Below are 41018 nucleotides of genomic sequence, written 5' to 3'. Positions count from 1 at the left end.
AAAAACTAATTGTTTTAAAACGTCCTTAAGACGTTTGTTAATTTGGAATTAACGTTGACATATTGTCATTCAGTTTTCAATGTTCATTCGGTTTATTTTTCCGACTCACAAGAATCAATTATACTCTCTTAAAACTTTAAAGTCAACACTTTTTTAAAAGTTTTTTGAGAAGTTTTTTTCTATGTGATTGTTGAAGTTATTTGTTTCGTTCGTTCAACAGGTATTAACTATACTAGCTTCTGCGTTTTTTTGCAACCCTTAAAACCCATCTTTTTTCGCTCTTAAACTACTCGATGACGCTATTTTCCGTACCTTTATTCTGATGAAACCTGTAACGTTCGTTAAATATCCCCTTACATTTCTATAACCCTTCACAATCTCTTAACATTCCTCACAAAAACCAAACTTTATTTTTTTCTGAAAAAGTTTTAAAAAAGTGCAGAAGGGCATAATAAGAGGTTGAACCTCTAGTATTATGACACTTCTGCACTGATTTTACATCTCTGTTCTGCCAGCAATTGCGCGTGACAAAGTCACTTCATCTGCATATTCTAAGTCTCCGCCTACAGAAAGACCTTGCGCCAATCTTGTTACTTTAATACCGATTGGTTTCACAAGTCGAGAAATATACATTGCTGTCGATTCACCCTCTAAGTTAGGATTCATCGCAAGAATCAATTCTTTTACTTCTTCATCTTTTAATCGTTCTATTAATGAAGGAATATTAATATCCTCCGGCCCGATACCATCCATCGGAGAGATTGCACCATGCAATACATGATATAATCCTTTATACTCCCTCATTTTTTCCATTGCAATAACATCCTTGTCATCTTCAACCACACAAATGACAGAACGATCTCTCTGTTTATCTTGGCAAATATAACAAGGGTCTTCTTCAGTAATATGACCACATGTACTGCAATATGTTAATTCACGTTTGACATCTACAAGTGCTTTTGCGAATTGAACGACGTCATCTTCTTTCATATCTAAGACATGAAATGCCAGACGTTGTGCCGTTTTCGGCCCAATGCCTGGCAATTTCATGAAACTATCAATAAGTTTCGAAATTGGTTCTGGATAATGCATGGCTTATCACATTCCAGGAATGTTCAAGCCTTTAGTGTGTTTGCCTAAGCGTTCTGATGTTAATTCATCTGCTTTATTCATCGCTTCATTTGTAGCAGCTAACACTAAATCTTGAAGCATTTCAACATCATCTGGGTCGACTGCTTCTTCATTGATTTCAACATCCACGACTTCTTTATGACCTGTTACAGTTACAGTCACCATACCGCCGCCTGCTGTACCTTTAACTCTTTCGTCTTTTAATTTTTCTTGCTCTTCAGCCATTTTCTTTTGCATTTTCTGCATTTGTTTCATCATTTGTTGCATATTTCCGCCACCGCGCATAATATAGTTCCTCCTTAGATTCTAGCTTTATTATTCAACATAAGTCTAAGATACAAGAGTTCAATCGTATTCAATCGATTTTTTTACTTATAATGGAAGAAACCCATTATTTACTCTCCTATCTCTTCTATTGATATGCAAATTATAACACAAAGCACACAGGTCTTTCGACAATGATGGTATCTGAAAGGCTGTGTGCTGTATTTTCTTTATTCTTCATCCATGACATGAACAGTGTCTTCACCAAACATGTCTTTGGCTTTTTGAACAATATCATCTTGAGGCGCTTCTTGTTTCGTTTTTGTTTGGTTTGCTTGTTGATTACGTTTTCGATTTTGAAGATATTCAGAGCGTACTTGCATCCATTGGTCTGCAGGTACACCGACAACTGCAACATCTTTGTTGATAATACTGCGTACAACTTCTTCTAAGTTTTTACGTTTCTCATCATCGTCATTTACGATTTCACAATGAATCTCTGCTTCAAATTGAACCAAGACGCTTTTTTCACTCGCTGCGACTGGAATAGAGTTTTGCAATAAACTCACCAACGCTTTTTGATTGTGATTTTTCGCATGATCAATTACTTCTTGCCAATGCTCTTTTAATAATTGAATATCTTCTTTATTCGCATTATCTAGTACCTTCGCAATTTGCGTCATAGAGTAGCTGTTCTTACTCTTACGACGCCCTCTAGAGGCTGTTTGTTGCTTAGGTGGAGTGTTCACTTGTGGAACACCTTGTTGTTTTAAAGCGTGCAATTCTTGCTCAAGATGTTCTAAACGTTGTAATAAAGCACTATTAACATCATTGGCACCTGCTGTTTGCGTTGCTTGCGGTTGATTCATTGAAGTTTGAGGCTCTGATGTTTTAGAAGCTCCACCCGCTTTAATCAATTCCGCCAATTTAACTAATAATACTTCAAAGTGTACGTTTTGATTTACACTAAAACGCACAGATACTAATGTATCATTAATTAAATCAATCATTTTATATAAGGTATCAAAGTCAAAGCCCATCAAAGCATCATATTCTGTTTGATTTTGGGCTGTTTTATTCATAATCGTATCACGTACAAAGTAAATCAGATCATTAATTAAACGATTGACTTCCTTACCGTCTTCTATAAATTGATGATAGCGTGCAAAAGCTGCTTTCACTTCTCCATTTGCGACATCATTTAATAAAGCATTCAGAGAAGCTTCATCTACACTACCAGTTACATTCAACGCATCTTGCAATGTTAAGTGTTCATCACCGAATGCAATCGCTTGGTCCATGATACTCAATGCATCACGCATACCACCTTCTGATGCTTTCGCAATAAACGCAATCGCTTCTTCATCGAATTCAATATGTTGAGATTCCGCAACATAACGCAAACGATCAATAATTTGATCTAAACTGATAGCTTTGAAATCAAAGCGTTGCGCACGTGAAATAATAGTAGGCGGAATTTTATGCGGTTCCGTTGTCGCCAGAATAAAAATAGCATGTGCTGGCGGTTCTTCTAACGTTTTTAACAACGCATTAAATGCACCCGTTGTCAGCATATGCACTTCATCGATAATATAGACTTTATATTTTGATTGTGATGGTGCGTATTTCACTTTATCTCGTATGTTTCTGATTTCATCGACACCATTATTACTTGCTGCGTCAATTTCAATGACATCTGAATTAGAGTCTTGCGTAATACTCTTACAGATGTCGCATTCATTACAGGGTTCTCCGTCAACGCTGTTAGGACAGTTGATTGCTTTCGCAAATACTTTCGCAATACTCGTTTTCCCAGTTCCTCTAGGACCACTGAAAATATAAGCATGCGATTGTTTACCTTTAGCAATCGCGTTACGGAGCGTCTTAGTTACATGCTCTTGTCCAACCACATCACTGAAACTTTGTGGTCGATACATTCTATATAAAGCTTGATAATTCACTTTCGCACCTCCGAATACAAATCATCATTATTATAGCACGCAGACAGGATGCAATGCGATGATAGAAATCAAACTTCATTTTCAAAGATTAACTATCCTTGTGGATGCGCATCTAAAGTATCCCACAATAGATAAACACTATATTGATCTATATCTTCGCCCTCTGGAACTTCTACACTGAAATTACTTAAAGGGATAAAACCGAGCGATCTAAAATAATCTGGTTCACCCTCTACAATAATTTCATTATAGCCAGCCTCTTTTGCTCGGCTTTCTACTGCTTCTACCAAAGCCTTGCCGATTCCATATTCTCTATAATCCTCTTTCACAGATAATGAACGTATCATTAAAGGGCGCTGTATATCTTCTTCATTTCGAATCAACTCTTGCATCATCAAAATATGACCGACGATTTCATTATCATCAGTACGCGCAATCATTTCAAAATCATGATTATAGTTAGGCAAGCGTCTTAATTCACGCAAACTATCTTCGTAATATTCCCCTTCGAAGAGCCCTTCACTGTCTTTTTTGTCTTTTAAGTGTGCAATCACTGGATAATCATTTTCTGTTACTGTACCTAGAAATATCTGCATACGTTCCCCTCCGTTATTCAGTAAAAAGTATTAAGTACATTATAACGTAACTTACTTTTTTCTCTTATTAATATGGGTTTATGCATTTTCGTCAATCGCTAAAAACCCATGACGCTCCTTTTTTGAAGAAATTATATAATATTTGTAAAATTAATGTAAATTATGTGATAAGATATGAGTTAACTAAGTCAGCATTGTCAAAATCCATTAAGGGGGCGACACACATGGTAATGAAAAATAAAGCTTATACCCTTTTAGGCATCGTGTTTATTGTATTGTGTCTAGCCAATTTTGTTGTTTTGTATAATATATGGGCAGTTCTGCCAGGCTTGATTTGTGGCATCGTCTTTTTACGCTATGGTATTCAATTCAAAAGCGCAGAAGAAATTTTAAAAGAAAAAACACTTTGAACTAAGAACAATGCGGTATACCTCTTTACAGGTACACCGCATTTTTGATTAATATTCCATTGTTTTATGTTTACGACCATGCATGAAATAATAAAGCGCAATTACACCAACTAGTAATAATGCCATTAACATATAAAGGTTTCGATAGCCTACACTACCAATTAAAATGCCGAGTAATGTCGGACCAGCACCGGCACCTAAATCCGCAAAGATATAGAACGTTGAAGTCGCAAGTCCAATCTTTTCAGGTGGTGAGGCTTGAATCGCAATCGTTTGGAAAGATGGAATTAATGTACCATAACCAATACCGATGAATATAGCTGAGAATAATAACATCCAGCTGCTATGCGTCACACTTAATAACACTAAGCCAATGACGAATAGTACTAACACAGGATAAACAACTTTATTCGCACCATAATTATCGAACACTTTACCTGTAATCGGTCTGACAACGAACGTACTAAATGCGTAAACCACAAAGAAGAAACTTGCAGCAGCCGCTAAACCAATGTGACTGGCATACGAATCTAAGAATGCGAGTACGCTTGAATATGCAATCCCTACAAAGACAATGACAATAGAAATCGGTATGGCCTGTTTTTGTAGAAATTGGCCGATGCCTTTAGCTGAATTCACTTCTTTATTCTCTGCATCTACCATAGGTTGTCTAATATTAGAGATAAAGAGTGATAAAACTCCAGCAAGTAAGATACAGATTAAACATACAATGAAGTTACTTTCAAAACTGAAGCGTTGGTTGATTAAAATACCTAAGAAAGGACCAATCGCTGAAGCTACTGTTGTACTTAGTGCGTAATAGCCGATACCTTCACCTTTTCGATCTTCTGGCACAATCGTAGATGAATACGTTCCTGTTGTTGTAGAAGCCATCCCAAATGCGATACCATGGATTAAACGCACAATGATTAAAACTAATAAGCTATGAATAAGGAAATACAACGCTATGGCCACAAATGAAAAGACCAAACTTGCTAAAAGTGTCTTTTTCAAATTAAGCTGATCAATATATTTCCCAGTAAATAAACGCCCGAATAACATTCCAATAATAAAGATACCAGCAGCTAAGCCACCCATACCTTCTCCCGCATGGAAAGTATCTATTGTAAAAGAAGTTACAGTTACGATTAAGGCGTAATGAATGATATACATTAAGAAGTTAATCAATGTAATAAATATAAAATCTTTCGTCCACAAATGACGATACATATTTGTACACTCCCTCTATACGTCACAAAATTTTCAATGAAACTATTATAATCATAAATAACACTAATGTATAATGGAATTTATTAATGTTTTCATAAGCAGAACTAATGAATAAGAGGTATAGTTATGAATTTCACACAGTTATATTATGTTAAAACAATCACTGAAACAGGTTCAATTACAAAAGCAGCAACCTTATTACATATCACGCAATCCGCGTTAAGTCAGTCTATCTCTCATTTAGAAGACGAATTAAATTTAAAGCTGTTTCAACGTCAAAAAAGTGGTACAACTTTAACACCGCAAGGCAAAGAAATATATCCCTTCATCTTAGATCTGTTAGAACAAGAATCCACACTTTACGAGAAAATTGAAACTTTGAATTCAGAAATGAAAGGGACCCTTTCAATTGCTACAGTTCCAAGTTTATTTATGACTATCGTCCCAAGTGTAATGTCTACATTTAAAAGAGACAACCCCAATATTGATGTACAAATTACTGAAGCTGAAAATGATGAAGTTCAACGTTTAGTTGTCAGCGGAGAAGCTGACATCGGTTTATATACTATCTTAAAAGAAGAAGACTTAGACGTACGTGGTGCACGTTATGCGCCATTATTCTCTAGCGGTTTTACCGCTATTGTCCCAAGTGACTCTAAACTTGCTTACTATAAACAACTTTCACTAGAAGATATCAAAGGCTTCCCATTCATTCTATATGATCGCAACTTCTATAAAAAGAACATCCAAAATTTCGAAGAAAAGAATGGTTCAATCAACCTATTATTTTCCACTGAAAACGTCGGTGTATTATTCAATTCTGTTGCGGAAGGCTTAGGTATCAGTATTCTGTCGGATTTAATGGTAGAAAGCACGCCTTATTATCAACGTGATATGATTACTACAGTTTCTGTAGGTGCGCCATTTAATCAAATGATAGAATACGGAGTCCTTTATATGGAAGATTCCGAGAAACAAAAACAGATTTCAGAGTTCACGAAGTATTTAGTTAAAGCTGCCCATGACAACCATTAAATAATCCAAATTAAAAAGTGCTTTCATAAGATAAGTTTCAACCTACCTTATGAAAGCACTTCTTTATATATTGGTTCATTATAGACATAAAAAAACCGCGCAACTTTGCTTTGAATGTGTATCATGAACGTTACCAAAGTCGACAGCTAAATCTCGGCTACCCTACGGCACATATGATAATCCACTTAATGCTGCTTCCGTCAGGACCTGACATGATTCATGGGTTCATATTGCATAGGACCGAAATCTTCAAACACCTCGTGCTTTGGGCAGACTTCACAAGTACACACCCTAGGCAAAGTATTCAGTCTCGCATAAGCGGATTTCGAGAATAGGGAACCGCTACCTCCCCACCTAGCACGGCAAGTTATATCTTACTATATATTAAGCAGGTAATGCAAGTATTAATGATTTGTAAATCTTCCTCTTAATAAGTGCTTCATTTTCTTCCTTATCTTCTTGAGAAATCCACAAATCTGAATTCAGTCGCAATATGTTTTGCGATATTGTATTGGAATTTCGTTGTATCTTTTAAATGCACGACACCTCTGACGGTGGCAGTGTAAGGTGGATTTACTTGTCCGAAAGCTTCATATTCCGCTTCTCCAAACGCCTCAAACGTAATGGCCTTACTAGAATAACTAATCTCTTGTTTAAGTTGTTGCTCAATATATTCATAAAGCGAATTCTTCACAATCGTTTCTGTTAAACCTGGAACGACAGCTTCCACCAAGTAATCTTCATCTATAATTTTGACTCTGCCATCCATTTTACGATAACGCACAAGATGCCACAACACGGCATTGTTAGTTAAATCTAGTGCTTCTTGGACAGCAGGAACTTCTTGTGCTCGTACAGTTTCTAATAATTTCACTTCTGTTTCTAAAGCAATCCCTAAATTTTGTTGGACCTCTTTGAAACTTGTCAGCTTAGAAAACGGAAATTCTTTAACACCTTGGTAAATCACAATTGAGCCTTTGCCTCTGATTTTTTGAATCATACCTTCACTGACCAATAAATTCAGTGCACGACGTACTGTTTCACGAGAAGCGTGATACATTGTGACCAAATCATGTTCAGAAGGCAGTTGTGCCCCATATTCCAACTTTTCATTTACAATTTGCGTTCTTAAATCATCATAAATCTTGGTGAATTTCTTCGGTTTCGTCATCATCGTTCTCACTCTATCCTTCATTCGTCTTAATCGTTATAGTGCCTAGTTATCCTCTTGTGCAATGACAATCGCACCATAACCTTCAATTTCTCCATCTACAATCGTACCGCGCTCTAAAACAACCTCTCCTGTTGTTTCAAGATTTTCTGGTAATAAAGCCGCTTCTTTACTAAAGTTTGCGATTACCAACCATTGTTGATTTTGATACGTACGACGATAAATCATTAATTGCTTATCATCCATATATAACGGCGTTATATCTCCATACGTTATAATATCATGTTCATGACGTAAGCGGATTAATTCACGGTATGTTTGTAAAACAGAATGTTCATTTTCAATTTCATCTTCAACATTAATATAACGTGCGTTGTCTGGAATATCAATCCAAGGTGTACCACTTGTAAAGCCAGCATTTTCAGCCGGTGTCCACTGCATTGGTGTACGTGAATTATCACGAGATTTTTGCGCAAGAATCTGCATAATACGTGCTTCTTCTACACCTTGTTCTTTTAAATTACGATACGCATTCAACGATTCAACATCGCGATATTGATCAATACTTGTGAAATGCGGATTAGTCATTCCGATTTCTTCACCTTGATAAATATAAGGTGTCCCTTGCAGCATATGCAGTGCTACAGCTAACATTTTCGCACTCTTTTGACGTAATTCCTCTATTGAATCATCTCCAAAACGAGAAACAACACGGGGCTGATCGTGATTGCACCAGAAGATTGCGTTCCAACCGCCGCCTTCATGAATACCCATTTGCCATTCCATCAAAATGCGTTTAAGTGCTAAGAAATCATAATCTGCATACGTCCATTTTTCACCATTCTCATAATCTACTTTTAAATGATGGAAGTTAAACACACTATTTAATTCTTCACGCTCTGGTTTTGTGTACTTAATACAATTTTCAATCGTAGTAGAAGACATTTCTCCGACTGTCATTAAGTCTTTACCTCCGAATGTTTCTCGATTCATTTCATGAATGAATTCATGTACACGTGGACCATCTGTATAGAACTCTTTCCCAATCGCTTCAGAATCTTTGAATTCATCTTTAGAAATTAAATTGATAACGTCAAAGCGGAAACCATCTACACCGAAATCAATCCAATAATTGATCATGTCGTATAATGCTGTTCTCACTTCAGGATTTTCCCAGTTTAAATCTGCTTGCGTCACATCAAAAAGGTGTAAGTAATATTCATCGGTTTTTTCATCATACTTCCATGCATTACCCCCGAATTTTGACTCCCAGTTTGTCGGAGGCGTACCTTCTTTTGCGGGCTTACGGAAGAAGTAATAATCACGATATGGATTTTCTTTTGATGAAATCGCTGATTTAAACCACTCATGTTCTGTTGACGTGTGATTGATGACGATATCCATCATCACTTTTAAATTATGCGCATGCGCTTCATCTAGTAAACGGCGTAATTCTTCTTTCGTTCCGAAGTCTTCATTAATATTATAGTAATCACTGATATCATAACCATTGTCATTCATCGGTGATTGATACACTGGTGTTAACCAAAGGTAATCGACACCTAAATACTCTAGATAATCCATCTTTTCAATAATCCCGTTTAAATCTCCTACACCATTTCCTGTCGTGTCATTAAATGATTTTGGATAAATTTGATAAACAACAGACTTTCTCCAATCGTTATGTTTCATAGTATGATCACCTTTTCCTCTCTCTTTATAAAAAAACAGAACACCTTTTGTATGATGTTCTGTTTTTTAAACGTACGTTTTATATATCTATAATAACTTAATCTACCATTTCTTTTGCTTTTGTTTTCGCAAATTTTGAGAAGATGACTGTTAGAATGGCTGGTACAATCACCGCAATAACTGTACAAATCGCATAGACTACCCAATATTCTTTTTGGATAGAAATGATTGCAGGTACACCGCCGACACCAACGTTACCTAATACTTTGCTGGCACCGATGAAAGCACCAAGCACACCTGATGTTAAAATTGCCGCAACAAATGGATATTTTAATGGAATGTTTACCCCGAACATTGCAGGTTCTGTAACACCTAGTAAACCAGACACACTTGATGTAATCGCTAAACCTTGTTCTTTCACCATCTTACGACGTTTGTAGACGTACCAAGCACCAAGCGCTGCTGAACCTTGACAGATATTTGAAATCGCAAGAATCGGCCATAAGTATGTCCCTTTTAATGAGCTACCCATTAATTGGAAGTCCACAGCTAAGAACATGTGGTGTAAACCTGTAATTACAAGCGGTGCGTAGAATAAACCGTAAATCGCGCCGCCTAACCAACCTGCGCGGTTGAATAAGAATGTAACGACATCTGTAATACCTGTACCAATCCATAAAGCAATCGGTCCAATAACTAAGAATGCAAGGAACCCTGTTACTAATAATGCGATAGGGCCTACAACTAACATCTTAATTGAGTCATGAACGACTTTGTTTAAGCCTTTTTCAATTTGTGCTAAAACATAAGAAGCTAATAATACGGGTAATACTTGTCCTTGATAGTTTAACTGTTTTACATCTAATCCGAAGATATGCCAGACAGGAATCTTAGATCCTTCATTTAAAGCATATTGTGATACCAATTGCGGATGCATTAAGACAAGTCCTAGTACTAAACCAAGTACTGGGTTACCACCGAATACACGCATACTACTCCAACCAATCAACGCTGGCAAGAAGATAAAAGCGGTTGTCGCAATCACATTCACAATGTCTGCGAAGTCATGAATTTGCGGGAATTGTTTCACTAATGGTTGCGGACCGAATAAGTCCTCCATTGTTAAAAGGTTATAAATCCCCATTAATAAACCGGCAGTTACGATAGCTGGTAAGATTGGGATGAAGATATCCCCTAATAATTTTACGAGTCTCTGCAACAGATTACCTTTTTTCGCAGCCGCTGCTTTTACTTCATCTTTAGAAGCCCCTTCTTTACCGACTTCATTCATAAAACGTTTATATACTTCATCGACTGTCCCCGGGCCAATGACAATTTGATATTGATTATCCGCTTTAAATTGTCCTTTAACGAGCGGATTCTCGCTTAATTCATCCTTATTTACTTTATCATCATCTTTTAATACTAAACGTAATCTCGTGACACAGTGCGTCGCTGTCTCTAAGTTTTCAGCTCCCCCGATTGCTTCCACAATCTGTTTAACATCTTTATCTTTTACAGCCATCTGACTCACTCCCTTTATTTTATCTTTGAATCCATTGTACTTGTCTAGACAAGTTATGTAAAGGCTTTCATCAGAAATATTTTTAAAAAAGCGATAATCCTACAAAAAGATTACCGCTTCTTCGCTAAAACACCATCACTATGGACGCTCTATAATTTGAATTAAATTACCGCAAGTATCATCAAACACCGCAAACTTTACACCATTTCCCATATCCATAGGTGCCATGGTGAACCCTACACCTTGTTCTTTTAAATTTTGATAAGTTGCTTGTACATCCTCTACATCAAACATCGTGCAAGGAATCCCTTCTTGCTTCAGACCATCTTGATAAGCCTTTGCGACAGGATGTTGATTAGGTTCTAATAATAATTCAGTGCCTTCAGGATTCTCTGATGATACAACTGTCAGCCATCTGTATTCTCCCGCAGGTTCGTCTGCATGTTTTTGAAATCCTAATACTTCAGTATAAAATTTTAATGCATGGTCTTGATCTTCCACAAAAACACTTGAAACTTTAATTTCCATATGAGTGTACCTCCGTTGTTTCGTCACTCTTTCATTCCTTAATTTTGCACAATTTAAACCTATAGTTGAACCAAACCCTATAACGTTGAAGTTATAACAGAAACTAAAAAGGCAATCATTCAACGTAACAGTTGAGTGATTGCCTTTTTATATCTATTAGTCTTGGATTTAAAAATAATGGCGGAGGAAGAGGGATTCGACCCCCCGCGAGCCGTTAAGCCCCTGTCGGTTTTCAAGACCGATCCCTTCAGCCGGACTTGGGTATTCCTCCAAAATAAGCACAAGAACTATTATATGATATTTATAAAAAGAAGTCAACATTGCTTAAAAAATTAATGTTAAGTTTTGTGAGAATGACGCAAAATTAAAACACACAGCCATTTGATTATAGCTGTGTGTTGTATTATTAACTGAATACAGTTTGTTTTTGTAGATATTTGTGTACAGCTTTCGCAACACCGCGTCCTTCTTTAATCGCCCAAACGACTAAACTTTGACCACGTCTCGCGTCACCTGCCGCAAAGATATGCGGTTGACTTGTCGCATAATCTTTATCATTCGCAACGATACTGTTACGTTCTGTTTTTAAGTTAAAGTCATTCGGTACGGTATTTTCAGTACCGATAAAGCCAATTGCTAACAAGACTAAGTCAGCTGGCCAATGACGTAAAGTATCATTCATTTCTGTTGAACCATCTGGTAGTTGTCGCAATGTTTGTGTATACACACCACGTACATTACCAAGTTTATCAACGTCGTAACGCATAGAGTTTTCACCATATGCACGTGGTTCAAAACCGAATTTTTCTTCGTATTCACTATGCGCATAATCCATTTTAAAGACTGGCATAGACATCGGCCAATATGGATTACCTTCTATTTCATAACGCTCTGGTAATCTTGTGAACTGGTTGAACTGTACAATAGATTTACAGTTTTCACGTAAAGCTGTTGCGACACAGTCGGCACCTGTATCACCGGCACCGATTACAATCACATTTTTACCTTCTGCGCTGATTGTCGCATCTTCTGGTTTCAATTCACCATTTAAGATCTGTGTTTGTTCTGTTAAATAATCTAAGGCAAAATGGATACCTTGTCCCATACGGCCTTCAAGCGGTAAATCTCTCGCTTGATGTGATCCAGTACAAACGATAATCGCATCAAATTGTTCATCTAACGTTTCCCGGGAAATATCGACACCAACTTCAGTATCAGTGACAAATTTCACACCCGCTTCTTCCATCAAATGAACTCTGCGACGAACAACTGCTTTATCCAATTTCATATTTGGAATACCGTACATTAATAAGCCGCCTGGTTCATGTGCACGTTCATAAACTGTCACATCATACCCCTTCGCATTTAATTCATCCGCAGCTGTTAAACCAGCAGGTCCACTTCCGACAATCGCAACGGATTGTCCTAAGCGTTTCTCTGGTACGCGCGGTTGTACCCATCCATTTTCAAATGCTTCATCAATAATCGTTCTCTCAATCCCCTTGATTGCGATCGACTCTCGATTAATTTTCATCACACACGCTTGTTCACAAGGTGCTGGACAGACACGTCCTGTAAAGTCAGGGAAGTTATTAGTTTCAGAGAGACGTTCATAAGCCTCTCTGAAATCACCGTGATAAACTAAATCGTTCCATTCTGGAATATAGTTACCGATTGGACAACCGATTGTTTGTCGTCCTAAACTTTGACCTGTTTGACAAAACGGTGTACCACAATCCATACAACGCGCACCTTGACGCTGTGCATCTTCTTTAGTGAAACGCTGCTGGAATTGAAGATGGTTCGTTAAACGCTCTGCTAACGAAAGTTCCGGCAGTGCTTGTTTGTCATATTTCATAAAACCTTTGAATTCACCCATATCTAAACACTCCTTCTTATTTCGTTAATAAACAACTGAGAATGGTCCTTCTAAGTCTGTTGCTTTACGTGTATCGTAGAAGGCATTCAAAATTGCTGCTTTAGAATTGTCTGCTTTACGTTCTTGATCTTCAATTTTATGCATCATTAATTTGTAGTCTTTTGGAATAACTTTGACAACTTTTTGAGCCACATGATCAAAATCAGCTAATACTGCTTTGGCTTTTTTGCTGTCTGTGTATTGAACATGTTCTTCTAACATGTCTTTAATAATTGAAAATTCTTCTGGTTCAGTAATGGTATCGAAATCAAGTGTTGGCAATGCATTGTACGATTTGAAGTGTTCCACATCATCAGGGAAGATGTAAGCGACACCGCCACTCATACCTTGACCGAAGTTGTCTCCGACATTACCTAATACGATGACACGACCACCAGTCATATACTCTAAACCATGATTTCCGATACCTTCTACAACTGCATGAACACCACTGTTTCTGATACAGAAACGCTCACCGGCATAACCGTTAATAAAGGCTTTACCGCTTGTAGCGCCGTAGAAGCATACATTACCGACAATAATATTTTCTTCACGTTCTTCATTTGGCGCATTAATGATAATCTTACCTCCGGATAAACCTTTACCAACATAGTCATTGGCATCACCTGTATGATGAATTGTTAATCCTGAAGGTGTAAATGCACCGACACTTTGGCCTGCATGGCCTGTAGTTTCAACATAGATTGTATCTTCGGGTAAACCTTCCGCTCCATGTGCACGAGTAATCAAGCTGCCGGCAGTCACGCCTACATCACGTTGCTCATTGCACAACTTATATGTCCCTCTAAATGAAGTACCGTCTTGAATTGCTGCTTCAGCATCCGGAATCAATTCTGTTTGATCGAAACCTTTTTCTAAGTGATGCTGTTGCTCAATTTGTTTGAATGTCGGTCCTTCATTTTGATAAAGCAACGGTGCCACATCAAGTGAACGTGCTTTTTCATTAGCTACCGAATGATTTGCTTCTAATAAATCAGTTCGGCCAATCAATTCTTCAACAGAACGTAAACCAAGTTCAGCGAGTACTTCACGTAATTCTTGTGCAATAAAGTGCATAAAGTTAACAACGTGATGTGCACGACCGTTAAAGAGTTGACGTAAATCTTCGTTTTGTGTAGCCACGCCGACAGGACATGTATCTTTATGGCACACACGCATCATGACACAACCTAAAACAACTAACGGTGCTGTCGCAAAACCAAACTCTTCAGCACCCAATGCACAAGCATAAGCTACGTCATGTCCAGTTAATAACTTACCGTCTGTTTCTAAACGGATACGTGAACGTAAATCGTTCATCATTAATGTTTGATGCGTTTCTGCTAGACCGATTTCCCAAGGCAATCCAGCATGTTGAATACTTGTTTTAGGTGAAGCACCTGTACCGCCGTCATAACCGCTGATGACGATTTTGTCAGCAAAGGCTTTGGCAACACCTGCCGCAATTGTACCGACACCACTCTTAGATACTAATTTCACAGCGATATTCGCTTGAGGGTTCGCATTCTTCAAGTCATGAATCAATTGCGCTAAGTCTTCAATTGAGTAAATATCATGATGAGGTGGTGGTGAAATCAAGCCGATACCTGGCGTTGAACCACGTACTTCAGCAATCCAAGGATAAACTTTCGTACCTGGCAACTGTCCGCCTTCCCCTGGTTTAGCACCTTGTGCGACTTTAATTTGAATTTCAGTCGCATGTTGTAAATAATCACTTGTTACACCGAAACGACCTGATGCAACTTGTTTAATTGTACTTGTATAATCTTCACCTTCTGGACCTTTCACATAACGTTCAGGGTCCTCTCCACCTTCACCGCTGTTACTCTTACCGCCAATTAAGTTCATCGCTTCTGCTAAAGTTTTATGTGCTTCGGCAGAAATTGAACCATAACTCATAGCACCTGTATTGAATCGGTGCACAATATCTTCAATCGGTTCAACCGCATCAATGCTGATTGGTGTACGTGATTTGAATTTCATTAAATGACGAATACGATCAGTACGTTGATGATTCACTGTTTTTGAATACTCTTTGAACATGTCATAGTCATTTTCACGACATGCATGTTGCAGCAACCTAATGGTAGTTGGGTTGAAAGCGTGATATTGACCTTGTTGACGCCATTGGAACGTACTGCCTGATTCAAGATGTTCTTCTTTACGACCTTGACGTTTTTTATTTTCTTCATCAATCAAATCAATCGTTAAACCAGATAACTTAGATTGAGTACCTGTAAAGTATTTATCGATGACGTCATGTGATAAACCGACTGCTTCAAAGATTTGTGCACCTTGATAACTTTGAACCGTTGAAATACCCATTTTAGACATGACTTTTATAACCCCTTCAGCTAACACGTCTGTATAAGTTTTCACTTGTGCTTCAACAGGTCCGGATAATTCACCTTGTTCTACCAATGCCGCAATTGTTTCTTGTGCTAAATAAGGTACAACTGCGTTAGCACCATAACCTAATAAACAAGCGACATGGTGGACTTCGCGGATTTCTCCACCTTTCGCAACTAAACTTGTTTCTTGGCGTAAATCTTCAGTAATCAACGCCTGATGCAAGTAGCTGACTGCAAGTAAAATCGGAATCGCGTAGCCAGGTTCATCACGTAAACTGCTGTCATCTAAGACTAAAATGTCATAACCCGCTTTAACCGCTTCAACCGCTTTCTCTCTCAACACTTCTAGCGCATCTTCTAAGCTACCACTATATACTGTAGATAAATGTTTCGCACGGAATGGTCCGTTCTCTGCTACTTTTAATTGCGCTTCTGTTAAAACAGGATGTTTCAATTGAAGACGATTCAACGCATCTGTATCAGGTACAAGCAAGTTACCTTCTTTACCCAAGTATGACAATTCACTTGTTACGATTTTTTCACGATACGCATCAATTGGCGGATTCGTAACTTGTGCGAATAATTGTTTGAAGTAATTGAATAACGATTCAGGACGTTCATTCAATACCGCAAGTGGAGCATCATAACCCATCGCACCGATTGGATCTTTCTTACCATGTACTAATTCAGACATATATTTATGAATTTCTTCACGTGTATAACCGAATTGTTTTTGTAAACGTTCAACCGTTTCAAAATCCCAACCTTTTGATTCAAACGGCACTTCCAAATCTAAATCGACTTTATGTTTTTTCAACCATGTTTCATAAGGCAACTCGCTTGCGATTTCTGCTTTCAACATATGGTTATGTACCACTTCGTGTTTATCAAAATCAACTAGTAATAAACGACCTGGATTCAAGCGACCTTTAAATGCAACATCTTCTTCCTCTACATCGATTACACCGACTTCAGAAGAGAAGATAATATAGTTGTCTTTCGTAACTGTATAACGACCTGGACGTAAACCGTTACGGTCAGTCAAAGCACCGATTTTGTCACCATTACAGAAAGCAATCATCGTTGGGCCATCCCATGGTTCCATCATATAACTGTAGTACTCATAAAAAGCACGGACAGCACTTTGGTTAGCTTTGCTGTATTGCCATGGTTCAGGCACTAATAACATCGCAGCTTTCTCAGGTTCCATCGCAAGCGATAAAAACTCAAGCGCATTGTCGACAATTGCAGAGTCACTGCCGTCTACATCTAATACAGCATGTACTTTTGGTCGATCATTTTCATCAAAAATGGTTTCAACTAAACGTTTCTGACGTGCACGCATCCAGTTGACATTGCCTCGAATCGTATTGATTTCACCATTATGCATCAACAAACGGTTAGGATGGGCACGTTTCCAACTAGGAAATGTATTCGTACTGAAACGAGAGTGTACTAAACCTAATTTAGATTCATAATCAGGATGATTTAAATCTTCATATAATCCTTTAATTTGGTCAGAACGTAACCAACCTTTATATACAATTGTTTTCGGAGATAAACTTGTGAAGTATAGTTCCAACTCTTGTTCATCACCGTAAAATTCAATTTGTTTACGTGCGAGATATAAGCGTTTCGCCGCATCTGCACTATGATTTAAATCGATAAAGACCTGTTGAATGACCGGCATTGTTTCAGCAACATGCGGTGCAACAGCTGAAACATCCACAGGCACATCGCGATACCCGATCACGCGAAGACCTTCAGTTTCAAAATAGGCTTTAAAGATTGTTTCGTGTCTTGAACCTGCAATGCGTTCATTAGCAAAAAAGAAACCGACAGCGTAGTTACCTTCTTCAGGCAAGTCTAAGTCTGTCTGTTCTTTGAAAAATTTAAATGGAATTTCAGTCATAATTCCTGCTCCATCACCAGTCATCCCGTCAGCACCGATTCCCCCACGGTGATCCAAACGGCGCAGCATTTCTAGTGACTTAATGACAATATCATGCGATCGTAAATTGTCCATGTTTGCATAAAATCCTATGCCGCAAGCATCATGTTCGTTTCTTGCATCGTACAAACCTTGATTCTGCTCATTTACCATGCTTGCTCCTCCTTTAAATATGAGTTGTATGAATTTTCAGATTATTATCGATAACTATTATAATATAGGAGGGTATTCTTCTGTTCAATTCAAAAATTAGATGATATCATTCTAATAATTAGAACAATAAGTGTGGTGCAGAAAATCATGGAATTTAAACAACTTAAATACTTCATTGAAGTTGCTAAAAGAGAACATTTATCTGAAGCTGCTTTAGAACTGAACATTGCGCAATCAGCCATCAGTCGCCAAATTTCACAATTAGAAGAAGAGTTAAATACAAAACTATTCAGAAGAGAAGGCCGAAATATTTATTTAACCGAAGCTGGTCAACGCTTTATGACCCAAGCAACGAAAATTGTCGAACAAACTGAACAAACTTTAAATATGTTTCGACACGAACAAGAAGCTGAAGCTAAACGTATTAAAATCGGTTATGTCGAAAGCTATGTCTCACAACTCTTAACATTACTCATACAAAAATTTGAAAAAGAACATACAACAACACTCCTCCCTATGAGGCAATCAAATGAAACATTATTAAAATCAACTCTGAATCGTGATTTAGATGTAGCATTTGTTGATTTAACTTCTTCATTAAAGAAATATAATGAAATTGAAATCATACCGTTATTCGAAGATAACTATCAATTATATGTGCCAAAACAAGATCCATTAACTGCGACAGTCAATCCGCCTTTAAAACAACTGAATACACAACCGATATTTTTAATGACAGATTTACCTCAGCAACTGATACATCTTCTTGAAAACACAGCGAAATGTACTACATATCGTATTTCAACTGAACGTTTAGCAAACTATTTATTGAGACATAATCGCGGTTATGTCATTACACCACAATATATTGCTTTACCAGAAAGCGAACAGTTTGTACGTTTAAGCCTAGCGCACACAGAACTCAAACGAACGTTATGCGTAATCGTCAGAAAAGATAATCATAAACCAGAACTGACTGCTTTACTCAAAGAAATTACTACCCTGCTTTCTCATACTTCGGTTTATCATTAAAATGAACAATAATATTCTGTTCTTATTAAAACCTCTACGACATGTCGATATAATTCGGCGCACCGTAGAGGTTTCTTTGTTTGTTAATTTTGACTCTTAAATCATTTGAATTTCTATTAAACAAACGCTTCCAAAAATGACTACTTTATTATAGATTTAAAGTTATAATACAAATAAAAGATAGAAAGGAACTTTTCAATGCGTTACAAACTTAAAGAAAAAGATTTATTAGAATGTTTGAAACTTCATCATCCAGAACATGAATTTAAAGAGGGACGCTTACTCGTCGGTCAAAACAAACGTAACAATTTAGAAATTTATTATTTAGGAGAAGAAGATTTTTTCGCAGTGGTGACGGTTGATTTCTTCACTTTTGATTTCCTTGAAATAGCACTCGTAGACAAGACAAGCATTGATGAAATTTATTTGAAAGATGGTTTGCTGTATAGAAAAATGTTTGTGAAGGTCGGCGATGAAATCGTGAAATATAGTACATCTCGAATGTTGCTCACGGACTTCCAACAAGCACATTATAATAAGTTCATTGACGGACAAAAAGAACGTGTTATTTATAAAGATGGAAAGTTTTTGTAAAAATAATATATTTGAAATCATTGGCATTCTGCTTCCATTAAGCTTATAATCACGTTGTTAATATTTGATTGAGAATCTTAGAAAGGGTGACGATTATGTCATTCAAACAAAGACTGCATCAGCCGTTTTCTTGGGTGTTGATCAGCTTTGCGGTTATTTTTATCGCAAGTCTGCTATTCACATTATTTAATGCCCGTTTTTACCACATGCCTATTGGTGAAATTACAAAAATTCATCACCAAAAGTCGGTTGATGTAACGGATGAACATCATAATCAAGATACAAAATATACGGAACAGCTTAACTTCAAAGTATTAAATGGAAAGTTCGAAGGTCAAACCGGAACCATTAAGCACACTTATTATCAATCACAAGTGGACTCTGAAAAGTTTCATGTGCATAATAAGGTGCTGTTACATATTAATAAGCATCCGAATGATGCGACGATTATAGAAAAGAAACGCGATACATTAGTGGTAGCCATCACTGGTATCTTCTTACTGATAGTATTATGGGTTGGCCGCAAAGTCGGCATACAATCAATTTTATCGCTGATTATTAATAGTGGCGCTATCTTAGGTGCCATTGCGATTCACAATGCGGTACCCTCAGTCAGTCTCTTTTGGTTAATGAGTTTGGCAGTGATACTAGCAACTGTCATTACATTACTGTTAGTCACAGGTTGGCATTGGCGGACACTCATTACCGTTATCAGCACTCTATTCGGCACCTTTATTTGTGTCGGTATTGCAGAGTTGGTGATTCAAGCTACAGGCGGTTCTGGTATTAAATATGAAACGATGGATTTACTGACATTACCGCCTAAAGAAGTCTTTATGGCTTCAGTAATTGTCGGTACATTAGGCGCTGTGATGGATGTAGCAATTACTATCGCAAGCGGTATGTATGAAATCAAAGAACGTACACCTGCGATTGATTTAAAAAGATGGGCACTAGCCGGCCGACATATCGGCCAAGATATTATGGGTACGATGACTAACATCTTACTCTTCTCTTATTTAGCAGGCAGCTTGCCGATAATGTTGATCTATTTAAGAAACGCCAATACGATTACCTACACTATTTCTATGAATTGGTCATTAGAAATTGCACGTGCGCTCATTGGCGGAATTGGTATTGTGTTAACGATACCTGTCACGATTTTATTAATGGAACTCTGGGTGAAAGTAAGGGGTGAGCAAACATGAATGCGGTAGTTATTTTAGCCTTAATTCTTTTGATTTTAATGATCATCTTCGGTGGTAAAAAAGGCGCCATTTCTTACGCCATGTTATTTCTGAACTTTGTCTGTGTATTGCTTGCTTTGATTGCGATTGTATTGCAGTTACCCATTCCGATTATCGCTTTAATCTTCTGCATAGTAGTCGCAAGTTTGAACTTATTTGGTTTAAATGGCAATAATGTTAAAACACAAGCTGCCTTTTATAGTACTTGTATTACGACACTTGTTTTATTAAGCGCAATATATCTAGCCGTGGCATTCGGTCATTTACAAGGGTTTGCGGCCGAACAACAAGACGAAACCTACGTTTACTCTATGAATATCGGTATTAACATGGTTCAGTTTATGGTCTTCACCACCTTGCTTGCGGTCATTGCGGCAGTGGTAGACCTTGCCATAACAATCAGTTCACCAATGTATGAATTAAGCGAAACGAACCCTGAATTAAATCGACGAGAATTGTTTAAGTCAGGCATGCGTATAGGCAGAGAAATTTTAGCTACTTCCGCAAATACCATTTACTTAGCATACTTTGGTGGCCAATTAACGTTATTCTTTTGGTTCTTTAAATTGAATTACTCTTTCGGCCATATCATTAACTCTAAAATATTCGCACAAGAATTTGTTTCTATCCTATTTGGAGGCATCGCGGTTGCGATGAGTATACCGATTACCGCCTGGATAACTGCTTGGCTAATCAAACGTCAAACAAAAGCTAAAGTCGTTCAGACTACACAAAACTAAGGTGAGTCAATCTATCGTCATACATTTTGCACAATGTTATAATGTGTAGGTATCTAATCAGGATAGGAGGTTTATTTTTCATGGCAAAACAACCTAAATCAAAATTACGTCGTTTATCTAATACGTTAAATATTGTCGGTTATGGTATTGAAGCTTATAATGCTTATGCCTATGATTCTAAAAATCGTAAATTATCAAGCATCGGTTTAGCGATTAACGTCACAGGAGGCATTCTTGATTTCTATACAGCATTAAAATCAGGACGCTTCCTTACAAAAGTATTCTCATTCGCTAACTTAGCAACAGTCGTTGTCACTTCTTATAACCGCTTCAAATCATTAAAATCAAAATAAATTTAAAATGAAGGCTCTATTTTATGTCACTTGGATATAAAATAGAGCCTTCATTTTTTCGATGATACAACTTATTCCATTTATTCTATTTGAAGTTCCACTGAATTAAATCGCTGTCTTTGGTAGTTATGACAACCTATTCATCCAACTTAACACACAAAGTTTCACTTTCATTCAACTAATTTGTCCAATCTATTACAACTGATTATCAATTCATTTTTTAATAGCTTTAAATACAGATTGTGCAAGACTTTTCTTCAAAAGACTGCTATAATCGGTGGTAAATAGAGATATATTTCAATAGTACTTCTGCCTATCGACACAGTTTAGTATGCAGCAACACCTAGGAGGTAACAACATGAAACTTCAAATCACTGACGAAGCATTGAAATGGTTTAGAAACGAATTAGACTTAGAGCCAGGAGATAAGGTCAACTTCTACGTACAAGCTTATGTACACACTGGTTTACATGAACATTTTACAACTGCATTCAAGATTGAACCGCATGACAAAAACGCATCTGTATCAGTTACAGTCGACCGCATCACATTCTATATCAACGATTCTGATGAATGGTTCTTCAAAGGGCTAGACTTATTAGTAGATTACAACTCTGAAACAGATGAAATTGAATACAAAAGCACAAAACTATAAAATAACGAGAGGTATTGGTATAACCAGTTCCTCTCGTTTTTCATATTAAAAACCCAGAGGCCTATCCACCTCTGGGTTTAACATCCAAATTAATGAATGAAATTATAATAGCCGACTTGGCTTGCTGGAATTGTACGGTAAGTTGTGTAACCTGGGTTGCCTGTAAAGTTCATTTCAGACACCAATACACTGCCGTCACCATTAATACGTTCTACGAAAGCAACATGGCCGAAGTAACCTGCATCTGATTGTAAGATTGATCCTACTGTCGGGTTACGGTCTACTGTGTAACCATCTGCACGTGCTGCATTGTCCCAATTGTATGCATGCCACCAGTAAGTACTGATTGGTTTGCCGATTTGAGCACGACGGTTAAACGTATGCCATGTACATTGACCCCAGTCGTATAAATTAGAGTGATTGAAAACTGGTGAATAGTATCCACCTGTTGATGTTGATACACCTGGTGATGGCGAATTTGTATTCGCTGCAGTTGTACCTGTCACTTTTAATTTTTGACCTGGATAAATAAAGAAGTTATTCAAACCATTTAAACTCATAATGTTTTGGTAAGTTGTACCGTATTTAGATGCGATCAATGATAATGAATCACCTGGTTGCACTGTATATACTGAACCACCTGAAACACGTGTCGTATTAGAAGTTGTCGTACTGTTAGATGCTGTACCTGACACCTTCAATACTTGTCCTGGATGAATTAAGAAACCGTTTAAACCATTTAATCGCATAATATTTTGGTAAGTTGTACCGTATTTAGACGCGATTAATGACAATGAATCACCCGGTTGTACTGTATAAGTTGAACCACCTGAAACTGATGATCCACCTGAAGTACGTTGACTGCTTGTATTAGCAGAACCAGCTACTTTTAAGACCTGGTTCGGGAAGATTAAGTTTGAACTTAAGTTGTTTAATGATTTAATGTTCGCAATTGACGTATTATGACGTTGAGCAATTGACCATAAAGAGTCACCAGCTTGGACTCTATAAGTCGTAGCTGCATCTGCAGCTCCAGCTGTTGCGATAGCGGAAACCGCACTTGTTCCTACAACAGCAGCAATAATTTTCTTTTGCAATGGAAATGCCTCCTGACAATAGTATATTCTCTCTTTCAGTCTTGAATCTTCTGTTCTGCCCCAACAGAAGTTCAATAACCGTTTTCTCTCTTTTCCACCTATACACTTAATTATTATACACATCATTGAGCAAGGCTATATTATTATTAGATGACATTTGTATTACAAAAGATTCTTTTAACTTTTTTAAATAGTAATGTAAGCGCTTAACTTATTGATATAATAGCTTTGTGTAGACCTAATAATCCTGAATCTCATACTATTCGTATCTCTTCTATTTAATACATTTTTGAAAGATTACAGCCTCATAACGTATTCAAAAACCTACTTTTCAAGAAGACTTTCTATCCTTTATTATCCAATACAAAGCTTCATCATATTAATCACACAATTTGATTAAATAATTTACAAAATTAACAAAAAGACAATACCCCTCTACAACTTTCATTGATAAGATAGTGTTGTATGCATGACATGCATATATAACTTCATACGAGATATAGAAAAGGAGGCTCCTCATGCACAAGCTACTTATCAGAACCTGCTTCTTAGTTGCGATGTTGTTCATGGTATTCAGTTTCACAAGTTTCGCGGCAGAAACAACGCAACCTGAAACTAATACAACAGATGTAAAAGTCGAACAGCCGGCACCGACACCTGCATCTGACACAACAACGCAATCAACACAAGCAACACCTGAACCTGTTCAACCATCAGCTTCACCAGAACAACCTGCAGAAGATGTTGCGTCAAAGACTGATTCAAATGAACCGGCAGTGACAACAGAACAGGCACCTACAGATAAAACAACACCACCGGCAACACAAACACAGACGGTTGAACCTAAAACAGAAGCAACTGTTCAATCAAATGAATCAGCGCAAAAGACAGCACCTTCAACTGAAGCTACTCCAGATACAACACCAGCTGTATCTGAACCTAAAGCAGCTGAACCGACACCTACAACGACACAACACACGAAAATTCTTCACACGAACGATATGCATGGACGTATCTTAGAAGAAGACGGACGTGTCATCGGGATGGCTAAATTAAAAACAGTCAAACAACAAGAAAATCCTGATTTAATGTTAGATTCTGGTGATGCTTTCCAAGGATTACCAATTTCAAACAATACGAAAGGTGCAGACATGGCAAATGCTATGAACGAAGTAGGTTACGACGCAATGGCAGTCGGTAACCATGAATTTGACTTCGGTGTTGAACAAGCACAAAAGTACAAAGAACAATTAAACTTCCCTATTCTTTCCGCAAATACATATAAAGATGGGAAGCTTATGTTTGACCCTTACACAATCGTGAACAAAAATGGGATTAACTACGGCATTATCGGTGTGACGACACCAGAAACAGCTGTAAAAACACACCCAGATAACATTAAAGGTGTCACATTTACAGAACCGATTCCTGCTGTCCAAAACATCATGAATCAAATTAAAGCTCAAACAGATATCTTTGTTATTTTATCCCACCTAGGCATTGATCCTTCGACTAAAGCAGAGTGGCGCGGAGATACACTTGCGGATACACTCGCACGTGACCGTCGTTTCTATGACAACGAAATCATCGTATTAGACGGCCATTCTCACTCAGTTATTGAAAATGGCAAAATTAATCGTAATACTTTACTAGCACAAACAGGAACAGCACTCGCTAATATCGGTAAAGTTGAATTCGATTATCAAAATGGGACTATCTCTAACTTGAATGCTTCATTAATCAACGTTAAAGATACAGCAGATGTTACACCAGACCCTGTTTTACAACAACAACTTGATGAAGCTAAAGCGAAATTCGAAGCTCAAGTTTCAGAAGTAATCATTCCTAATAATACAATTCAATTCCAAGGTGAACGTGATGACGTGCGCAGACACGAAACAAACTTAGGTAACGCAATTGCGGACAGTATGGAAGCATACAGCCAAAACGGCTTTTCCCATCCTGCTGATTTCGCAGTCACAAATGGAGGCGGAATCCGTGCTTCTATCGACAAAAACCAAGATGTTACACTAGGCGATATCATTACTGTCTTACCTTTCGGCAACACGATTTCACAAATCCAAGTCAAAGGGACAGATGTCGCAAAAATGTTTGAACATAGTTTAAGCGCACCTGTTGAAAATGGACAATTAGGCGCTAACGGCGCGTTCTTGCATATTTCTAAATCAATTCGTGTTTATTACGATATTAATAAAGCGCCCGGCGAACGCGTGTTAAAAATCGAAGTATTAAACAAACAGACACAACAATTTGAAGCGTTAGATCCTAACCGTACTTACTACATGACTACAAATGACTTTACCGCTTCAGGCGGCGACGGTTACGACATGTTAGGTGGTTTACGTGAAGAAGGCGGCTCTTTAGATAAAGTCTTCTCAGATTACTTAAGAGAAGCAGACTTATCACAATACGACACTGACAAAATCAGCCGTATTATCAACGGTCAACCACCTGTGGCACAAACAGAGGAACAAGCAGATACAGAAACACAACCAGCAACTGGCGATACTGCACAACCAGCATCAAATACAACAACACCAGCAGTACCGACACAACCAGCATTACAACCTGTCGCAAGCACACAAACAACGCAATCAACAGCTTCAACTTCAAATGTAATTCCGTTCCCTGCAGCTACAACAACAGCACAAGCAGGTACATCACAAGTTAATGCGTCACAAAACAGCGCATCAATGACAGCACATCAAACAACTACAGCACAGGTTAACTCAGCTGTGACAAACCTAGAGACAATTCAGTCTCATCTAACAACAAAAACTTCAAATGTTTACCCATTGCATGCCAACCATGCACAACAACAAGCTAAAACAGCTTCAACTACGAAAAATGACTCAAACACTGAACAGACTTTACCGGATACAGGAAGCAATGATCTTCCAGTATGGCCAATCGGTTTAGTACTGACAGGTTTAGGTGTGGCATATATCTCACGCAAACGAGATCATGCGGCATAAAAAACACAGCACAACTTCTGATTTTTCAGAGGTTGTGCTGTTTCTTTTTCTCACTTATGATTTTACTGTTTTCATCTCATAACTGTATGACTATTCAAATGTCTGAATCGTCATTTCAGGAATTCCAAAGTACTTCTCTAAGAATGCTTGATAATTATCAGGCGTTGTATCTTGAACAGTCTTCTCACCATTGACCAATAATGTTAAATGATTTTCAGTCAACGTATTACGTCCGACTTCGGTTGCTATTGTGATCAATAAACCTTGCACAAAGATAGAATCTGGACTGGATTGGTTAAATTCAATGCCATCTTTAAAATCATCTAATTGTTTCGGCTCATTTAATACACGATAACTAGTCTGCCATTGATGATTATCATTAGACCATTTTTCAATATCATAATGTGTCTCATCGACGTGATGCACACGATAACTGCCTGTCACGTCCTGCATACTCGTTTCATCCATCGGCAACGCAAACTTCGGCATATCTCCAAAACCGACATCTACAACATACGGTACACCTTCAATTACGACTTGAAGAGACATATGCGAACCTTCACGCGCCCACCCTTTTGGACTTAACACAGTTGCAGATAATGCCTTCACTTCAAAACCTTTATATTCCAGATAATGTTTAAAGAAATAATTCATTTCATAACAAAAGCCTCCACGTTGTTCATCAACAACTTTATGCATCATCGCTTCATCTGTTAACGCAAGCGGCCAGCCATTTTGTACATTGATATTCTCAAAGGGTACATGCAGCGCATATTGTCTGATATAGGCATTTAATGTTTCTAAACTTGTATCATGGTATTGATCAGTATCTATTTCTAAATATTGTTCTAATCTTGTAAAATCCACCATACTTTATCTTCCCTTTCTATATATTTTGTTTTATTTGTTTAATATGTTTAATAGGCGTAGAATTAAATCGAAATGATTACGATTAAAGAGAAAGGAGTCATTTTAGATGCATTACTTTAATTTTGATGCGTTACTTACACCGCATGAACATCAACAAAGACAATCTTTAATTCGAGAGATTGTTAAACAACCGACTACTCCCCCTGCATTTACAGACGCTTATCAAACATTACTTGATAAACATGTGATTGTTGTACAAGACCACCTTATCACTTGTCTCTATCCTTTTGCGACACATCCAACTTCATTTAAAGTTCAGCTTTCAAATCATACCACTGTCTATGCGATGTGTGCGATTGATGCATTAGGCATTCATTATGCCTTGAATGAACCGATTCATATAGAAGCACAATGCGCAGAAACGAAAGAACCGATTCAAATCTCACTTAAAAACGGTCAACTTAACACTGAGAATCCAGCTATCTATGTATTATTTAAAAATTTATGTTCAGAAACACAGTGTGCAGTCAGTTGTTGTCCTGAAATTCAATTTTTCATCAATAAAAACGCATTAGATCAATACTATCACACACATATCAATCAAAATATTGCGGTCGAAAATCATACAACTTATCACGCTTTACCACTTACTGAAGCCGATACGGTTTCTAAAGAGATTTTCGAAATTCGCGAAATCAATGAATAGCAAATTGCTTAAATAATAAAGGTGCCTCTCCGACTTGGAAGGCACCTTTATCTATACATCTTTATATGAAATTATTTTTGTAATTGGTCTAAAGCTTGTTTTAAATCAGCGACTAAGTCTTCTGTATCTTCAATACCAACAGATAAACGGATTAAACCGTCTTCAATACCTTCTTTTTCACGCACTTCTTTTGGAATAGAAGCGTGTGTCATTAGAGCAGGTACTGAAATTAAACTTTCCACTGCACCTAAGCTTTCAGCTAATGTGAAGTATTCTGTTTCACGAATCACTTCCTTTGCGGCATCAATATCAGAAACTACAAATGACACAACACCTGTATGACCTGATGCTTGGTTTTCATGTACATCGTGATTTGGATGACTTTCTAAGCTTGGATGATATACTTTTTGAACATTAGGGTGTTCCGCAAGCATTTTCGCAACTGCCACTGCACTACGGCTGACTTGTTCCATACGTAAACCTAATGTTTTAATACCACGAATTAATAAATAACTGTCTTGTGGTCCAAGCACACCGCCTGTTGAGTTTTGAATGAAGCCAAGACGTTCAGCTAAATCTTCATCGCTTGTTGCGAGTAAACCACCGATAACATCACTGTGGCCACCGATATATTTAGAAGCAGAATGTAAGACAATGTCTGCACCTAATTTTAATGGATTTTGGAAATAAGGAGACATGAATGTATTATCCACTACAGAAATTAAATCATGCTTTTTCGCAATTTCTGCTGAAGCTTTAATATCCGTCACACGTAATAATGGGTTAGATGGTGTTTCAACCATTAACATTTTTGTTTCTGGTTTAATCGCCGCTTCAATTTTTTCAACTTCTGTTGTATCTACAAAGTCCGCATCAATACCGAAGCGATTGAACACTTTTGTCAACACTCGGAATGTACCGCCGTAGACATCAGAATTCACAACGATGTGATCACCTTTATCTAATAACATGATAACTGCAGACATCGCGGCTACACCTGAGCCGAATGCGAAACCAAAACGTCCATATTCTATATCTGCAATCGCACTTTCTAGGGCAGCACGTGTTGGATTACCACTACGTGAATATTCATAACCCTCACGCAAATCCCCGATATCATCTTGTAAATAAGTGCTTGTTTGATAAATCGGTGTCGTTACCGCACCTGTATAATCATCTGTTGTATGGCCGCCATGTACCATTTGTGTTTTCTTATTCATAAATCTTTAACTCCTTTACGCCTTATTTTTTCCCGAATAATTAAAAATCGATTTAGACATATAACGATCACTGCCGTCTGGGAAGACTGTGACAATCGTTCCTTTGTCTATACGTGCTTTAATTTCTAATGCACCTTGTAATGCAGCACCTGAGGAACTGCCTACTAACAGTCCTTCTTGTAGCGCAAGTTGTTTTACATTATGAAAGGCATCTTCATCTGTAATAGTTAAAATGTCCGTTACTAAACCTTTATCTAAGAAGCCCGGCCATTTTTCAGAACCGATACCTTCTGTGTCATGCAGGCGTTTTTTACCACCGTTTAACACTGACCCGACAGGTTCAACAATGACATTTTTAACACCGTGTTGTGCTAATACTTCGGCAGTTCCTGTAAATGTTCCGCCTGAACCGACACCTGCCACAAAGTAATCTACTTCCGGCAATTCTTTTAAGATTTCTTGTGCCATCGTATCTCGATACGCACCTGGATTATCTTCTGACTCAAACTGATTCGTATAATACGCACCATGTTCAGCCGCATAATCACGTGCCGCTTGTTGCGCACCTAACATACCGCCATTTTGCGGTGTACGAATCACTTTTGCGCCTAATGCTTCCATAATTGAAATCTTTTCTGCCGCAAAACCGATCGGCGCATAAATCACACATTGTAAACCATAGTGGTTCGCCGCAATTGTTAAGCCAATACCCGTATTGCCTGCTGAGGCTTCCACTATTGTGTCACAGCGCTTAATTTGTCCACGTTCCATTGCTTGTTCAATTAAATATTTGCCTAAGCGGTCTTTTACACTGCCGCCAGGGTTGAATTGTTCTAGTTTTGCATAAATTGATACTTTATCATCACTGAACGACTCTAATTTAACCAAAGGTGTATTGCCGATTAAATCAAATCCAATCATAGATGTCCTCCCCGTGAAATGCATGATGACAGGCCCGACTCCTGTTTCCCATCATTCATTCCCATTATTCCTATCGTACTGGTATGAATTATAGCGCAATGCAGTTGTAAATGCAATTTTCTCTTAAAGTGTAACTTAAAAATATTGATGTAACTTCATTGTGTCTATTCACAAATAATCAAAATAAAATTAATAAAGTGAACTTTTAATGAATCTAATGTAATTTATATAAAAATGTGATACATTAGTGAAAATTAAAAACTAGGAGAGGATGCAACGTGCTTCACACGCACAATACTTTTAAAAACTTCATACAAACTATTTTTCTAGCAATTAAATGGATTATCATATCAATACTACTCATGAGTGCTTTTATGTATAGCTTATTATTTGCGACTGATCACTTTGAAAATCCGATAACACTATGTGTACTTTATATTATTATTCCGATACTCGTTTTATTCGTTTATCAGTATTATTTGAAAATATGTCATATACCTTCTTTATTCAACCCCAAATACGTTCAATCAACAAAATTAGGTTGATCTATCAAATTTTCCTTGATTACTGTTTCCTATTTTTCCACAAGTATTCTAAGTAGACTTGTTTACACAGGCGAGTCAGAGAATCAAAAGATTTTAAAAGAGAAAGCTGTTGATTTTCCTTCTTCATTTCTTGGTACTAGTTTTAATGCACCTATCATAGAAGAAGTAATATTTAGAGGTATGCTTTTTATCATTATTTTAACCGCCACTTCTTTTCTGTTTAACGAAACTAACCGCAAATCCATGTTTTTGAGAATGGCAATTTATGTAACACTTTCTACAATCATTTTCGGCTTTCTTCATGTGGTAGTCTCAGGCGATTACCAGCATGTTTTCCCTTATTTAGTTCCAGGATTCATTTACAGTATCGTTTTTGCATTAACTAGAGATATCAAAATCACTATCTTACTGCACACACTTAATAATTCTAGCGTTCACCTCTATGAATATGGCTATGAACAGATTAATGTTGTTATTAATATCTTGTTAGTTTTAACTGCACTTATAGGGTTACTTGTCTATCTTAAATCTGATGACTTTAAACAGTTGCGTCATAAGTGGGAGCATCACCAATATATAAAGCTAAAGCGTAAATTCAATAAGGTGGAGACTCCATAAAACTTACTGGATACATTCTCAAATTAAGTTAGATATTGAGGTTAAATAGTAAAAAATTCCCGTTGCATACATGATGCAACGGGAATTTTCTTTTGTGATTCATTTTATTTTAATTAAAGAATTGGATGACGAAAACTAAGAGTATTACCACAGGCAAGACATATTTAACTAAGTAATACCAAGGCATAAAAATTTTCAAACGATCATTACCAAATACTGATTTCAGGTCTTCTTTTTTCAATAATTGACCGACAAATAAAGTCGTCGCAAGTGCGCCTAAAGGCATTAAAATATTAGAAACTAAAAAGTCCATATTGTCGAAAATCGTACCCGCTAAAAAGTGTATATGACTTAATGTACTAAATGATAAAGTTGCTGGGATACTGATAATAAAGACTAATATACTGCCGATTAAAGCTACTTTACCACGTTTACGGTTGTCATTCTTAGTAAAGTTAGACACATTCAATTCCAGTAATGAAATGGATGATGTTAACGCTGCGAATAAGAATAAAATCAAGAAGATGAAATAAAATCCTGGACCAAAGCTCATTTTCTCAAATACATGCGGCAGTACTTTAAAGAGTAAGCCAGGACCTTCTTCTGGTTTATAACCAAACGCATTGATTGCAGGGAAGATCGCTAAACCTGCAAGTAAAGCCACAATAATATTCATAATTACAATGGATAACGCAGAAGTTTTAATCGTCATTTCTTTAGGGACATAACTTGCGTACGTAATCATCCCTGTCGTTCCTAATGAGAGGGCGAAGAATGATTGGCCAAGCGCAAAGAGAATACCTTCCATAGATAGCTCTTCCATACGTGGTTCTAATAAGAAACGTACACCTTCAGAAGCACCTTCTAATGAGAGTGAACGTACCACAATTAATATTAAAAAGATGAACAGCAAAGGCATCATAACTTTAGATGCTTTCTCAAGCCCATGCTCAACACCTAACATAACAATTACCATCGTCACTAAGATAAAAGAACCTTGTCCTAAAATGGTATAAAGCGGACTTGAGATGACTTGTTCAAATTGAATACTGCCAAGTGTCCCGTCTCTTAGTCCTATTATCTGCATCGCAACTTGTGCGATATAAATCATAATCCAACCACCAACAACGCTATAGAAACCAAATAAGACAAAGACAGCGAGGTTACCGCTCCAGCCGATAACATTTGTCCATTTCTTATTTGATAATTTACCGAAAATAGCGGTTGTATAAGTTCTTCCAAGCTTACCGATTGTAAATTCCATAATGAGTAACGGCAAGCCTATAAAAATTGTAAATATTAAAAACATAAGTAGAAACGCACCGCCGCCATAGATACCAGCCATATATGGGAATTTCCACATGGCCCCTAATCCGATGGCCGAACCTGCGCTTGCTAAAATAAAACCGGTTGAGGTTTTCCACTGTGATTGTTTCGACACGCTGCTCATCCTTTTCTGTTATTTTCAGGCTAAAAACTAATTTACTTTAAAGCGTTAAAGCGTTCATGTAAGTAAGTATACTATAACACAAATATAGCAATCCCTCAACTAGCAATTAAACAGAATATCTTGTTGTAACCTTGTCATCATAGGCTTTCTCATATATTTTAGATTTTTTCTACCCCGTATCTCTTAAAGCTGCTTAACATTGCTTATGCATTCATTTTCAACTCAAAATGGCATAAAAAAAGATTACCCTTTTGGATAATCTCATCTTGCTTTAAAGTTACGATCAATATGCACTTATTCTAATTCCAGCAAAGCGTTTAATGTTGCTTCAACATCTTTTTCCATAGTATATCTGCGATAACTTAATTCATCAAAGTAATTAACGAAAGTTGTTCTAATAAAGCCGCTTTCCATAATACCTAACATTAAATCTTTAAACTCTCTGATAGGCATTGAAATGTCATTTACCTCGTAATAAAGTTCTAAAATACGATTCAATTTACTATGCAGTGTAGCAATACCTTGATACAGTTGTTCTTTAAACTCATTTGGTGCTTGGTTAAAGTGTATATACATACGTAAATAACTGATGTTAGGTTTAAAAACCATATCTATGATAAATTGACGTAAGTTTTCTAAAGTACGTTGCGATATATTTTCTTGTAAGTCTAAGATTCTATTAAAATATTGGATAATTCTATTTGAACATGCTTCATAAATATTAGCTTTGCTTGGGAAATAATAGTATAAGCTCGCTTTTTTTATAGATACACTGTTGGCTATTTCTTCTAAAGTACAACCGTAGTATCCTTTTTTCGCAAATAGCTCAATCGCGTTGTTGACTATTTCGTTTTTCATAACGAAATCCCTCCAATTCATCTTTCTCTTTCTCTTCTTCTTGGGTGGAAATATCTATTTTTCAGGGTAATTAGTTTTTGTTTGTTGATTTACAATCGAATACTCTATATTTAACTATCACAGTCAACACACGGTTCGAGTGTTCGTAGAAAATTTAATAGTAAAAGTACTCTTATGGCCATCTTATCATATACGAACACTCTGAAAAAAACATTATCTTGTATGATTTTACGCTACTTTCGTTGTTAAGTAAAACGGTTTCACAAAAATTCATTTTAATCTTACATAAAATTAATGATTTTTTCTATGATTTTTTGTTTCTCTGTGCTTCTTGTCATTAAATGACCTGAATCCTCAAAACATCCAGTTTCAATATCCGATGCATGAACCAACTTTTTAGCGATGCTATCTACACTTTCCTTATACGAAACATCATCTTTTCCACCGTATAATAACAGTGTCGGTGCTTTGATTCTGCCAAGCTCATTCATGGTTTGATTCACAAACGCTTCAAAATGGGCGGCACCCTCTTGATAAGCAGGCACATATGCCATTTCTTCTGCTTGTTCCTCTTCAGTACAACCAATATAGTATTGTAGTCGTGTACCATAATGGTTCAATCTGCTTAACACACCTTCTGCAGATTTATGATAAGGCACTGACATCCCAATCACACGATCTACGTCAAATTGTTCAGCTATTTTTAATGCAAAAATACCACCTAACGACACGCCAAGAACAGTGATTTTACGGTATCCCTTTGCATGTAGAAAACCATAAGCCGCTTCTGCATCTTCCCACCAATCTCTAATATCATATTGTACGAACTCAGAAACAGGCAGACCATGCCCCCTATAACAAGGCGCATAACAGGTATAACCCTCTTTATGTAATGCTTCTGCTACTTCTTTGACATCTTGTACAGTCCCAGTAAAAGAATGCAACAACAACACCGCTTCATCTCCCCCTTCCAAAAAGAGATGTTTCGGTGCTTTCACCTTCAACATACTTACTCACCTCCAACACATTCGTATTAATTCTATTATAGGTTCTCTTTCCTCCTTATTTCCACCTTCAATTAAACGCCATTAAATATTGTAAAACTCTTAACAAAAAAGACTAAGAACGTTTAAAATTTGTTCTTAGTCTTACACCGTTATGTTATTTATTTAAGATGTGCCATCGCGCTTTCTTCTTGTTGAATACGTACATATAGTGAAACTGCATACGGAATAAGCAGTACACTTACTGGATAAGCTTGTGTTAATAAAATCACACCGATTAATTCAGGAATAATATTTAAGAAGTAATTGGGATGTTTAACGAATTTAAAGAGCCCTGATTTTACAATATGATGTTCTTTAAGTATGTAGACCTTCAACGTCCAAATTGGACCTAGTGTACGAATGACCCAAAACAACATCACATAACTGACGATCAGTAATACGAGGCCAATTTGTGATACTACATTAAATGCGGGTTGAGCGATTGTCGCATAAACAAAGCTGACCACATAAATTAAAATATGTAATAACGCAAGATATTTTGAGTTCTTTGCGCCATATTGCACTGCACCTTGCGCAATCAATTCACGCTCATGACGAATAGAGATGGATAAAGAGTATAAGCGAATAATAAAGAATAAACCTAGAATCATTAAAACCATAAAAAGCGTAACCTGCCTTTTCTCAAAGAATTAAAAAATCCGAATTTTGAACGATAGCCAAAATCCGGATATCCAACGAATAAGGATAATTGGTTTCATATAGCGGTCAACTAATGAAAATCCATAGAAAATAATTACTTAATTTCCTATTTTCAGTGTAGCGTTTTGTATCTGCATACACCATAAACCAAAGTTTAATAAATTCTTAATTCGAGTTAACAAAATAGATTACAAACGAATGAGACACTGAATTATATACCTATCTTATTCATCTTTTTGTTATGCGTTGTTCACCGTTTAGTTTTTGTGTATACTACAAATTAACTAACATACATACAATCCCTCTTTATGTACACGCTTAGCCCAATCACAAATCAAAGAGACATTGTATAGAGAAAGTGGGTAGTCATTTATGTTACAAGCGATACTTCATGGTGTTTTGTTAGCGTTAGGTCTGATTTTGCCTTTAGGCGCACAAAATGTCTTTGTGTTTAACCAAGGTGCGAATCAGAAAAAATTGACGCATGCTTTACCTGTCATCCTCACTGCAGGATTTTGTGACACATTTTTAATTGTAGTCGCAATACTCGGTGTGTCTTTGATTTTAATGTCTATGCCGACGTTACAATTAGTGATCTATATCATTGGTTTTGTATTCTTAATCTATATGGCTTGGTCACTTTGGAAAGAAAAGCCTTCTAATATTGATGAAATTGAACCGATGAGTCCTAAGAAACAAATTCTATTTGCGCTCTCTGTTTCCTTACTTAACCCACACGCTATTATGGATACAGTCGGTGTCATTGGGACAAGTGCCTCAATCTATGAAGGGGATGACAAATTGGCCTTTTCTATCGCCACCATCTCCATTTCTTGGATTTGGTTTATCTTCTTGGCAGTTTTAGGACGTATAGTCGGCACTGTCGATAAGTCTGGCAAATTCATTTTAATTCTTAACAAAGTATCTAGCGTTATCGTTTTTTTGGTCGCGTTGATTATATTAAAGAATATTCTCGCTTTAATACTCTGAATTTAAAAAGATCTATCCGTATTAATTTAGCATCTGTGTCTGCAGAAGCTTTTTATTATACTTTCACATATTAAAAAGCACTCAGCACTTTTTGAATTTTAGTCAAAAAGCCTGAGTGCTTGATTACGGGGTTTGATTGAATTGGTCTGGAGGTCCTTCAATCACGTGTCTATTAAGCTATTATTTAAGTTTATTGTTCGTTCACAACTTTCACTGCTTCATTAAGTGACTCTTCAGTAATGCCGTGTGATTGTGTCCAATGTGTTGTAACATTCGCACCTGAACGTTGGAATAAATCAATTAAACGTTCACTTTCAGATACAGGTACGATAGGGTCATGCGTACCCATTGAAAGATAGATGTCTGTGCCACTTAAATCTTTCACATGGTCAATGTGTGTTGGATAAAGCCCTGCGAATAATAATGCTTTCGCAAATTTAGTTTCCTCACGTAATAGTAAGTTAATCGCAATGTTCGTACCATTTGAGAAACTAACTAAGATTGCATTTTCTAAATCAAAGTCATATTCTTTTGCGGCTGCTTGTAAGAACTCATATAATTCTGTGCCGCGTTCTTCTAAGTCTTTCCAATCATATTGACCTTCACCATGACGTTTGAAGAAACGTGTCATACCATTTTCATCCACATTTCCTTTCACACCTAACATGTTATAGTTTGGGTTCAAACGTAATGCGAGCGGGAATAAATCAGATTCGTCTCCACCTGTTCCGTGTAATAAGATGAATGTAGGTTGATCTGAACTTTGACCTTTTCTAAAAATGTGCTTCATTGTATCTAAAGCCATGATACCTGCCTCCTTAGTGATAAATTATTGATTTGTACGGCCTGGTTGGTTGTGGCGCGTTGTTTCAATATGACGTACTTGTGCTTCGATTTGTTCTCTTTTTGGTTCCAAGAATGGTGGTAATGATAAGATTTCACCTACTGTTTCGTATGGTTCATCTCCCATGAAACCTGGACCATCTGTCGCAATTTCAATTAAGATACCTGGATAGAATTTAGAATAAAGTGATTTGAAGAAGTAACGTTCTACAAATCCAGAGTTGCCGATTTGATATTTATTCAAACGGTCAATCCAGACATCTAATTCATCTTTATCAGCCACACGGAACGCAGTGTGATGGATTGTACCATAACCTTGCATACCTGGGTTGCCGCCAAGTTTACGTACGATAACTTGTCCGCCGTTACCGCCTTTTCCTGTTTCGAATAAATGATAGTCGCCTTCAGATTCAACTTTTTTATAGCCGTATACTTCTTCGAAAATTTGTTTGAATGGATCGAAACGGCTCACGTTTAATTCGATAGGTCCTAAACCGACAATCGCATATTCTTCTGGTACTGGCGCATTTTTCCAAGCAACACCTGGTTCTACACTGTCTGCTGAATCTGATTCATCAGAAATTAATGTGTAAAGTTGGCCATCAAAATCTTCAAAACGTAAGATTTTTTTACCGAATAGTTCTGTTGGCGCTTCATGTTTCACGTCAAACTCACTTAAACGGTCATTCCAAAATTCAATCGCCGCATCTAATGGTACACGTAATGTAATACGTGCAATTTCATCTGTTCCATGTGTACCTTTAGGAATTCCAGGGAAATCGAAGAATGTGACATCTGTTCCTGCATTCCCTTCATCATCCGCAAAGAATAAATGATACGTTTGGATATCATCTTGGTTTACTGTTTTTTTCACTAATCTTAGACCTAATACGTCTGTAAAGAAATCATATATTTTAATCGCATCACTTGTAATCGCAGTGACATGGTGCATACCTTTTAAGTTGTTGTTGTTCATTTATTTCATCTCCTTATCTTTGAATAACTTCCCTTTTCTACTCTTTTCTATCTTATAATGAGGACGTTGTTCTTCTGATATACTTATTATACTTAATATAATAATACTACTTTAGGAATAATGCAAGTATTTATGCTCATACATAAAAAAAGACCCCAAACTTGATATTTTGGAGCCCATTCACTATTGGTTAATCGCAGATTTTTGAACAAACTGCAATTCATAGATTGGATTTTCATCTAATTGATTGAAACTATCGATTTTACCGAATAACTCTATATGCTGTGTTTTACGGCTTAAGTTGTGTTTGAAGTTTATATCTACTTTTAAAGCTGCTTCATAGCCATTCTGTTGAATCGTTTCTTCTAATTCATGAAAGACACCTTCATTAATAGGCACAAGATAATACTCTTTACTTGGTAAAATACTGACATATTTCCTTTGAAGTACTTCTTCTTTACCCATGTGTGTGATTGTGACTATCACTTCTTTTGCGGCACCGCCGCCTAAGTTATACAGCTTTAAAAAGCGATTACTATCTTGGTTTGCTGCGCTGATATTAAATAACTTCAATCGATCATTTTTACTTGTCTGCAGTAAAATTTGATTAAAACCAATGGCTGGCGTAAATGAAATACGCAGTTGATAGAGTTGAATCGATACAGACACTAAATAGAACAAAGCCATAATAAATGTCCCGATAGATCCAATGGCTGATAACAGATTAATCATATATTTCTCCTTTCTTTCATTTTCGCAAAAGACATTCTAACGTATACACAAACGAGAAAAAAGTAATTAAACTTATATACGAAAATAAATTTAAAAATATTAATTTTATCAATATAAAGAAGCACCTAGACAGAACTTCTCTGCTTAGGTGCTCATAGTGATAACTTTAATTAATTTCTACTGTACCTGTATCTGATTCTAATTCAATTGTGTGCGAAGCATTGCCATAACGTTTTGCTTTTAAAGCAGGTTGATGAATATCCATATCTACATCTTCTTTATGAATAACCTTAGTATTTTTAGGTGGTTCTGCATAATCTACCTCAATATCACCTGTGTCTGATTGTACTTGGAGATTCACATCGCCTTTGATACCTTTGACTTCAGTATCACCTGTGTCATTTCCGATTCTCATATTTTTGAAAAGTGTTTGCGTGATTTCAATATCACCCGTATCACTTGTTAAATCTACTTTATTAAGATTAGCTGCTTTTAACACTAACTCTCCTGTATCCAATTGTGCTTCTAAATGATTCGCTTTTAAACCTTCAATTGTCATGTCTCCTGTATCATTATAAATTGTCACATCTGACAATTGACGTTCAGGTACTGTAATTGTGATGGTGCTGTTTGTGATATTTCCAAATGTAAAATTAATCGTAGGGTTTGGAAGTTTTGATTCAACCGCTAATGTATCACCTTTTATAGTACTGTTAATTTTTGTTTTTCCTTTAATACCACCTTCCCCCTTAACATGGAAGTGGTCACCTTTTTTAATGATAACGTTTGATGTATCCGTATTGATTTTCAAGTTTTTTATTTTCGCATCTTCATGCTTATAGTCTTTTGTGTAATGAATTGGATTATCAGCTTTTTTAAGTTGTTTTTTTCCTTCTACATAGCCCGCAATTCCGAAACCGACTGTAATCACTAAGCCTATACTAAAGATAATCAACAATGCTTTTTTCATGATTGCGCACTTCCTTTCACAACTTTAATATTCCAACGTAAATATTTCATAAAGAGAACGAAGCTCCATTTATAAGCAAGGTACGTTACTGTAAATAACATCAATCCGATTCCAAAGCATGTAAATGAAACGTAGATATCTAGAGGAATAATTTCTCCAAATCCATCTATCATGCCTTTGACCAGTAAGAATATAGGTGCAGCTAGAAAAGTAAGCGTCGCCACACCTAAAGATAAAAGCACACCGAACCATGTCGCAATTACAATGGTAATAACGAAGAAGTTTAAAATACTTAATCCCATAACCGCTAACACAGCATTCGTGACATTGCCGGCATTGCGAGAAGATTCTGCTTTATCTACCGCCGCATTCGCACTCATTTCACGCCCGATGTCTTTCGGATTACCTAATTCCCGGGAAATTTCTTCTTCAGTTTTTCCTGCTTCTTTACCACTGATGAAGTGTGTTTCATACTCGTTTAAAATATCTTGGCGTTCTTCCGGTGAAACGCGCGTTAAATAACGATTTAATAACTGTAAATATTCTTGTTTACTCATCTCTCTCACTCTCCTCAATAAATAAATCTACAGCTTCTGTAAAGGCCTTCCATTCTTCAAGTAGTGCTTCTAAACGTTCATGACCTTCTTCGGTAATTCGGTAATACTTGCGTGCTGGTCCTTCTGTCGACGGTTTAAAATAAGTTGTTAAATAACCTTCCTTAACTAAACGGCGCATTAAAGGATAGACGGTACCTTCTGCGATTGTGATACGCGGTGTTATCTTTTGTACAAGTGAATAGCCATACTGATCTTCACCTTGAATAATAAGCAAGACTAAAAATTCAAGTGCACCTTTCTTAAATTGTATATTCATAGCAAACCTCCAACACATTATTCAGTACTGTTTAATGTTTAATAGTAGTTCACTTATAATATACCCCTTACTATTAAATAATACAAGGT

General features: G+C 36.9%; 37 protein-coding genes, 1 tRNA gene and 1 other RNA gene. 12 read left to right on the top strand and 27 right to left on the bottom strand.

The genetic code is table 11. From position 1 onward, the window contains the following. Positions 1–495: 495 nt before the first annotated feature. From recR to CD112_RS08770, 4 genes are all read right to left on the bottom strand, one after another. Positions 496–1092: a recombination mediator RecR gene (gene recR, locus CD112_RS08785; protein WP_002480399.1), complete on the bottom strand. Its 597-nt coding sequence runs from the start codon at positions 1090–1092 to the stop codon at positions 496–498. A 6-nt stretch (positions 1093–1098) separates the two neighbouring features. Further along, the gene (locus tag CD112_RS08780; RefSeq protein WP_002480398.1) at positions 1099–1416 is read right to left on the bottom strand and encodes a YbaB/EbfC family nucleoid-associated protein; all 318 of its coding nucleotides are present in this window, start codon (positions 1414–1416) and stop codon (positions 1099–1101) included. A gap of 209 nt (positions 1417–1625) precedes the next feature. Beyond that, positions 1626–3356: a DNA polymerase III subunit gamma/tau gene (dnaX, locus tag CD112_RS08775; RefSeq protein WP_103364175.1), complete on the bottom strand. Its 1731-nt coding sequence runs from the start codon at positions 3354–3356 to the stop codon at positions 1626–1628. A gap of 92 nt (positions 3357–3448) precedes the next feature. Further along, positions 3449–3952, bottom strand: coding sequence for a GNAT family N-acetyltransferase (locus tag CD112_RS08770; RefSeq protein WP_103364174.1), 504 nt, complete (start codon positions 3950–3952; stop codon positions 3449–3451). Between the two features lie 224 nt (positions 3953–4176). Here CD112_RS08770 and CD112_RS08765 point away from each other — a divergent pair, with 224 nt between their 5' ends. Then, entirely contained in the window at positions 4177–4362 is a 186-nt protein-coding gene (locus tag CD112_RS08765) for a hypothetical protein (protein ID WP_002480395.1), read from the top strand. Positions 4363–4410: 48 nt separating this feature from the next. Here the strand turns inward: CD112_RS08765 and CD112_RS08760 are convergent, their stop codons facing one another. Next, the gene (locus tag CD112_RS08760; RefSeq protein WP_002480394.1) at positions 4411–5592 is read right to left on the bottom strand and encodes an MFS transporter; all 1182 of its coding nucleotides are present in this window, start codon (positions 5590–5592) and stop codon (positions 4411–4413) included. A 126-nt stretch (positions 5593–5718) separates the two neighbouring features. On the opposite strand from CD112_RS08760, the gene CD112_RS08755 reads away from it, so the two are divergent. After that, positions 5719–6627, top strand: a complete 909-nt coding sequence (locus tag CD112_RS08755; protein ID WP_002480393.1) for a LysR family transcriptional regulator — start codon at positions 5719–5721, stop codon at positions 6625–6627. Between the two features lie 95 nt (positions 6628–6722). Here CD112_RS08755 and ffs read toward each other — a convergent pair. From ffs to gltB, 8 genes are all read right to left on the bottom strand, one after another. Further along, positions 6723–6990, bottom strand: an RNA gene (ffs, locus tag CD112_RS08750) — signal recognition particle sRNA large type. An 88-nt stretch (positions 6991–7078) separates the two neighbouring features. Next, positions 7079–7801, bottom strand: a complete 723-nt coding sequence (gene treR / locus CD112_RS08745) for a trehalose operon repressor (protein WP_372514607.1) — start codon at positions 7799–7801, stop codon at positions 7079–7081. 42 nt (positions 7802–7843) lie between these two features. Next, positions 7844–9490: an alpha,alpha-phosphotrehalase gene (treC, locus tag CD112_RS08740; protein WP_061054934.1), complete on the bottom strand. Its 1647-nt coding sequence runs from the start codon at positions 9488–9490 to the stop codon at positions 7844–7846. Positions 9491–9587: 97 nt separating this feature from the next. Then, entirely contained in the window at positions 9588–11015 is a 1428-nt protein-coding gene (treP, locus tag CD112_RS08735) for a PTS system trehalose-specific EIIBC component (RefSeq protein WP_103364173.1), read from the bottom strand. Positions 11016–11153: 138 nt separating this feature from the next. Further along, a complete protein-coding gene (locus CD112_RS08730; RefSeq protein ID WP_061054935.1) occupies positions 11154–11543 on the bottom strand; it encodes a VOC family protein in 390 nt (129 codons plus the stop codon). A gap of 178 nt (positions 11544–11721) precedes the next feature. Continuing rightward, positions 11722–11814: transfer RNA gene (locus CD112_RS08725), tRNA-Ser, on the bottom strand. A 135-nt stretch (positions 11815–11949) separates the two neighbouring features. Continuing rightward, positions 11950–13422 carry a glutamate synthase subunit beta gene (locus tag CD112_RS08720; protein WP_057510349.1) on the bottom strand — a complete coding sequence of 491 codons (1473 nt, stop codon included), beginning with the start codon at positions 13420–13422 and terminating at the stop codon, positions 11950–11952. 24 nt (positions 13423–13446) lie between these two features. Beyond that, entirely contained in the window at positions 13447–17937 is a 4491-nt protein-coding gene (gltB, locus tag CD112_RS08715; RefSeq protein ID WP_103364172.1) for a glutamate synthase large subunit, read from the bottom strand. Positions 17938–18084: 147 nt separating this feature from the next. On the opposite strand from gltB, the gene gltC reads away from it, so the two are divergent. The 6 genes from gltC to CD112_RS08685 all read left to right on the top strand — a co-directional run bounded on the left by gltC (position 18085) and on the right by CD112_RS08685 (position 22558). Then, positions 18085–18969, top strand: a complete 885-nt coding sequence (gene gltC, locus CD112_RS08710) for a glutamate biosynthesis transcriptional regulator GltC (RefSeq protein WP_060804211.1) — start codon at positions 18085–18087, stop codon at positions 18967–18969. A gap of 198 nt (positions 18970–19167) precedes the next feature. Next, complete coding sequence (locus tag CD112_RS08705; protein ID WP_002480385.1) at positions 19168–19563, top strand: hypothetical protein; 396 nt, start codon at positions 19168–19170, stop codon at positions 19561–19563. Between the two features lie 95 nt (positions 19564–19658). Then, complete coding sequence (locus tag CD112_RS08700; protein ID WP_061054938.1) at positions 19659–20771, top strand: YibE/F family protein; 1113 nt, start codon at positions 19659–19661, stop codon at positions 20769–20771. After that, the gene (locus CD112_RS08695; protein WP_002480383.1) at positions 20768–21550 is read left to right on the top strand and encodes a YibE/F family protein; all 783 of its coding nucleotides are present in this window, start codon (positions 20768–20770) and stop codon (positions 21548–21550) included. The genes CD112_RS08700 and CD112_RS08695 overlap by 4 nt, the downstream gene beginning before the upstream one ends. Positions 21551–21630: 80 nt before the next feature. Continuing rightward, the gene (locus CD112_RS08690) at positions 21631–21903 is read left to right on the top strand and encodes a hypothetical protein (protein ID WP_002480382.1); all 273 of its coding nucleotides are present in this window, start codon (positions 21631–21633) and stop codon (positions 21901–21903) included. Between the two features lie 358 nt (positions 21904–22261). Continuing rightward, on the top strand, positions 22262–22558 hold the full coding sequence (locus CD112_RS08685; protein WP_002480381.1) for a HesB/YadR/YfhF family protein: 297 nt from the start codon (positions 22262–22264) through the stop codon (positions 22556–22558). An 89-nt stretch (positions 22559–22647) separates the two neighbouring features. On the opposite strand, the gene CD112_RS08680 is transcribed toward CD112_RS08685, so the two are convergent. Further along, entirely contained in the window at positions 22648–23655 is a 1008-nt protein-coding gene (locus CD112_RS08680; protein WP_002480380.1) for a LysM peptidoglycan-binding domain-containing protein, read from the bottom strand. Positions 23656–24173: 518 nt separating this feature from the next. Here CD112_RS08680 and CD112_RS08675 point away from each other — a divergent pair. Further along, a complete protein-coding gene (locus CD112_RS08675) occupies positions 24174–26651 on the top strand; it encodes a 5'-nucleotidase C-terminal domain-containing protein (protein ID WP_103364171.1) in 2478 nt (825 codons plus the stop codon). A 90-nt stretch (positions 26652–26741) separates the two neighbouring features. On the opposite strand, the gene CD112_RS08670 is transcribed toward CD112_RS08675, so the two are convergent. Then, positions 26742–27521: an arylamine N-acetyltransferase family protein gene (locus CD112_RS08670; RefSeq protein WP_057510341.1), complete on the bottom strand. Its 780-nt coding sequence runs from the start codon at positions 27519–27521 to the stop codon at positions 26742–26744. 106 nt (positions 27522–27627) lie between these two features. Here CD112_RS08670 and merB point away from each other — a divergent pair, with 106 nt between their 5' ends. Then, the gene (gene merB / locus CD112_RS08665; RefSeq protein ID WP_103364170.1) at positions 27628–28227 is read left to right on the top strand and encodes an organomercurial lyase; all 600 of its coding nucleotides are present in this window, start codon (positions 27628–27630) and stop codon (positions 28225–28227) included. Between the two features lie 71 nt (positions 28228–28298). Here the strand turns inward: merB and CD112_RS08660 are convergent, their stop codons facing one another. Together CD112_RS08660 and CD112_RS08655 are read right to left on the bottom strand one after the other, a co-directional pair. Next, positions 28299–29447, bottom strand: a complete 1149-nt coding sequence (locus tag CD112_RS08660; RefSeq protein WP_103364169.1) for a bifunctional cystathionine gamma-lyase/homocysteine desulfhydrase — start codon at positions 29445–29447, stop codon at positions 28299–28301. Between the two features lie 15 nt (positions 29448–29462). Then, positions 29463–30368, bottom strand: a complete 906-nt coding sequence (locus CD112_RS08655) for a PLP-dependent cysteine synthase family protein (protein WP_103364168.1) — start codon at positions 30366–30368, stop codon at positions 29463–29465. 560 nt (positions 30369–30928) lie between these two features. Here CD112_RS08655 and CD112_RS08645 point away from each other — a divergent pair. Next, on the top strand, positions 30929–31531 hold the full coding sequence (locus CD112_RS08645) for a CPBP family intramembrane glutamic endopeptidase (RefSeq protein ID WP_159081717.1): 603 nt from the start codon (positions 30929–30931) through the stop codon (positions 31529–31531). A 109-nt stretch (positions 31532–31640) separates the two neighbouring features. On the opposite strand, the gene CD112_RS08640 is transcribed toward CD112_RS08645, so the two are convergent. The 4 genes from CD112_RS08640 to CD112_RS08625 form a co-directional block, all read right to left on the bottom strand. Then, the gene (locus CD112_RS08640) at positions 31641–32972 is read right to left on the bottom strand and encodes a sodium-dependent transporter (protein ID WP_103364166.1); all 1332 of its coding nucleotides are present in this window, start codon (positions 32970–32972) and stop codon (positions 31641–31643) included. A 303-nt stretch (positions 32973–33275) separates the two neighbouring features. Next, positions 33276–33839, bottom strand: a complete 564-nt coding sequence (locus CD112_RS08635) for a TetR/AcrR family transcriptional regulator (protein ID WP_103364165.1) — start codon at positions 33837–33839, stop codon at positions 33276–33278. Between the two features lie 281 nt (positions 33840–34120). Then, a complete protein-coding gene (locus tag CD112_RS08630) occupies positions 34121–34846 on the bottom strand; it encodes an alpha/beta hydrolase (RefSeq protein WP_023014919.1) in 726 nt (241 codons plus the stop codon). Between the two features lie 158 nt (positions 34847–35004). Next, positions 35005–35505 (bottom strand): isoprenylcysteine carboxyl methyltransferase family protein, encoded by a 501-nt coding sequence (locus CD112_RS08625; protein ID WP_023014918.1) that lies wholly within the window; start codon positions 35503–35505, stop codon positions 35005–35007. A 412-nt stretch (positions 35506–35917) separates the two neighbouring features. Between CD112_RS08625 and CD112_RS08620 the strand changes: the two genes are divergently transcribed. Further along, positions 35918–36535 carry a LysE/ArgO family amino acid transporter gene (locus CD112_RS08620; protein ID WP_002480369.1) on the top strand — a complete coding sequence of 206 codons (618 nt, stop codon included), beginning with the start codon at positions 35918–35920 and terminating at the stop codon, positions 36533–36535. Positions 36536–36725: 190 nt separating this feature from the next. On the opposite strand, the gene CD112_RS08615 is transcribed toward CD112_RS08620, so the two are convergent. The 6 genes from CD112_RS08615 to CD112_RS08590 all read right to left on the bottom strand — a co-directional run bounded on the left by CD112_RS08615 (position 36726) and on the right by CD112_RS08590 (position 40929). Beyond that, positions 36726–37325, bottom strand: a complete 600-nt coding sequence (locus CD112_RS08615; protein ID WP_103364176.1) for an alpha/beta hydrolase — start codon at positions 37323–37325, stop codon at positions 36726–36728. 39 nt (positions 37326–37364) lie between these two features. Then, positions 37365–38354, bottom strand: a complete 990-nt coding sequence (locus tag CD112_RS08610) for a ring-cleaving dioxygenase (protein ID WP_103364164.1) — start codon at positions 38352–38354, stop codon at positions 37365–37367. A 183-nt stretch (positions 38355–38537) separates the two neighbouring features. Further along, positions 38538–39086: a hypothetical protein gene (locus CD112_RS08605; protein ID WP_002480366.1), complete on the bottom strand. Its 549-nt coding sequence runs from the start codon at positions 39084–39086 to the stop codon at positions 38538–38540. 166 nt (positions 39087–39252) lie between these two features. Beyond that, the gene (locus tag CD112_RS08600; protein ID WP_060804222.1) at positions 39253–40056 is read right to left on the bottom strand and encodes a DUF4097 family beta strand repeat-containing protein; all 804 of its coding nucleotides are present in this window, start codon (positions 40054–40056) and stop codon (positions 39253–39255) included. Beyond that, a complete protein-coding gene (locus tag CD112_RS08595; RefSeq protein WP_023014914.1) occupies positions 40053–40613 on the bottom strand; it encodes an HAAS signaling domain-containing protein in 561 nt (186 codons plus the stop codon). Before CD112_RS08595 ends, CD112_RS08600 begins: the two co-directional genes overlap by 4 nt. After that, a complete protein-coding gene (locus CD112_RS08590; protein WP_002480363.1) occupies positions 40606–40929 on the bottom strand; it encodes a PadR family transcriptional regulator in 324 nt (107 codons plus the stop codon). The genes CD112_RS08595 and CD112_RS08590 overlap by 8 nt, the downstream gene beginning before the upstream one ends. Between the last annotated feature and the right edge of the window lie 89 nt (positions 40930–41018).

This window comes from Staphylococcus simulans (genome assembly GCF_002902285.1).
Classification (GTDB): domain Bacteria; phylum Bacillota; class Bacilli; order Staphylococcales; family Staphylococcaceae; genus Staphylococcus; species Staphylococcus simulans.
This window is presented reverse-complemented; position numbering and strand designations above follow the sequence as displayed.

Excerpts from the sequence above, each read along its gene's own strand:
- CD112_RS08670 (WP_057510341.1), bottom strand. The coding sequence starts at position 27,521 with ATGGTGGATTTTACAAGATTAGAACAATATTTAGAAATAGATACTGAT.
- CD112_RS08600 (WP_060804222.1), bottom strand. The coding sequence starts at position 40,056 with ATGAAAAAAGCATTGTTGATTATCTTTAGTATAGGCTTAGTGATTACA.
- treP (WP_103364173.1), bottom strand. The coding sequence starts at position 11,015 with ATGGCTGTAAAAGATAAAGATGTTAAACAGATTGTGGAAGCAATCGGG.
- recR (WP_002480399.1), bottom strand. The coding sequence starts at position 1,092 with ATGCATTATCCAGAACCAATTTCGAAACTTATTGATAGTTTCATGAAA.
- treR (WP_372514607.1), bottom strand. The coding sequence starts at position 7,801 with ATGATGACGAAACCGAAGAAATTCACCAAGATTTATGATGATTTAAGA.
- CD112_RS08705 (WP_002480385.1), top strand. The coding sequence starts at position 19,168 with ATGCGTTACAAACTTAAAGAAAAAGATTTATTAGAATGTTTGAAACTT.
- merB (WP_103364170.1), top strand. The coding sequence starts at position 27,628 with ATGCATTACTTTAATTTTGATGCGTTACTTACACCGCATGAACATCAA.
- CD112_RS08760 (WP_002480394.1), bottom strand. The coding sequence starts at position 5,592 with ATGTATCGTCATTTGTGGACGAAAGATTTTATATTTATTACATTGATT.
- CD112_RS08660 (WP_103364169.1), bottom strand. The coding sequence starts at position 29,447 with ATGAATAAGAAAACACAAATGGTACATGGCGGCCATACAACAGATGAT.
- CD112_RS08755 (WP_002480393.1), top strand. The coding sequence starts at position 5,719 with ATGAATTTCACACAGTTATATTATGTTAAAACAATCACTGAAACAGGT.
- CD112_RS08695 (WP_002480383.1), top strand. The coding sequence starts at position 20,768 with ATGAATGCGGTAGTTATTTTAGCCTTAATTCTTTTGATTTTAATGATC.
- CD112_RS08765 (WP_002480395.1), top strand. The coding sequence starts at position 4,177 with ATGGTAATGAAAAATAAAGCTTATACCCTTTTAGGCATCGTGTTTATT.
- gltB (WP_103364172.1), bottom strand. The coding sequence starts at position 17,937 with ATGGTAAATGAGCAGAATCAAGGTTTGTACGATGCAAGAAACGAACAT.
- CD112_RS08770 (WP_103364174.1), bottom strand. The coding sequence starts at position 3,952 with ATGCAGATATTTCTAGGTACAGTAACAGAAAATGATTATCCAGTGATT.
- CD112_RS08730 (WP_061054935.1), bottom strand. The coding sequence starts at position 11,543 with ATGGAAATTAAAGTTTCAAGTGTTTTTGTGGAAGATCAAGACCATGCA.
- CD112_RS08625 (WP_023014918.1), bottom strand. The coding sequence starts at position 35,505 with ATGGTTTTAATGATTCTAGGTTTATTCTTTATTATTCGCTTATACTCT.
- CD112_RS08595 (WP_023014914.1), bottom strand. The coding sequence starts at position 40,613 with ATGAGTAAACAAGAATATTTACAGTTATTAAATCGTTATTTAACGCGC.
- CD112_RS08620 (WP_002480369.1), top strand. The coding sequence starts at position 35,918 with ATGTTACAAGCGATACTTCATGGTGTTTTGTTAGCGTTAGGTCTGATT.
- CD112_RS08700 (WP_061054938.1), top strand. The coding sequence starts at position 19,659 with ATGTCATTCAAACAAAGACTGCATCAGCCGTTTTCTTGGGTGTTGATC.
- CD112_RS08635 (WP_103364165.1), bottom strand. The coding sequence starts at position 33,839 with ATGAAAAACGAAATAGTCAACAACGCGATTGAGCTATTTGCGAAAAAA.
- gltC (WP_060804211.1), top strand. The coding sequence starts at position 18,085 with ATGGAATTTAAACAACTTAAATACTTCATTGAAGTTGCTAAAAGAGAA.
- CD112_RS08630 (WP_023014919.1), bottom strand. The coding sequence starts at position 34,846 with ATGTTGAAGGTGAAAGCACCGAAACATCTCTTTTTGGAAGGGGGAGAT.
- CD112_RS08610 (WP_103364164.1), bottom strand. The coding sequence starts at position 38,354 with ATGAACAACAACAACTTAAAAGGTATGCACCATGTCACTGCGATTACA.
- CD112_RS08590 (WP_002480363.1), bottom strand. The coding sequence starts at position 40,929 with ATGAATATACAATTTAAGAAAGGTGCACTTGAATTTTTAGTCTTGCTT.
- CD112_RS08720 (WP_057510349.1), bottom strand. The coding sequence starts at position 13,422 with ATGGGTGAATTCAAAGGTTTTATGAAATATGACAAACAAGCACTGCCG.
- CD112_RS08690 (WP_002480382.1), top strand. The coding sequence starts at position 21,631 with ATGGCAAAACAACCTAAATCAAAATTACGTCGTTTATCTAATACGTTA.
- treC (WP_061054934.1), bottom strand. The coding sequence starts at position 9,490 with ATGAAACATAACGATTGGAGAAAGTCTGTTGTTTATCAAATTTATCCA.
- CD112_RS08605 (WP_002480366.1), bottom strand. The coding sequence starts at position 39,086 with ATGATTAATCTGTTATCAGCCATTGGATCTATCGGGACATTTATTATG.
- CD112_RS08780 (WP_002480398.1), bottom strand. The coding sequence starts at position 1,416 with ATGCGCGGTGGCGGAAATATGCAACAAATGATGAAACAAATGCAGAAA.
- CD112_RS08685 (WP_002480381.1), top strand. The coding sequence starts at position 22,262 with ATGAAACTTCAAATCACTGACGAAGCATTGAAATGGTTTAGAAACGAA.
- CD112_RS08615 (WP_103364176.1), bottom strand. The coding sequence starts at position 37,325 with ATGAAGCACATTTTTAGAAAAGGTCAAAGTTCAGATCAACCTACATTC.
- CD112_RS08655 (WP_103364168.1), bottom strand. The coding sequence starts at position 30,368 with ATGATTGGATTTGATTTAATCGGCAATACACCTTTGGTTAAATTAGAG.
- CD112_RS08675 (WP_103364171.1), top strand. The coding sequence starts at position 24,174 with ATGCACAAGCTACTTATCAGAACCTGCTTCTTAGTTGCGATGTTGTTC.